This window comes from Agromyces seonyuensis (assembly GCF_009789225.1).
Lineage (GTDB): Bacteria > Actinomycetota > Actinomycetes > Actinomycetales > Microbacteriaceae > Agromyces > Agromyces seonyuensis.
On the sequence record NZ_WSTA01000025.1, the window covers coordinates 1 to 44,691 of the forward strand.

Sequence of the window (44,691 nt, forward strand, 5' to 3'; positions counted from 1 at the left end):
GCTCGACCGGCGCGGCGGAGGCACCGCCGCGGCCGGGACGGAGCGGCCGGCCCGGCCGCGGCTCGGCCGGTGCGTGCACGGCGCTCATGTCGCGCTCCGGATGCGCTCGGCCGCTCGGAGCCGGACGGGCTTCGCACGCGGGTTCTCCTCCTGCTCGGCCTCGCTCGCCAGTTCGGCGCCGCGGACGAGCAGCTTGAACTGCGGGCGGTGCTCGGGCAGCTCGATCGGCAGCTCGGGCGGCGCGCTCGAGGTGGTCGCCCGGGCCAGCTCGCGCTTGACGATGCGGTCTTCGAGCGACTGGTACGCGAGCACGACGATGCGGCCGCCGAGGTTCAGCGTGCCGAGCGCGGCCGGGATCGCGCGATCGAGCACGGAGAGCTCCTCGTTGACCTCGATGCGCAGCGCCTGGAATACCCGCTTGGCGGGGTGGCCCTGCCGCTGGATCGCGACGGGCGTCGCGGCCTGGAGGATCTCGACCAGGCGCCCGGAGCGTTCGATCGGCGCCTCCTCGCGCGCGGCGACGATCGCTCGCGCGTAGCGCTGCGCGAGCTTCTCCTCCCCGTAGTCGCGGAAGATCTTCACGAGGTCCCGTTCGGTCGCCTCGGCGAGCACGTCGGCGGCGGTGCGGCCCCGCGTGGGGTCCATGCGCATGTCGAGCGGCGCATCCTTCGAGTACGCGAAGCCGCGCTCGGCGCGGTCGAGCTGCAGCGACGAGACGCCGAGGTCGAAGAGGATGCCGTCGACGGCGGTGAAGCCCTCGCTGCGGATCGCGCGGGCGATGCCGTCGTACACCGTGTGCACGAAGCGGGCGCGCGGCTCGAACGGTGCGAGCCGCTCGCCGGCGATCGCGAGCGCCTGGGTGTCGCGGTCGAGGCCGATCACCGTGAGATCGGGGAAGCGGGCGAGCATCGCCGCCGAGTGGCCGCCCATGCCGAGCGTCGCGTCGACGACGACCGCGCCGGGCCGCGAGATCGCGGGCTCCAGCAGGTCGATCGTGCGCTCCAGCATGACCGGGGTGTGGATGCGTTCGATGTCGTCGTCCATGCGTGCCTCCGGGATGTTCGTGGTCGTGGGTCCGGATCCCCATCCGGGGGCCGGTCGCCGGGGAAGTGGCGGCCGGATCCGGCTGGGAGTCCGAGCCCGCGATCAGAAGAGTCCGGGGATCACCTCCTCCGCCGTCTCCGAGAACGCCGATTCCTGTTCGGCCAGGTACGTCTGCCAGGCCGACGCGTCCCAGATCTCGACTCGGGAGCCGGCGCCGATCACGGCGAGGTCCCGGTCGAGCCCCGCATAGCCCCGGAGGGCTGCAGGGATGGTCACGCGATGCTGCTTGTCAGGGGTTTCCGGAGTCGCCCCCGAGAGCAGGACGCGCACGAAGTCGCGGGCCTGCTTGCTCGCCACGGGGGCTTGGCGGATCTTGTCGTGCATGTGCTCGAACTCGCGCGTCGTGAAGACGTACACGCAGCGCTCCTGCCCACGGGTCATGACGAGCCCGCCGGCCAGTTCGTCCCGGAACTTGGCCGGAAGAATGATGCGTCCCTTTTCGTCGAGCTTCGGCTCGTAAGTCCCGAGGAACATCACCACCCCCTTTCCTCCGGCCCGGTCCAGGTTGCTCCACTGTACTCCACTCTCATCCACCGGCCAATGTTCCGCAGCCCTTTTGTGAGGTTTACTCTCTTCACAGGCCCGGAATTCCGGGGCAGCACCGAGGTGGAGGGCGGTGGAGGACTCCGGACGCCCCCGCGTGTCCTCGCGACGATGCTCAGTTCCCGGCGCCGCCACGGGGTCGGTACGGCGACGACGACGCCTCGACACCGGCGAGGCGGGGCATCCGCGGGATCACGCGGCGATCGTGCCCATCGCGCTGGACACGACGAAGCGGGCCGGTCCGATCAGGACCGACCCGCTGCGTGGAAGTGGTGGGAAGTGGAGGCTTCGCCCCTCAGCGCTCGTCGCCCTCCTGGCGACGGTCCCACCGCTCGTTCAACTTGTCCATGAAGCCGCTCGATGAGGACGGGCGGCCGTGCTCTCCTCGGGCACCCGGGATCGGCTCGACCGGCGCCGCCGAACGCTTCGAGGGCGTCACCGCCAGCAGCACTCCGGCGAACATGATCACGAAGCCGAGGATGCCGACCACGAGCAGTTGCGTCGCGACGCCGGCGATCAGCGCACCGATGCCGACCACGGCGAGCAGCACGCCCAGCACGATCGATCGATACGCAGGTCGTCCTCGTCGGCCGCCGACCGCTTGGACGAAGTCCGCGTCGTTGCGGTAGAGGCTCCGCTCCATCTCATCGAGAAGGCGCTGTTCTTGTTCTGAAAGCGGCATCTCTTTCCCCTCGTCTCGGGATCGGCGCTTCTGCCTGAATACTAGTGCCCCGCGCGCCGGTAGGCTAGGCGGGTGAGCCAGCCGCCGCGCCTCGTCGATCAAGTGCAGTCCCGAATCGACGGGTTCCTCGACGGGCGTGCAGCAATTCTCCGCTCCGTCTCCCCCGATCTGGCTCCGCTCGACGCCATCTCCCGGCGCTTTCTCAGCGGCGGCAAGCGGTTCCGCGCGCGCTTCTGCGACGCCGGGTGGCGCGCGTTCGCGCCGACGACGGCGGAGAACGCTCCGGCGGTCACCGCCGGTGCGGCGCTCGAGCTCTTCCACGCCGCCGCGCTCGTCCACGACGACCTCATCGACAACTCCGACACGCGCCGAGGCGCGCCCGCGGCGCATCGTCGGTTCGAGGCGCTCCATGCCGAGTCCGGCTGGGCCGGCGACGCGGACGCGTTCGGCCGATCGAGCGCCATCCTGCTCGGCGATCTGCTGCTCGGCTGGAGCGACGAGCTGTTCGACGAGGGGCTCGCGGGGCTTCCCCGCGCCGGCGCACGGGCGGCACGCGACGAGTTCCAGCGCATGCGCACCGAGGTGACGGCCGGGCAGTACCTCGACATCTTCGAGGAGCACGCCTGGCTCGCCTACCCCGAGGCGGATGCCCGTCGCCGCGCCGAGCTGGTCGTCGTCTACAAGTCCGCGAAGTACTCCATCGAGGCTCCACTCGCCATCGGGGCCGCGATGGCGGGCGCGGATGCCGCCGGCATCGAATCGCTCCGGGCATTCGCGCTGCCCCTCGGCATCGCCTACCAGTTGCGGGACGATCTGCTGGGCGTCTTCGGCGATCCCGCCGTGACCGGCAAGCCCGCGGGCGACGACCTCCGCGAGGGCAAGCGCACCATGCTCATCGCCATGGTGCGCGAGCGGCTGGAGGCGTCTGCCCGCGAGGTGCTCGACGCACGGCTCGGAGATCCGACGCTCGACGCGCACGACGTCGCGGAGCTGCAGTCGGCACTCCGGGAGACGGGCGCCGTCGACGAGCTCGAGGCCGTCATCACGGCGCGGACCGCGGAGGCCCGGACCGCGCTGGCGGCGGCGCCGATCGCCGAGGACGCCCGGGAATCGCTGACCGAACTGACCGAAGCGGTCACCCGTCGCGCGGCCTGAACCCGCGCCGAGTGGCGGCGCCGCGCGACGCGGCGATCAGAGCGACTGGGCGACCCGTCGGACTTCGCTCTTGCGGCCGGCGAGGAGCGCGTCGATGGGCCGTGCGCCGAGCGAATCGTCGACGGAGAGCAGCCACACGATCGCCTCGTCGTCGGTGAAGCCGACATCGCCGAGGAGGATGATCGTCCCCCGCAGCTCGGGCAGCGGCGCGTCGTCGCGCAGGAAGCTCGCGGGGATCTTCAGCACCCCGTCGACCTTGGCGCCGAGCAGTTGACGATCGTCGATCAGCCGGCGGATGCGGCTCGGCGTCTGCCCCGTCCGCTCGACGAGATCGGGGACGGTGACCCATTCGGTTTCCGCGAAGACATCGCTCACGGTTCAACATTGCCACACCGACCGTCCCGACTCGACCGCCCGGGCGGCGCGGGTCGTTGACCCGGCACCCGCGCCCTGCCAGCGTGGCCGTCAGTTCGGAGTTCGGGGGCGGCACCATGGCGGAGATCGGGTCGGGCGGCGGGCGGCGCCGGCGCAACGGCCTCCGCACCATCCCCGTCGCCGTCGCCTCGGCGATCGCCGCCGTCATCCGCGTCGGTCCCGAGCCCGAGCGCCGCACGCCGGGGCGCACCGCGTCCGCCGGATCGGAAACGAGCGGCGCGTCTCGGACTGGACGGCGCGACCGGTCCCGCCACGGCGACGACGCCGACTACGTCGTCGCGCCGGGCGACACGGCAGCCGGGATCGCCGAGCGGTTCGGGCTGCGCATCGCCGATCTCCTGGCGCGGAACGGCCTGAGCTGGTCCTCCGCCGTGCATCCCGGACAGCGGCTCGACCTCGGCGCCCCGTCGACCTCGCCCGGCGCGCAGCCCGGCTGCGACGAGATCCGACGCCACCTCGTCGTCGACGGCGATACCGCCGCATCCGTCGCCGCCCGCTACGGGCTGCCCGTGCGGGAGGTGCTCGCCGCGAACGGGCTCGGCCCGACGAGCGCGCTCTTCCCGGGCGAGCAGCTCTCGCTGCCCGGCGCCGTCGATCCTCTCGCGGACTCCGACACGGCCGCCGGCGCCGGCGCCGCGTAGGCGCCGTCGGGACGAACGTCCGCATCACGAAGGGGTTGCGATCGCGCGGCGCTGCGTGGCGCGCAGGCGCCGTTCGGGCTCCGTTTCCTAGAATCACGGGGTGACCACTGCGCAAGCCGACCCGATGATCGGACGTCTCGTCGACGGCCGGTATCAGGTGCGCTCGCGCATCGCCCGCGGCGGCATGGCCACGGTGTACCTCGCGACCGACCTGCGCCTCGAGCGCCGGGTCGCGATCAAGATCATGCACGGGCACCTCGCCGACGACAACACGTTCAAGACCCGCTTCGTGCAGGAGGCCCGCTCGGCCGCCCGGCTCGCGCATCCGAACGTCGTCAACGTCTTCGACCAGGGCCAGGACGACGACATGGCCTACCTCGTCATGGAGTACCTGCCCGGCATCACCCTGCGCGACCTGCTGAAGGACTACAAGCGCCTCACCGCCGTCCAGACGGTCGACATCCTGGATGCGGTGCTCGCCGGACTCGCCGCCGCCCATCGCGCCGGCATCGTGCACCGCGACGTCAAGCCCGAGAACGTGCTCCTCGCCGACGACGGCCGCATCAAGCTCAGCGACTTCGGGCTCGCCCGCGCGGCGTCGCAGAACACCGCGACCGGGCAGGCGCTGCTCGGCACGATCGCCTACCTCTCCCCCGAGCTCGTCACGCGCGGCGTCGCGGACGCCCGCAGCGACGTCTACGCGCTCGGCATCATGCTCTACGAGATGCTGACCGGCGAGCAGCCCTTCGTCGGCGAAGCGCCGATGCAGATCGCCTACCAGCACGCCAACGACCAGGTGCCCGCCCCCTCGTCCCGGGTGCCGTCCGTGCCCCGCGCGCTCGACGAACTCGTCGAATGGGCGACACGACGCGACCCCGAGGAGCGCCCCGCGAACGCCGGCGAGCTGCTCGAGCGCCTGCGGGAGATCGAGTCCGAGTTGCGAGGCGGCGCCTCCGGCGCCCAGCCGACCCTCGTCCTCGGCGACCTCTCCCCCGCCGCGGCGGCCACGGCCGAGACCACGGTCCTCGGCCCGCGCCGCGTGAACCGCACCGCGGCCGTCGCGCTCATCGCCGACGAGGACGACGTTCCGGAGCCCGTCGCGCGCCTCCGGAACGACGCGCAGCGACGCCGCGCCCGAGGCTGGTGGCTGTTCGCGCTCGTCCTCCTCATCGCCGGGGCGGCGGGCGGTACCGGCTGGTACTTCGGCGCGGGCCCGGGGGCCTTCTCGGCAGTCGAGAACGTCACGGGCGTCGCGCCGGACGAGGCGCAGCAGACGCTCGAGGCCCAGGGCTTCGTCGTCGATCGCGGCGAGGAATCGAGCATCGACGTGCCCGACGGCGCCGTGTCGTCGACCGACCCGCCGGCGGGCACGAACCTCAAGAAGGGCGCGAAGGTCACCCTCCTCGTCTCCACCGGTCCGCAGCTCATCGCGGTGCCGGACGTCGCCGGGGCCGCGGTCGACGACGCGAAGGCGCAGCTCACCTCGTTCGCGCTGGGCGCCGACGATGAACGGATCTCCTACGAGGCCGCCGCCGGCACCGTCATGGCGGTGCTCGACGGCGACGGCAACCCGATCGAGGCCGGCACGGAGTACCCAGAGCAAGGGGCGATGACGCTCGTCGTCTCGCTCGGACCGATCCCGGACGTGGCCGGCCAGTCGGAGGAGCAGGCGAAGCAGACGCTCGCCGACTTCGGCTTCAGCGACGTGAACGTCAACGCCGAAGGCAAGTACGACGACACCGGCGCGGTCCCCGCCGGAGCAGCGCTCAGGGCGGGCTCCGACGAGGAGATCATCCGCAAGGACACCCCGATCTGGATCACGCTCTCGCTCGGCATCCAGATGGTCGAGGTGCCGAACGTCATCACCGGTCAGACGGTCGCCGCCGCGCGCGACCAGCTCGAGGCGCTCGGGCTCGTCGTGACGTCGAACGTGCCCGACCTCTTCGTCGGGGTCATCATCCCGACCACGCAGAGTCCCGCCGCCGGCGAATCGGTGCAGATCGGCTCGACCGTCGAGGTCAACTACGTCCCGTGATCCGCTTCCCGCCCGATCGGGCGGCGGAACACGAACGGCGCCGCACCCCCGAGGGGATGCGGCGCCGTTTCCGCGTTGCACGGCTCAGTGCGCCGAGAGCTTCTCCGCCACGAGGAACGCGAGTTCGAGCGACTGCATGTGGTTCAAGCGCGGATCGCACAGCGACTCGTAGCGCGTCGCGAGGGTCGCCTCGTCGATGTGCTCGCTGCCGCCGAGGCACTCGGTGACGTCGTCGCCGGTGAGCTCGACGTGGATGCCGCCGGGGTGCGTGCCCACGGCGCGGTGCGCTTCGAAGAACCCCTCGACCTCGTCGACGACGTCGTCGAAGCGGCGCGTCTTGTACCCGGTGGGCGTCGTGATGCCGTTGCCGTGCATCGGGTCGGTGACCCACACCGGGTTCGCGTCGCTCGCCTTGATCGCCTCGAGGAGGGGAGGCAGCGCGTCGCGGATCTTGCCGGCGCCCATGCGGGTGATGAACGTGAGCCGTCCGGGCTCGCGGTTCGGGTCGAGCTTCTCGACGAGCTCGAGCATCGTCTCGGGCGTCGTCGACGGGCCGAGCTTGACGCCGATCGGGTTGCGGACGCGCGAGAGGAAGTCGACGTGCGCGCCGTCGAGGTCGCGCGTGCGCTCGCCGATCCAGATGAAGTGGCTCGACGTGTCGTACGGGGTGCCCGTCCGCGAGTCGATGCGCGTCATCGGGCGCTCGTAGTCCATGAGCAGACCCTCGTGGGCGGTGTAGAACTCGACGTGCTTGAGCGCGTCGAAGTCGGCCCCGCAGGCATCCATGAACTTGACGGCGCGGTCGATCTCGCGGGCGAGCGACTCGTACCGGGCGTTCGCCGGGTTCGACGCGAAGCCCTGGTTCCACTGGTGCACCTGGCGGAGGTCGGCGAAGCCGCCCTGCGTGAACGCGCGGATGAGATTCAGCGTCGACGCGGCCGTGTGGTAGCCGCGGACGAGCCGGCCGGCGTCCGCCTCGCGCGACTCCGGGGTGAAGTCGTAGCCGTTGACGATGTCGCCGCGGTAGGCCGGCAGCGTCACGTCGCCGCGCGTCTCGAAGTCGCTCGAGCGGGGCTTGGCGAACTGGCCCGCCATGCGGCCCATCTTCACGACCGGCATCGACGCGCCGTACGTGAGGACGACCGCCATCTGCAGCACCGTCTTGACGCGGTTGCGGATCTTGTCGGCCGTCGCGCCCTCGAAGGTCTCGGCGCAGTCGCCGCCCTGGAGGACGAAGGCCTTGCCGGCAGCGGCATCGGCGAGCCGGTCGCGGAGGTTGTCGACCTCGCCCGCGAAGACGAGCGGCGGCAGCGCCGCGAGCTCCGCCGACGCCCGGGCGACGGCGTCCGCATCCGGCCACGCCGGCTGCTGCTTGATCGGCAGCTCCCGCCAATAGTCGAGGCCCGCGAGCACGGCTGCATCGGGGATCACGACGGGTTCGGCGGGGATGGTCACGGGAGCGTCCTGTCACTCGGGCGCGCGAGCGCGCGCATGGGGATACGGGAAACGCGCCGGAAACGGCGCTGACGGACCAGCTTATCGCGCGAGCGAGGCGCGCTGCTCCTTGACCGAGCTCGCATAGACGTCGACGTAGTCCTGGCCGGAGAGCTCGCGCATCGTGTAGACGAGTTCGTCGGTCACACTGCGCAACACGAAGCGATCGCCCTCGAGCCCGGCGAAGCGGGAGAAGTCGAGCGGCTCGCCGATGACGATGCCGACGCGTCGCACCTTCGGCAGGCGCGTGCCGATGGGCATGACCTTGTCGGTGTCGATCATGGCCACCGGGATGACCGGGACGCCGGACTCGAGCACCATGCGGGCGACTCCGGTGCGGCCGCGGTACATCTTGCCGTCGGGGCTGCGGGTGCCCTCGGGGTAGATGCCGAGGAGCTCGCCCTGGCCGAGCACGCGGAGACCGGTGATGAGCGAGGCCTCGGACGCCTTGCCCCCGGAGCGGTCGATCGGCAGCTGGCCGGAGGCCTGGAAGAACAGCCGCGTCGCCCAGCCCTTGAGCCCGCGACCGGTGAAGTACTCGCTCTTGGCGAGGAACGAGACCCGTCGCTCGAGCACGAGCGGCAGGAAGATCGAGTCGATGAAGCTGAGGTGGTTCGACGCGAGGATCGCGGCGCCCTCTTTCGGGATGTTCTCGAGCCCGACGATCCACGGCCGGAAGATCGAGAGCAGGATCGGACCGACGACGACGTGCTTCATGAACCAGTAGAACGACGCCGAACCGCCGGATGCCTGTCGCCGTGACATTCCCTCAGCCTAACCGTTCGTGCGCGGGCCCCCGCTTCAGCGGGCGCGCTCCGCGAGGTGGATGCGGGCGAGGTCGGCCGCACCGACGACGCCGGCGTCGTTGACGAACTCGGCGATCACGAAGTCGGGCTCGGGGTGGTAGCCGCGCGCCGGGAGGTGCTCCAGGAACGCCTCGCGCACGGGCTCGAGCAGCAGCTCGCCGGCCGCCGCGACGCCGCCGCCGATGACGAAGCGCTGCGGGTCGAGGACGGCGGCGAGACTGGCGCTCGCGGTGCCGATGGCGTGGCCGAGGCGGCGCAGGGCCGCGAGCGCGCCAGGGTCGCGGGCGAGGATGAGGTCGCCGATGACCTTGCCGTCGAGGCCGCCGGCCTCGCGCGCCGCGTTGAGGCGCAGGCCGATGCCGCCCTGATCGGCGATCTCATTGGCGTAGCGCTGGAGCGCGCGGCCGGACCCGTACTGCTCGAAGCAGCCGTACTGCCCGCAACCGCACGGCAGGCCGTCCGGCACGAGCCGGAGATGGCCGATCTCGGCACCGGCGCCGAAGCCGCCGCGGAAGAGGCGGTCACCGGCGACGATCGCCCCGCCGACGCCCGTGCCGATGGTGAGCATCACCATGTCGCTCACGAGCTGTCCCGACCCGAAGCGGAACTCCGCCCAGCCGGCGGCATTCGCGTCGTTGTCGATGACGACGCTCGCGCCGGTGCGGGCCTCGAGCTTCTCGCGCAGCGGCTCGTTGCGCCAGTCGATGTTGGGTGTGTAGTAGACGTTCGACTGCGCGGCGTCGATGAAGCCGGCGGCCGCGACGCCCACGACGGCATGCTCGCCGCCGGAGAGCTCGGCGATCATCTCGGCGACGACGTCGACGAGCGCGTCGCCGTCCCGTGCGGGCGTCGGTCGACGGCTCGAACGGACGATGCCGCCGTCCTCGTCGACGATCGCTCCCGCGACCTTCGTTCCGCCGATGTCGATGCCGATGGCCTGCACCTGCCGCCGTCCTTTCCCCGCTCGGACGGCCGGCCGGGCGGCCGTCGCCCGTTGCGCAACGAAGTAGAGTGTAGCCACCCCCCACTACGCCGAGGTCCGCTCGATCATTCCCGCCGCGCGCGTCCTGTTCGGCACCGAAGGAGCTGCCGTGATCGAATCCCACACTCCCGCCGTCGTCGCCGCCGATCCCGGTGCCAACGCGACCGCGCTGCTCGAGGGCCGCCTGGCCGCGAGCCCGGACCGCGAGCTGTTCGCCCTGCCGACCGAGTCGGGAGGCTGGACCCCGGTCACGGTCCGGGAGTTCCACAGCCAGGTGATCGCGCTCGCGAAGGGCTTCGTGGCCGCGGGCGTCGAGCCGGGCCAGAAGATCGGCATGATGTCGCGCACCCGCTACGAGTGGACGCTCGTCGACTTCGCCGTCTGGTACGCGGGCGCCTTCCTCGTCCCGATCTACGAGACGAGCTCCCCGGCGCAGGTCGCCTGGATCCTCGGCGACTCCGGCGCGACCTCGGTCATCGTCGAGACCGCCGATCACTTCGCGCGCTTCGACGAGGTGCACCCCGAACTCCCCCAGGTCTCGACCGTCTGGCAGATCGGCCTCGGCGACCTCGACAAGCTCGTCGCGGCGGGCGTCGACGTGCCGGATGCCGAGATCGAGCGCCGCCGCGACCTCGCGTCCGGCTCCGACGTCGCGACCCTCATCTACACCTCGGGTTCGACCGGCCGCCCCAAGGGCACGATCATCACCCACTCCAACTTCGTCGAGCTCTCGCGCAACACGGCGATCGCCCTCGAGGACGTCGTCCTCGACCCGCGCGGCGCTTCGACGCTCCTGTTCATCACCACGGCCCACGTCTTCGCGCGCCTCATCGCGGTGCTCTGCGTGCACGCCGGCGTGCGGGTGGGCCACCAGCCCGACACCCGCAACCTCATGCCGGCGATGCAGTCGTTCCGGCCGACCTTCCTGCTCGCCGTGCCGCGCGTGTTCGAGAAGGTCTACAACGTCAGCGAGCAGAAGGCCGAGACCGGCGGCAAGGGCAAGATCTTCCGGGCCGCCGCGGCCGTCGCGGTCGAGTACTCGAGCGCCCTCGAGGCCGGTTCGGTGCCGCTCGGCCTGCGCCTGAAGTTCGCCGTCTACGACCGTCTCGTCTTCGCGAAACTCCGCGCGGCCCTCGGCGGTCGCGTGAAGTTCGCCGTGTCGGGCTCCGCGCCGCTCGGCGTCCGCCTCGGCCACTTCTACCACGCGCTCGGCATCCACATCCTCGAGGGCTACGGCCTCACCGAGACGACGGCGCCCGCCTCCGTGAACCTGCCGAAGCATTCGAAGATCGGCACCGTCGGACCGGCCCTGCCCGGCGTCGGCTTCCGCATCGCCGAGGACGGCGAGATCGAGATCCAGGGCCTCAACGTCTCCCCCGGCTACTGGAACAACCCGACGGCCACCGCCGACTCGTTCGTCGACGGCTGGTTCAAGACGGGCGACCTCGGCACGCTCGACGCCGACGGCTACCTCACCATCACGGGCCGCAAGAAGGAGATCATCGTCACGGCCGGCGGCAAGAACGTCGCGCCCGCCGCGCTCGAGGACCGCATCAACTCGAGCCCCGTCATCGCGCAGTCCGTCGTCGTCGGCGACCAGCAGCCGTTCATCGCCGCGCTCGTCACGCTCGACCGCGAGATGCTGCCGACGTGGCTCGCCAACAACGGGCTCGACCCGAAGCTCACCCTCGAGGAGGCCCGCGCGAACCCGACCGTCCGCGCCGAGGTGCAGCGCGCCGTCGACGCGGCGAACGACTCGGTCTCGCGCGCGGAATCCGTGCGCAAGTTCACGATCCTGCCCGTCGAATTCACGGAGGACTCCGGCCACCTCACGCCGAAGCTCTCCATCAAGCGCAACGTGATCCTGAGCGACTTCGCCGAGGACATCGCGGCGCTCTACTCGGGCGCACCGGTCACCGAGGGCACGAGCGCCCTCGCCTGAGCGGACTCCCACGACGAGGAAGCGGCCCGGGCGATGATCGCCCGGGCCGCTTCGCACGTTCCGGCAGACATGGCGCCAGGATGACTCCGGCCCCGGTCGCTCAGAACCAGGTCGACTCGCGCACCTGCCGCATCGCCTCGCGGCGCTCGGGCTTGTCGAGCTTGTCGAGATAGACGAACCCGTCGAGGTGGTCCATTTCGTGCTGGAGTGCCTGTGCGAGCAGCCCGGAACCCTCGATGACGAGCTCGTCGCCGTCGAGGTCGATGCCGCGGACCTTCGCGTAGGAGTATCGCGGCGTCTTGAACCACAGATCCGGAACGGAGAGGCATCCTTCGTCGATCTTCTCGACTTCGCCGGAGACCTCGACGAGCTCGGGGTTCAGGATGTACCCGACCACGCCGTCCACGTTGTAGCTGAACGCCCGCAGGTTCACGCCGATCTGCGCCGCGGCGACCCCGGCCCGGCCGGGCACTCTGACGCTGTCGACGAGGTCGTCGACGAGGCCGCGGATGCGGTCGTCGATCTCGCCGATGGGTGCGGACACGGTCTTGAGGACCGGATCGCCGAAGATCCGGATGGGGCGTACTGGCACGGTGCCCTTTCAGCAAACAGCAGAGTCAGTGGCCGCGTTCGATGGGGATCCCCTCGACGACCAGTGCGGCCAGCTCTCGGGCGGCGTCGCGGGTGATGGGACGCAGTTCGTCCCAATGGACGGCGGATCCGGCCGCCAGTCGAGGATCATACGGGACGCGCACGATCTCACGGACCCGCGAGGCGAAGTGCGCCTCGATCTCGTCGAGCTTGACGAGGTGCGTCCCCTGCGTGGCCAGGTTGATCGCGACGATCGCATTGCGCACGAGCTCGCCGAAGCCGTTGGCCTCGAGCCAGGTCAGGGTCTCGGAGGCGAGCCGCGCCTCGTCCACGCTCCCGCCCGAGACGATCACGATCGAGTCGGCGCGCTGCAGCGTCGCCCGCATGACCGAGTGCACGATGCCCGTGCCGCAATCGGTGAGGACGATCGAGTAGTAGCGGGCCGCGAGCGCGGCGACGACGTTGTAGTCGTCGTCGTTGAATGCCTCGGAGAGCAGCGGGTCGGTGTCCGAGGCGAGGACGTCCAGACGCGTCGCATCGCGCGACACGAACTCCGAGAAGTCGGTGTAGCCGCCGATGGAGGAGGCGCGCTGCACGACGTCGCGCACCGTCTCGCGGGTGTGGCGCTCGACGCGCTCGGCGAGCGTTCCCCGGTCGGGGTTGGCGTCGATCGCGATGATGCGGTCGTCGCGCGCGTCCGCGAGCGCCATGCCGAGCAGCGTCGTCACGGTCGTCTTGCCGACGCCGCCCTTGCGGGTGAGCACCGGCACGAAGCGCGCGCCGCCCTCGAACTTGCGACCGATGCGCGCGTTCATGGCCTTGTGCGCGCGCACCTTGGCCGAGTCGCCGAGGTTCACCGCGTGGAACGAGACCTCGTAGAGGAAGCGGTTGAACGCGCCCTGCGGCACCGGCTTGCCGGTGCGCGAGACGTCGATGAGGCGGTCTGCCGTGAGCGAGTCGGCCGACTCGGGGCCGTCGCCGCTGAGCGGGGCCTCGCTCGACTCGATGGCGTCGACGGGCACGTCGACGATCGCGACGTGGCTGCCCGTATCGGTGCGCACCCGTTCCCGCCGCGTGCGCAGGCGGTCGGCGGCGAGCATCGCCGCGTACGGCGACTCGCTCCGAGCCGCGAGGTAGGCGGCCTGCGCCTGCGGCGTGACGATCGGCACCGACGACGTGGTGACGCCGTCGACGATGCCGGGATTCACCGCGACGTCGTCGATGGCAACGGCCACCTCGTCATCGGGCATCTCGTGCACCGGCCCCGCCGGCAGCTCGACGTGCAGGCTCAGACGGTCGGCGACGCTCGTGTCGACGACCCCCGACGTCTGCCCCCCGTCGATGCCGTCGGCACGCCCCTCGCCGTCGAAGTTCTCCGTACTGGAATTCGAGTTTCCTCCGGTCACCGAACACCCCTCCTGATCGATGCGAACGTTGCGCCACTCTAGCGCAGGAGGTCAGCGGGGCCGCACCACCACGAGGAGGTCGCCGGCTTCCACCTGCTGCGTCTTCGGGATCGCGACGCGCTCCACGATTCCCGCGACGGGCGTCGTGATGGCCGCTTCCATCTTCATGGCCTCGATCGAGGCGACGGCCTGTCCAGCGGCGACCTCGGCGCCCTCGTCGACCTGCAGCGTGACGACGCCGGAGAACGGCGCCGGAACGTGGCCGGGCTGGGAGGCATCCGCCTTCTCGGCCGCCTTCGACTCGACGGCGACCGAGCGATCGCGCACGTAGACCGGCCGGAGCTGGCCGTTCAGCACGGTCATGACCGTGCGGATGCCCTTCTCGTCGGCCTCGCTGATGGCTTCGAGCCCCGCGTAGAGGCGCACGCCCTTGTCGATCTCGACGACGTGCTCGGCGCCGGGTCGCAGCCCGTAGAGGTAGTCGGCCGTGTCGACCGGCGAAAGGTCGCCGAACAGCTCGCGGAGCTGCTCGAACTGGCGGGTCGGCGCCGGGAAGAGCAGGGTGTTGAGCGTGCTGCGGCGCGTCGCGCTGTCGCTCTCGAGCCCCGCGCGGTCGTCCGGCGTGAGCTCGTTGACGCCGACGCGGACGTCGCGGCCTGCGAGCACCTTGGTGCGGAACGGCTCCGGCCAACCGCCCGGCAGGTCGCCGAGCTCGCCGGCCATGAAGCCGATGACGGAGTCGGGCACGTCGTAGCGCTCGGGGTTCGCGGCGAAGTCGGCGGGGTCGGCCTTGACCGCGGCGAGGTGCAGGGCGAGGTCGCCGACCACCTTCGAGGACGGCGTGACCTTCGGCACGCGGCCGAGGATCTCGTTCGCCGCGGCGTAGAGGTCCTCGATGAGCTCGAAGTCGTCGGCGAGGCCGAGGGCGATGGCCTGCTGACGCAGGTTGGAAAGCTGCCCGCCGGGGATCTCGTGCTTGTAGACGCGGCCGGTCGGGCCGGGCAGCCCCGATTCGAACGGACGGTAGAGGTGGCGGACCGCCTCCCAGTACGGTTCGAGGTCGCACACCGCGGCGAGCGAAAGACCCGTGTCGCGCTCGGTGTGGGCGAGCGCGGCGACGAGGGCCGACGCGGAAGGCTGGCTCGTCGTGCCCGCCATCGGCGCGGAGGCGACGTCGACCGCATCGACGCCCGCCTGGCTCGCCGCGAGCAGGGTCGCGAGCTGGCCGCCCGCGGTGTCGTGGGTGTGCAGGTGCACCGGCAGATCGAATCGCTCGCGCAGCGCCGTGACGAGCTTCGCCGCGGCGCTCGGGCGCAGGAGGCCCGCCATGTCCTTGATGGCGAGGATGTGCGCGCCGGCGTCGACGATCTGCTCCGCGAGGCCGAGGTAGTAGTCGAGCGTGTAGAGCGACTCGGCGGGGTCGAGCAGGTCGCCGGTGTAGCAGAGCGCGACTTCGGCGACCGCCGCATCCGTCGCGAGCACCGCGTCGATGGCGGGCCGCATCTGGGAGACGTCGTTGAGCGCGTCGAAGATGCGGAAGACGTCGACGCCGGTCGCCTGCGCCTCGCGCACGAACGCGTCGGTGACCTCGGTCGGGTACGGCGTGTAGCCGACCGTGTTGCGGCCGCGCAGCAGCATCTGGATGGCGATGTTCGGCAGCGACTCCCGGAGCGCCGCGAGGCGCTCCCACGGGTCCTCGCCGAGGAAGCGGAGGGCCACGTCGTAGGTCGCGCCGCCCCAGGCCTCGACCGAGAGCAGCCCCGGGGTGAGGCGTGCGACGTACGGGGCGACCGCGACGAGGTCGCGGGTGCGCACGCGGGTCGCGAGGAGCGACTGGTGGGCGTCGCGGAAGGTCGTCTCGGTGACGGCGAGCTCGGTGCGAGCGCGCAGATCGGCGGCGAAGCCGGCCGGGCCGAGCTCGAGGAGGCGCTGGCGCGACCCCGACGGCGCCGGGACCGAGAGGTCGATCGCAGGGAGCTTGGCGGCCGGCGAGACGGTCGTCGGCGCGGCGCCGTGCGGCTGGTTGACGGTGACGTCGGCGAGCCAGTTGAGGATCTTCGTGCCGCGGTCCTTGGAGACCCGGCCTTTGAAGAGCTGCGGGCGTTCCTCGATGAACGCGGTCGAGAGGTCGCCGACGGCGAAGTCGGGGTCGTCGAGGACGGCCTGCAGGAACGGGATGTTGGTGGCCACGCCGCGGATGCGGAACTCGGCGAGCGAGCGCTTGGCGCGCGCCACCGCGGACGGGAAGTCGTGCGCGCGGCACGTGAGCTTCGCGAGCATCGAGTCGAAGTGGGGGCTGATCTGGGCGCCCGGGTTGATCGTGCCGCCGTCGAGACGGACGCCCGCGCCGCCCGGCGACCGGTACGTCGTGATGCGGCCGGTGTCGGGGCGGAAGCCCGCGGTCGGGTCCTCGGTCGTGATGCGGCACTGCAGGGCTGCGCCGCGCAGGCGCAGCTCGGACTGCACCAGCCCGAGCTCGGCGAGGGTCGCGCCGGCGGCGATGCGCATCTGGGAGAGCACGAGGTCGACGTCGGTGACCTCCTCGGTCACCGTGTGCTCGACCTGGATGCGCGGGTTCATCTCGATGAAGACGTGCTCGCCGGCCCGCTCCCCCGCGGTGTCGAGGAGGAACTCGACGGTGCCCGCGTTGACGTAGCCGATCGACTTCGCGAAGGCGATCGCGTCCCGGTAGAGGGACTGCCGGATCTCGTCGGACAGGTTCGGGGCCGGCGCGATCTCGACGACCTTCTGGTGGCGGCGCTGCACCGAGCAGTCGCGCTCGAAGAGGTGCATCGTGTCGCCCGTGCCGTCGGCGAGGATCTGGACCTCGATGTGGCGCGGGCGCAGCACGGCCTGCTCGAGGAACATGGTCGGGTCGCCGAAGGCGCTGTCGGCCTCCCGCATCGCCTCCTCGAGCGCCGGGCGGAGCTCGTCAGGCGTGTTCACCCGTCGCATGCCGCGGCCGCCGCCGCCGGCGACGGCCTTCGCGAAGATCGGGAAGCCGATCGCCTCGGCGCCCGCGAGCAGTTCCTCGATGTCGCGCGAGGGCGGCGTGGAACGCAGCACGGGCACGCCGGCGGCGATCGCGTGCTCCTTCGCCGTGACCTTGTTGCCGGCCATCTCGAGGACCTCGGCGGACGGCCCGATGAAGGCGATGCCGGCGTCGGCCGCGGCACGGGCGAGGTCGGGGTTCTCGGAGAGGAAGCCGTAGCCGGGGTAGATCGCGTCCGCACCGGACTCCTTGGCCACTCGGACGATCTCGGCGACATCGAGGTAGGCGCGCACCGGGTGCCCCGGCTCGCCGATCTGGTACGCCTCGTCGGCCTTCAGACGATGCAGCGAGTTGCGATCCTCGTACGGGTAGACCGCGACCGTCTTGGCTCCGAGCTCGACGGCCGCACGGAATGCGCGGATCGCGATCTCACCGCGGTTGGCGACCAGGATCTTCTCGAACATGTCGTCCTCTCGGGCATTTCGGGGGGCGGCCGCTGCGACGATGCATTCGGCTCAGGCAACGCTGAGCATCCGACCGGCTACTCAAGGTAACGTATCTGCTCGTGCATGTATTGAGCGTCAGTTCGCTGAAAGGCGGCGTCGGAAAGACCACGGTGACCCTGGGTCTCGCGTCCGCCGCGTTCGCACGGGGCATCCGGACGCTCGTCGTCGACCTCGACCCGCAGTCGGATGTCTCGACGGGCATGGACATCCAGGTGGCCGGTCATCTCAACGTCGCCGACGTCCTCGCCTCGCCGAAGGAGAAGATCGTCCGTTCGGCGATCGCGCCGAGCGGCTGGACCCGGTCGATTCCGGGTTCCACCATCGACGTCCTGATCGGCAGCCCGTCCGCGATCAATTTCGACGGTCCGCATCCTTCGATCCGCGACATCTGGAAGCTCGAGGAGGCGCTCGCCAACGTCGAGGCCGACTACGAGCTCGTGCTGATCGACTGCGCCCCCTCGCTCAACGCGCTCACGCGCACCGCGTGGGCTGCGAGCGACCGCGTCGCCGTCGTCACCGAGCCCGGACTCTTCTCCGTCGCCGCGGCCGACCGAGCGCTGCGCGCCATCGAGGAGATCCGACGCGGACTCTCCCCCCGGCTCCAGCCCCTCGGCATCATCGTGAACCGCGCCCGCGTGCAATCGCTCGAGCACCAGTTCCGCATCAAGGAGCTGCGCGACATGTTCGGCCCCCTCGTGCTCTCGCCCCAGCTGCCCGAGCGCACGTCGCTGCAGCAGGCGCAGGGCGCGGCCAAGCCGCTGCACATGTGGCCCGGCGAATCGGCCGAGGAGATGGCGCGCAACTTCGATCAGCTGCTCGACCGGGTGCTGCGCACGGCGCGCGTCGGCGAGTACGCCGGCCTCGACCCGCTCTACGAGCCGGCCTCCGACTACCTCGGTCTCTGACCGAACCGACGGCCCGCGGCACCCGATGCCGCGGGCCGTCGGCGTACCCCGGTCGGGTAGAAGCCGACAGGACGACTCGACGCGCCGCACGGAACGACCGGCGCCCGGCCGACCGACGGCGCCGCGATCGCGGCGCGGGCGTCATCCTCGACGCGATCGCACTGCACCGCAGCGCCCGCGTCGGTCGAGCCGATGTCAGGAGATGCGGCGCGCCCGTTCAGTGCGGCGGAGCGCGAGCTCGTCGTGCGGGTGCGGCTCGGCCGCGTTCGCATCGAGTTCGACGAGCGTCGACTCGACTTCGCGGAGGACCTTGCCCACGGCGATGCCGAAGACGCCCTGCCCGCGGTTGACGAGATCGATGACCTCGTCGTCGGAGGTGCAGAGGTAGACGCTCGCGCCGTCGCTCATGAGCGTCGTCTGCGCCAGATCCTGGATGCCGAGCTCGCGCAGCCGCGTGACGGCGACCCTGATCTGCTGAAGCGAGATGCCGGTGTCGAGGAGGCGCTTCACGAGCTTCAGCACGAGGATGTCGCGGAACCCGTAGAGCCGTTGCGACCCGGAACCGGCGGCGCCGCGGACCGTGGGTTCGACGAGCTCGGTGCGGGCCCAGTAGTCGAGCTGGCGATAGCTGATCCCGGCCGCTCGTGCGGCGACGGCGCCGCGGTAGCCCTCGTGCTCGTCGTACTCGGGCATCCCGTCGGTGAAGAGCAGTCCGAGGTCGTAGCGGGACTGGTCGCGGCGGCTGAGTTCGCTCATCCGCTCCCCCTCTGCTCTCTGGAAAACGTCGACCGATCGGTCGACGTTTCAACGCTACCCACCGTCGGCGGGGCGATCAAACACATCCGGTCGAAGGGCCCGGCGTGTCGGACGATCAGCGCGCGATGCGGCCGACGGCGCTGCGCAGGAGGAGCGAATGCACCGCTTCGAGGTGCGTGCCGAGTTCGCGGGCGTGCTCGGCTGCCCGGGCACGGCCGGCGGCGTCGGCGCGCTTCGCGAGCGGCGAGACGGCGGCCTCGACGATGCCGGCTTCCCGGTCGACGGCGCCGCGCACACCGCGGAGGTGGCGCGGTTCGACGCCCGCAGCCGCGAGTCCGGCGAGGGCGCGCAGCATCGCGAGCGAGTCGTCGCCATAGTGCTCGGCCGGAGGCAGGAGCGAAGCGGAGACGGCCTGATCGAGCAGCGCCGTCGTTGCGCCCGCGGCTTCGACGAGTTGCGACCGCGTGTAGCGCGCGGCGGGCGGCGCCGCCGTCGCACCGGGCAGGGCCGGAGTCGAACCGTCGTCGACGGCATCGAGCTGGGCCCGGATGACCTTGAGGGGCAGATAGTGGTCGCGCTGCATCGCGAGGATGTGCGCGATGCGCTCGACGTCGCCGTCGGAGAACTTGCGGTAGCCGGACGCCGAGCGCGCCGGCGTCACGAGCCCCTGCTCCTCGAGGAAGCGCACCTTCGACCCGGTCAGTTCCGGGAACTCCGGCTGCAGCCGCGCCAGCACGGCACCGATGGAGAAACGGTGCTCAGGACCGCGCGCGTTCGCCGAAGCGGTGGCGGTCACGCCTGGCTGCCCACCGGTACCAGGTCGAGCCGGGAGGCGTAGAACGTGAGGCGGTACTTGCCGACCTGCACCTCGGCGCCGTCGGAGAGCAGCGCCGTCTCGATGCGCACGCCGTCGAAGTAGGTGCCGTTCAGGGAGCCGAGGTCTTTCACCTCGAACGCGTTGCCGTGGCGCAGGAACTCGGCGTGCTTGCGCGAGACCGTGACGTCGTCGAGGAAGATGTCGGCGTCGGGGTGGCGGCCCACCGTCGTCAGATCGGCGTCGAGCAGGAAGCGCGCACCGGCGTTCGGACCGCGTCGCACGATCAGCAGTGCGGATCCGCTCGGCAGCGCCGCGATCGCCTCCTGCTCCTCGGGCGTGACGGTGCTGTCGAATCCAGCGAGCTGTGCGGCCGCCTCTCGGCTGAAGCCGATCGTCGAGTCCGTGCCGTCGCTGATCGGCGCCGGCGTCGTGCTCGGATTCGCCTGCTCGTTCTCGAAATCGGGTTCGACCACGGTGACCTCCTGTTCATTCAAGCGTATCCGATACGGACGACGATCCGCCGACCGGAATCCGGATGGAGCGGGCGGTTTCGACCGCGTAGACGATTCCCGACCACCAGTAGAGGAACGCGCCCCAGAGCGTCACGGCCCAGCCGACGGGCTCCGCGATCGCCGCGGTGGCGGGCACCGCGACGGCGAGCAGCATGAGCGGCACGCCGCAGAACAGCGCGAACGTCGCGATCTTCCCGAGCCGGTGCACCGCCGGCGGGCCGTAGCCGTGCCGGGCGAGGATGACGCCGAGGACGATGAGCATGACGTCCCTGCCCACGATGACGACGAAGATCCACCACGGGACGAGGCCGCGGACGGCGAAGCCGATGAGCGCGGCGAGGATGTACAGGCGGTCGGCAGCGGGATCGAGGAGCTGTCCGAGCCGGGTGACCTGGCCGAAACGACGCGCGATCCAGCCGTCGGCGAGATCCGTCAGGCTCGCGATCACGAGGACGACGAGCGCGGCGACGTCCGATCCCTGCACGATGAGCGCGAGGAAGACGGGGACGAGGAGGAGCCGGAGCAGGCTCAGCGCGTTCGGCACCGTCCAGATCCGCGTACTCGGCGCGGCGCTCTCCCCACCCACACGGGGAGTCTAGCCAGCCCTAGAATGCCGCCATGAATCCCCTGTTCGTGTGTCTCGCACTCTGCGCCGTCGTGATCGTGGGCACCTGGATCGCGTCGGTCGTGACGAACGAGCACTCCTGGGTCGACCGCATCTGGTCCATCGCACCCATCGCCTACGTCTGGATCTTCGCGGGCGCGGCCGGGCTCGCCGATCCCCGGCTGAACCTCATGGCGCTGCTCGTGACGCTCTGGGGCGTGCGGCTCACCTTCAACTTCGCGCGCAAGGGCGGGTACCGGCCGCACCAGGGCGAGGACTACCGCTGGGCGATCCTGCGGGCGCGCCTGACGCGCGGGCAGTTCGCGGCGTTCAACGTCCTCTTCATCACGATCTACCAGAACCTGCTGATCCTTGGGATCACGCTGCCGGCGCTGACGGTCTACACGGCCGGCCGGAGCCCCCTCGGCGTCTGGGACTTCGTGCTCGCGGCCCTGTTCCTCGTCTTCCTCGCCGGCGAGACCGTCGCCGACCAGCAGCAGTGGGACTTCCACCGTCGGAAGGCCGCGGAGACCGCCGCCGGCCGCACGCCCTCGCCCCGATTCCTGCAGACCGGCTTGTTCCGGTTCTCACGCCACCCCAACTTCTTCTGCGAGCAGGCGCAGTGGTGGGTGCTCTACGGCTTCGCGATCGCGGCGACGGGCGTCTGGCTGCACTGGACGCTCGCGGGCGCCGTGCTGCTGACCCTCCTCTTCATCGGCTCGACGGTGTTCACCGAGTCGATCACCCGATCCCGTTACCCCGAGTACCGCGCGTACCAGGCGCGCACCTCGATGCTCGTACCGTGGCTGCCCGGCCGTCAGGACGAGCACTCGGAGCCGGTCGAGGCCTGACCGAGGGTCGTCAGCCTTCGGCCAGTGCGGCGGCGAGCTCGGGCCACGACTCGGCGAACCGCGGATGCAGGTCGAGGTCGCCGACTTCGGCGATCGGCACCCAGCGCAGCTCGAGCGACTCCTGGTCGCTCACGACGGGGTCGAACGCCCGGCGGGTCCGTGCGATGACCGTGGTGTAGCTCCAATAGCCGAGGTCGAGCACTCGCGTGCCTCGCACGTCGACGACGCCGGCGGGCACCCCGGCTTCCTCGCCCGCCTCGCGGAGCGCGGCGTCGATCGCGGGTTCGCCCTCGTCGCGTGCGCCGCCCGGGATGCCCCAGGTGCCGCCGAAGTGGCTCCAGTGCGCCCGGTGCTGCAGCAGGATGCCGCGCTCGCGGTCGTGCAGGAGGAGGCCTGCGGCGCCGAAGCGCCCCCAGTACCGCTCGCCCGACGGCCCCTCGACCCAACCGTCTCCCGTGCGAACTCCCATGGCACCAGCATGCCAGCCGCAGCGCCCGCGGACCGGGCTCGATCGCGTAGCGTGACGTGGATGAGCGCGAGCGTGCGGACCGATGCCTGGCTGTGGGCGGTGCGGCAGTTCAAGACCCGTTCCGCGGCGACGGCCGCATGCCGGGCCGGACACGTGCGCGTGAACGGCGAGCGCGCCAAAGCCGCGCAGCCGCTCCGCATCGGCGACGAGCTGCGGGTCCGGGTCGAGGGCTTCGACCGCATCCTCGTCGTGAAGGCGCTCATCGCCAAGCGCGTCGGCGCGGCGCCCGCCGCCGAGGCGGTCGACGACCGTACGCCGCCGCGACCGCCGCGGACCCTCGCCGGCGACGTGCCGATGCGCGACCGCGGCGCCGGTCGGCCGACCAAGCGCGAACGCCGCGACCTCGAACGGCTGCGCGGCCGAGACGCCTGAGCGCTCGGCGCCGAAGCGCGCGTACGCTGACGGCATGGCCCACGTCCTCGCCCACGAACCGGATGCCCGCCGCTACACGCTGCACATCGGCGATCGCCTCGCGAGCGTGCTCGACTACCGGGTGCTCGGCGAGGCCGTGTCGTTCGTGCACACCTTCACCGCGCCGCCGTACCGGGGCACCGGGCTCGCGGGCGAGCTCGTCGAGTTCGCCGTCGACGACGTCGAGTCGCGGACCGGCTACCGCATCGTGCCGAGCTGCTGGTACGTCGCCGAGTGGTTCGAGCGCCACCCGGAACGAGCGTCGCTGCTGTCGCGTCGGGCGGGTTGAACCGCCCGGCCGGATGCACGCGAGGGACGCGCCGGAATCGACGCGTCCCCCTCGTGGGTGCTGATCAGTACCAGTTCACGGACTGCGAGTGGCCCCAGGCCGCGCACGGCGTGCCGTAGGCGCGGGAGATGTAGTCCAGGCCCCAGCTGATCTGGGTCGAGGCGTTGCTCTGCCAGTCCGAACCGGCCGAGGCCATCTTCGAACCGGGCAGCGCCTGCGGGATGCCCGTCGCGCCGCTGCCGGCGTTGTACGCCTGGTAGTTCCAGCCGGACTCCTTGCTCCAGAGGCTGACGAGGCAGGAGAACTGGTCGCCGCCCCAGCCGTACTTCGAAGCGGCCATGCTCTGCGCGGTGGCCTTGGCGCCCTCGACGGTGTTCGCCGCGGCCTGCGCCGCCGCAGCGTCCGCCGCCGCCTTCGCTGCTGCCGCTGCGGCGGCCTCGGCCGCCTGGCGGTCGTGCTCCTCGGTCGCGGCGCGGGTCTTCTCGGCCTCGGCCTTCGTCTCGGTGGTGAGTTCGGTGATGTCGGCGACCGACATGGTCGCGTAGTCGCCGAGCGAGGCGACGGAGGTCTGGAGGGCGGAGGCATCCACCTTGCCGTCCGCGGCGGCGATGACGCCGTTTGCGGCGGAGATGGTGTCGCGCGCGTCCTTGCCGGCGCGCGCTTCGGAGATGTTCGAATATGCGCCCAACTGCGAGGAGTCGTACGCGCCGGCCTGCCCGTTGGCGGTGGTCTCGGCGATGGACGCCTGCGTGTCCACGGACGCCTGCACGGTGAAGCCGGTGCCGACGGCCACGGCGACCGCGGCGATGGCAGCGGCGCCGAACATGAGGCGGCGGTGTCCGACTCGAGCGCGTCGGGCGGCCTTGCGGGTCGGCTCGGGGAGGATTGCGAGCGTGGTGGAGGGGGTGGGAACCGGAGTCTGTTCGTTCATGGGGGAAGAGGCGGCTTGGCGGGTTTCGAGTTCGCTGCGTCTCCGCGGCGCACGGCACGGCCGGTCTGGGCCGAACGGCGCGACGGAGTGGATCGGGTTGATCTCGGGTTGCACCCCCAAGCCCGGGGCGCGACGTCAACGACAGTCGCCCTCCCTGGACGAATGGGGTCGAGAACCTGACAGAACCCTCAACTGCGGCCCGCGACGCCCGGAACGGCGCGGATCGCGGGGCGGCTCAAGAGTTGCGCAGGAAGCTCAAGTTCCGCCTAAGCACGCGGTTTCGGCGACTTCGGCGTCCGTCCGCGCGGGGCCGGGGCGTCGCGCTCCGGGGCTTCGCCGGCGTCGTCGGCGTCGCTCGTGGGGGCCTCCTCGACGACGACTCCGACGAGGACTTCGGACGGCTCCTCGTCCTCGGCATCCTCGACGACGTCCTCCGGCGTCGTGTCGGCGTCCTCGTCCGGCGTGTCCTCGACGACGGTCTCGCCGCGGGGACGCTGCACCAGCTCGAGGATGACGACCGCGAGGAGCGCGAGCACGAGCGTCCAGACGACGAGCCCGACCGAGAGCGGGCGCACGAACAGGATGACGGCGGAGGCGGCGAGGATGACGAGGAGGCGCAGCTCCCGGATGTGCCGTCCGATCCACTCGCCCCATCGACCGGTGCCGATGCCGCGTCGGTCGCCCGCGGCGCGCAGCGCGGCCGTCTGCTCGCGCCAGCCGGAGCGGATCGCGCGCGAGGCCTCGAACGGTCCCGAGTACCAGGCGACGAGGGCGAGCAGCAGTCCGAGCACGATGCCGACGATCGCGGTCTCGCGCATCCGTTCGATGAGGCCGCCGTAGAGCGCGGCGAGCGCGTCGCCGGGCACGACGTCCGCGGGGATCGCCGCGGCGAGCACGGCGTAGGCGATGCCGAACCCGGCGAGGAGGATCGCCATGATCGCGGCGAAGACGAGGGCGACGACGACGAGCATCCGGAGCGGTCGGCGCGCGATGAGGACGGCGCCGGCGAGGAGCGCGACCGCGACCCAGGGCAACCAGGTGCCGACGGCGGTGGCCACGCCGTAGAGGACCCGGATCTGGGCGAGCGCGGCGGCCTGGGCGATCGTCACCTCGACGTCGACGACCGGGATCTGCGCCGCGATCCCGATGCCGCGGGATTCGAGCTGCGCCTTGATCTCCTCGATCACCGGGCCCAGATTGATCGAGAGCGTGCCGCTCGAATCGAGCTGCAGGCCGGAATCCGTGTCGCCCTGGAGCGCCGCGATGGCCTGGGCATGGCTGAGCCGGAGCGATTCGGTCCAGATCGTCTCGAACGCCTCCGAGGCGACGAAGCGCTCGATGGTGTTGCGCACCACGGTGCGCAGGCCGTCGGCCGCCGGACCGGCGAGGGCTTGGAGCGCGGCCGTCGCCCGCGGCCCGGTGCCGAGATCCACGATGCCCTCGACGATCGAGTTCGTGAGCTCGTCGTAGTCGACGTGGTTCTCGATCGCCGTGGCGGCCTGGTCGACGACCAACTCCTGCACGGCGGGGTCCTCCGCGAGCGAGGCGAACGTCGCGACGAACGCGTCGGTGTCGGTCAGCTGCACCCGCGCCCACGCCGAGACGACGGCGACGGGCGCCAGCAACGTACCGACGACGATGAGCACCACGGCGACGACGGTGCGCCACCGTCCGGTGCGTCCTCGCGGACCTGCTGCTGCGTCCGGCGCGACCCGGGCGGTGTCGAGCTCGGCCCGCAGCCTGGCGTTCTCGGCTTCGAGCACTGCCAGCTTCGCTGCGGTGTCAACGGCGTCAGACATCGATTCCCCCCGGTCGTCGTCCTGCTGGCATTCTGCCGTGCCGAACGTCCCGAAGGGAAGACGCCGGGCTCAGGCGGCGAGGTATCGGACACGACGCCCGAGCATCCCGTCGCCGAAACGCTTCGCCATGACCTCGACGGCATCGGGATGCTCGTCGATCATCACGAACCGGCGTTCGAGGCGGCGGGCGGCATCGCCCGCGGTGCCGCTGCCGGCGAACGGATCGAGCACGAGGTCGCCGGGCTCGGTGAGCGCCCCGATGAGCCGGCGCAGCACGCCGATGGGCTTCTGGGTGGGGTACCCGGTCTTCTCCCGGCCCGTCGTCGACACGATCGTGTGCCACCAGACGTCGCTCGGCAGGGCGCCGGCATCGCGATCGGACTCGGTCGACAGGCCGGGGGCCGTGAACCGCTCCGCGGCCGCGGCGGCGCCGTCGAAGCGGAAGCGCCGGGCGTCCTTCGCGTAGACGAGCAGGTTGTCGTGCTTCGCGGGCCAGCGCTTGGTCGAGCGGGCGCCGTAGTCGTAGGCCCAGACGATCTCGGCGACGAACTGCTCGGCACCGAAGAGGGCGTCGAGTGCGAGCCGGGCGTAGTGCACCTCCCCCGCGTCGAGATGGAGCACGAGGACGCCGTCGGCGGCGAGCAGCCGGTGCAGCTCGGCGATGCGCGGCTCGAGGAAGCCCCAGTAGTCGTCGAAGCGGTCGCGGTAGCTGAGCGCTCGGCCCTTCACGACCTCGTACGAGCGGCCCTGGAAGCCGATGCGCGTGCCGGCGTCCGAGCGGATGTGCGTGATCGACTGCCGCGTCTGCACGCGCCCGGAGTTGAACGGCGGGTCGAGGTAGACCAGCCGGAAGGCCTCGTCCGGCAGATCGCGCAGGACCGGCAGATTGTCGCCCGCGACGACGAGATCCCATGCGTCGTCGAGCGCGATCGGTCCGGGGGTGCGCGGTTCGGGCTGGACGGTCACGGTCCTCGACCCTATCGGTCGTTGCATCGGAGGGTCCGAGCGGATCACCAGACTGCCCGGATAGCGTCGATGCCGTGAACACCCCCCACGCCGTCGACGCCTCGACCGGTCCGGATCCCGAGGGCCGCGCGCCCGAGGCATCCGAACCCGAGACCTCGACCGCGCCCGCCCTGCTCACCCCCCATGCCCAGCGGTCGCTCGACGCGCTCGACGCGCCGACCCTCGACGAGATGCGCCGCCTCCGCGACGAGACCGACCGATTCTTCGCGCGGTATCGCTACGGCATGGAAGAGGTGCTGACGAAGCTCGAGATCCTGCGCGACGAGTTCAGCCGCACCTTCGACTACAACCCCATCGAGCATCTCGGCAGCCGGCTCAAGTCGGTCGACTCCGTCGTCACCAAGCTCGAGCGCAAGGGCATCGAGGCGACGTTCGAATCGATCGCGACGGCCATCACCGACATCGCGGGCGTCCGCGTCACCTGCAGCTTCATCTCGGACGTCTACCGGGTGTTCGACCTGCTCGTCAGCCAGCCCGACCTCACCGTCCGCAAGGTCAAGGACTACATCGCGGACCCGAAGCCGAACGGCTACCAGAGCCTGCACGTCATCGTCGAGGTGCCGGTATTCCTCTCGACGGGGCCGCACCAGGTGCCCGTCGAAGTCCAGATCCGCACGAGCGCCATGGACTTCTGGGCGAGCCTCGAGCACAAGATCTACTACAAGTACGACCGCCAGGTGCCGGCCGAGCTCCTCGACGGGCTCACCGAGGCAGCCCGCACCGCGTCCGAGCTCGACGAACGCATGGAGTCGCTGCACCGGTCCGTGCACGGGATGCCCGCGCCGCTCGCGCTCGAGCCGCCGATCGGCGCCGCGCGGCGGCCCGGCGCCGTCGACCCGCGGACCGGTCCGATCGCGGTCTGAGCCGGTCGGGTCTCACTCGGCCTTGCGGCGGCTCGGCTGCACCCGCGGCGGCTCGCCCGGCATCTTCGGGAAGTCCGGCGGGAACGGCAGTTCGCCGAGACCGGCGGACAGATCCGCCTCCCACGCCTCGAGCAGTGGCGCAAGCACGCCGGGGCGCGCCGCCGCGAATCCCTCCCACGCGTCGCCGCGCTCGCGCAGGCGCGCCGGCACCGTGCGCACGGAGAAGGCCGACGGGTCGAGCCCCTCGAGCTCGTCCCAGGCGACCGGGCAGGAGACCGGCGCTCCCGGCCGGGCCCGTGGGCTGTACGCGCCCGCCATCGTGCGGTCGCGGTTCGCCTGGTTGTAGTCGAGGAAGATCCGCTCGCCGCGCTCCTCCTTCCACCACGCCGTCGTGACCCGATCGGGCATCCGCGCTTCGAGCCGTCGGCAGAGGGCGATGACGCCGTGCCGGACGTCGAGGAACTCGTGCTCGGGCGCGAGCGGAGCGAAGACGTGCAGGCCGCGGCCGCCGCTCGTCTTCACGAACGGGTCGAACCCGAGCTCGACGAGCAGCGTCTGCAGCGCCCGGGCGACGTCGACCGCGTCGCCGAAGTCGGTGCCGGGCTGGGGATCGAGGTCGATGCGCAATTGGTCGGGGAGGTCGCTCGCCGCGGCCCGCGACGGCCACGGATGGAAGACCACCGTGTTCATCTGCACCGCCCACACGAGGGAGGCGGGCTCGTCGAGCACGAGCTGCGGATGCGACCGGCCGCTCGGGTAGGTCACCTCGCTCGCACGGACCCACTCCGGCGTGCCCTTGGGCGGGTTCTTCGAGAAGAAGGTCTCATCCTGGATGCTCCCTCGCACGCGTTCGAGCGAGACGGGACGGTCGCCGATCGCCCGCAGCATGGGTTCGGCGACCGCCTCGACGTAGTCGGCCAGTTCGCCCTTCGTGACCCCGGCATCCGGCCAGATCACCCGCTCGGGGTGGGTCAGCCGCACCTGTCGGGGCCCGTCGGGGCCGTCGAGTTCCCGCAGCTCGCCGTCCATGCCCGGAGGCTACCCGACGTGGGCGCCCGCCGCGACGGCGGCGAGCGACGCGGGCGCCGGTTCATCGACGGGCCGGAGGAGGAAGAGCCGCACGGCGCGGCCGGACTCCCGCTCATAGCCGCGGTAGCCGGGCCATTGCGCCTCGATGCGCCGCCAGGCGGCGTCGCGCTCGGCCTCCGGGATGCGAGACGCCCGGACCGTGAGCAGGCGCCCGCGGACGTCGATGACCGCGACGGGATGCGCGGCGAGATTGGCCGTCCACGCGGGATGGCGCTCGCGGGCGAAGCTCGTGCCGGCGACGATCGCGCGGCCCTGCCCGTCGGGCGTGTACATGAGGTGGGCGGAGCGGACGACGCCGCTGTGCGCACCGACCGTGTGCAGGACGAGCGACGGGACGAGGAGCCCGGCGATCTGGAGCCGGCCGCCGGAGAGCCGGCCGAGCAGCCGCTCGAACACCGGGAGAAGCCGGGGGGCGCCGGCACGGAAGAGGCGAGTTCGGGTGAGCGGCGCGACGACCGCGCGCACTGCTCGGACGACGACGGGAGTGCCGGTCGGATCCGGTGGCAGGATGCGCTCGGGCGCGTCGTCGTGGCTCACGGGGGCGAGGCTAGCGGATCACCGGTACACCCGATCGATGCGCCACTCGCCGCCCTCGGTCGCCACGACGTCGACCACGACGCTCTCGCCGTCGTCGACGGCCGTCGCCTGGAAGCGCCACCCGATGCGGGGCTCGGGCGCGTGCGTGAGCATGGGCGGCAACCACTCGGCCCGCTGGTGCAACGGCGTCGGCTGATCGCTGACCCGCCACCGCCGGCCGCCCCAGACGAGGCGCGCCGGACGGTCGTCGACGAGCCAGAGTGCGACTTCCTCGCCGGTCGAGATCATCCGCCGCTCCTTCGATCCATTCGAACATACGTTCGACTGCTCCGAGGATACGTCACGGCTCCCCGCCGGCCAAGCGGCCGTGGACGTCGGCGTCGTTCCGGGCGTGTCACGATTCGGTGACGAACGCTCGTCCGCCTGCCACCGGGCGACCGATGTGTGGTTTTCTCAGGCTGGAGACCCGGCAGCACCGGGTCTTCGCAGCACCAGGCGAGCCGCACCACCCGAACCGGGCAGAACGATCCGCCGAGTCCGGGCGTCCCGCGTCCGGAGGCCGCCCGCGGCCGCCCGACCCCCGATCCACCGACCGCGGCGCTCGTCGATACCGGCACGAGCGACCGCACCCCCGACCTCGCGGTCGGAGCAGCGCCGACAGCGGCGCAGGAGCGCAACCGGCGTTCCGAGGAACAACGAAGGAAAGACACACCCAATGGCCACTGGCACCGTCAAATGGTTCAACGCCGAAAAGGGCTTCGGCTTCATCTCCCCCGACGACGGCAGCGACGACGTCTTCGCCCACTTCTCGGCGATCTCCGGCAACGGCTACCGCAACCTCGTCGAGGCCCAGAAGGTCGAGTACGACGTCGAGCAGGGCCCCAAGGGCCTGCAGGCGGCGAACATCCGCGCCCTCTGAGCAGTTGATCCCGGCACGCGCCGGGCGGCCGTGCGGCGTCCCCCGCACCGACCGCCCGGCGCGTCCGCGTTTCCCGCCGGTCGAGATCGGCCGAGAACGCCGAAGGGCGCCGGGTCCCCCGGCGCCCTTCGCGTCCTCGTGCGGTGCTCAGTACCAGCCGTTGGCGCTGAAGCTGTTCCACGCGTTGCAGGGCGAGCCGTAGCGGCCCTGCACGTACCCGAGGCCCCAGCGGATCTGGGTGGCCGGGTTCGTCGCCCAGTCGGCGCCCGCGGACGCCATCTTCGACGCCGGCAGCGCCTGCGGAATGCCGCCCGCACCGGACGACGCGTTGTACGCGTTCGCGTTCCAGCCGGACTCGTGGTTCCAGAGTTCGACGATGCAGCCGAACTGGTCGTCGCCCCAGCCGAACGAGGCGAGCATGTCGCGGGCGATCTGCTGGTTCGCGCTCGGGTTCGACGGCGCGTTCGGACGCGTGGCCGTCGACTGGTTCGCGGTCGACTGGTTCGCGGTCGACTTCGCAGCCTGCTTCGCCGCAGCCTCGGCGGCGGCCTGTTCGGCGGCGGCCTTGGCGGCAGCCTCCGCGGCGGCCCGCTCGGCGGCGACCCGCTCGGCTTCCTTGCGGTCGAACTCGGCGACGGCGGCGTTGAGCTCGCCCACGGCGGCGTCGGATCGCTCGATCGTGTCGTAGATGGCGGCGACCCCGAGCTGAGCGCGCTGGGAGAACGGCTGGACGGCGGTGGCGACCTTCGTCGAGTCGGCTTTGCCCTTCGCCGCCGCAATGGCGGTGTTCGCGCGCTCGACGGCGGCGTCGGCCGCCTGGGACGCGTGCGCCATCGAGATCGTGGCGTAGGCGTCGAGCTGTTCGTGCTTGACGTCGGACGTCTGGTTGATCGAGGCGACGAGGGCGATATCGGCCTGCTGCTGCGCAGCGAAGGACGATTGCACGACGAAGCCGGAACCCGCGAGAGCGCCGGCGGCGACGACTGCGCCCACCGCGAGCATCCGCCGCGTGAGCGGCCGGCGCCTTGCCTTCCGGGTCGCGGCTTCGGTCGGTTCGAGGACGTCGAGCGTCTGCGGTCGGGTTTCAGGAGTCGGGATCTGCATGGCTTCCGGATTCGGGTGCGGGGCGCCCCAGGGGCGCTGTCCTTCGGTCAGGTAGCCCACGCGCGGAGTGCCGTGCGGGCGAGCAGCCCCGAGTCTGCAATCGGCATCTGGGCGGCCCGTGGCGGAATACTGAGAGATCCCCGCAATTCCCGCCGCTCGTGCGAATCCGGTGTATTGGAGGAATCCTCAGCCTGATATCCGCGAAGATCCGCATGATTCCGGGCGACCGAGGGGACGTCGAACACCGGCGGGTACGCAGAACGCCCCCGGAACGACCCCGAAATCTCTCATCCGATTATTTGAACGGAATCGTCACGTAACGGCGTGTCGCGCATCGAAACGATCACGATCGGCGTGTCGAGGTGACGCGAACCACTATGCGAAGTCCGACGTCGGACCCGCTCGGACGCCGTCGACCGAGCACGACGACCGTGCCGATGCTGAGCGGCGTCGACGGCGTCATCCGCTGACGTGCGCACACCGCCGTCGATACGCTGAGCGGATGCGCCGTTCACCCGCCTCCGCACTCCTGCCCGCCGGTCTCGCCCTCGTCGCCGGCCTCCTCCTCGCCGGCTGCACAGCCGCCGACTCCCCCGCTCCCGCTTCCGCCGAGGCGACCGCCTCCGACGCTGCGTCCGCCGAGTGCGCCGGCGTTCGCGTGCTCGTCGACTTCGGAGGGCTCGACGCCGACCCCATCGACGAGTGCGTCGACGCCGACGGCACGATCGCCGCGACCGACGTGCTCGACGAGGCCGGCGTGACGGTCGAAGGGTCGGCCGAGTACGGCGACCAGATCCTCTGCCGCGTCGACGGACGTCCTGCCGCCGACGAGACCGTCGAGGTCGACGGCGAGGAGCCGTTCGTCGAGAGCTGCGCGAGCATGCCGCCCGCCTACGCCTACTGGGCGCTGTGGCAGCGCACGGAGCCCGACGCGGAGTGGGGCTACGCGCAGGAGGGCGTCGGCACCCTCCAGGTCGAGCCCGGCCAGTCCCTCGGCATCGTCTGGACGACGGGCACCGAGACGCCGACGCCCGAGGACTGACTCCCCGCGATCCCATGCGGTTCGATCCGGCGCCACTGCGTACCGCGGCCATCGCGGCTGCGGCGTTCCTGGCGCTCCGGATCGTCTACCGACTGGTCTTCGGCGGGCTCGGCGGGCGCATCGTGCTCGTCGACCTGCCGACGCTGCGCCTCGGCGGGCCGTTCGCGATGGTCCGGCTGTTCGGTCCCGTCTCGCTCGACGGGATCGGCGGCGCCGTCGTCGGCGCACTGCCGTTCGCCGCGCTCATCCTCGCGTTCGGCGTGCTGGCCGCCGTCGTCGACCTGCGCCGGCTGCTCGCCGCGTGGGCCCGACGCGGTCCGGGCCGCTCGATCGCCCGCGCGCTCGGCATCGCCGTCGCGACGATGCCGTCCCTCGCCGCGTCGTTCCACGACGCCCGCCGCGCCGCCGCCCTCCGCGGCGAGCGCGGCGGGCCCGCACTCCTCGTCCCCGTCTTCGAGCGCACGATCGAACGGGCGCTCGCGCTGGCTGCGTCCCTCGAGGTGCGCGGCTTCGGCGCTCGGCGCCGGCTGGACGGCCGGTGCGAGGCGCCCGTGCGGCTCGCGGGTGCCGCTTTCGCCCATGAACCGGGCGGCGTACCGGTCCTGCACGACGTGACGTTCGCCCTCCCGCCGGGCCGGCTCGTCCTCGTCACCGGCCCGACCGGGTCGGGCAAGTCGACGCTGCTGCGCGCCGTGAACGGCCTCTTCGGGCACTTCGACGGCGGCGCCCAATCCGGGGTCGTCGAGGTCGGCGGCCTCGACCGTGCGAGTGTGCCGCCACGTGAGTGCGCGGGCTTCGTCGGCGCCGTCGGCCAGTTCCCCCGTGACGGTTTCGCCGGACGCACCGTGGCGGGGGAACTCGGTCTCGCGCTCGCGCTCCGCGGCGTCGATCCGGTGATCGTCGCGGCCCGCGCCGCCGAGGCCGCCGCGGCGGTCGGCGTCGCAGGGCTCCTCGAGCGCCTCGTCGACGAACTCTCCGCCGGCGAGGCCGTGCGCGTCGGCATCGGCGCCGCGATCCTCGAACGGCCGATCGTGCTCACCGTCGACGAGCCGCTCGCCGAACTCGACGCCGTAGGCCGGGCGCTCGTCGTCGATCTGCTCGACCGCCTCGCGCACGAGGCCGGGGTCTGCGTGCTCGTCGCGGAGCACCGCGTCGAGGCGCTCGCGCGGGTCGCGGACCTCGAACTCGCGATCGACGCCGGTCATGTCGTCGAGCGGATGCCGCAGGGGGCGGTCGGCGACCCCCTTCCGCCGGCCGCGACTGCTCCGTCGACGGGCGGGACGATTGCGAGCGGGTCGGGGCCCGTGAACGCGACGGCGCCGACGAGCGCGGCGGACTCCGACGCACTCTCGGACACCGTGCCGGGGCTCGCCGAGCCCGCCCCAGCCCGCCTCGAGGTCGACGGCGTCGACCTCCGCCGAGACGACCGGGTCGTCGTGGCCGGGGCTCGCTTCGCGGTCTCGGCCGGCGAGGTGCTCGCCGTCACCGGTCCGAACGGCGCGGGCAAGTCGAGCCTGCTCGACGCGATCGCCGACGGCGTCGACGGCGTGCGCATCGACGGCGAGCCCCTGCCCCGACGTGTGCGGGAGCGCAGGGAGCGCGTCGCGCTCGTGCCCGAACGCCTCGACACCTTGTTCACGACCGATTCGGTCGCCGCGGAGTGCCACCGCGCCGACCGCCGTCATCGCCGACCGGGCGGGTCCGGCACCGGTCCGGATACCTTCGCCCGGTTCGCCGGCCTCCTCGGCGAGGCGGCGGGGACCACGTCGCTCGTCGGCGGCCTCCCCGGTCGGCCCGACCGACCGGGGTCGGCCGACCGGCTCGACCGCCTCGCGGCCGCGCATCCGCGCGACCTGTCCGGCGGCGAACGGCTCTGCCTGGCGCTCGCGATCCAGACAGCGGGCGCCCCGCACGTGCTCCTGGTCGACGAGCCGGCGCGCGGGCTGGACGCCGCCGCCCGGTCGCTCGTCGCCCGCGCGCTCGGCCGGCTCGCCGCGGACGGCACCGCCGTGGTCCTCGCCACCCACGAGACGGGCTTCGCGCGCTCCGTCGCCACGTCTGCGCGCCGGATCGAGCAGGGCGCCCTCGGCCCGGCCGTCGCGGTCGTCGACGCGATGGGGACGAGCCGATGAGCGCCGGCGACCAGCTCCTGACGCGGACCGTGATCGAGCGCGACCGGCCGACGCGGCGGCGACGGCTCCTCGGGCGGATCGCACTCGTCCTCGGCAGCATCCTCGCCCTCGCCGGATTCGGCTGGCCGCTCCTCGCCCCCGCCGTTCCCGACCAGGCCCAGGCCGCCGCGCCCGCCCTCGCCCTGTCCCTCGTACCCGCCCTGCTCGTCCTCACCGCGCTCGCGCTCGACGGCGCCGTCGCGTCCGCGAAGTCCGTCGCGCTCCTCGGCGTGCTCGCCGCGATCGGCACGGCCGTCCGCGTCGCGAGCGCGGGCGTCGCCGGCGTCGAGGCCGTGTTCATCCTGCTGGTGCTCGCCGGACGCGCGTTCGGCGCGCGGTTCGGGTTCCTGCTCGGGGTGCTCACGATCGCCGCCTCGTCGCTCGTGTGGGGCGGCATCGGCCCGTGGACGCCGTTCCAGGCGTTCGCCGCCGGCTGGATCGGCGCGGGCGCGGGCCTGCTCCCCCGTCTCGGCGCCGCTCGCGCCGGCGGTGCGCCGCCCGGCCGATCCGGGCGCCTCCTCGAGCTCGGGATGCTCGCCGCCTACGGCGCGATCGCCGCCTACGGCTTCGGGCTCGTCATGAACCTCTGGTTCTGGCCGTTCGCCGTGGGGACGGGCACGGGAATCTCCTACGACGGTGCCGCGCCCCTCGGCGACAACCTCGCCGCGTTCGGCCTCTACTCCCTCGTCACCTCGACGGCGACGTGGGACACCGTGCGCGCTGTGACGACCGTCGTCGGCGTGCTCGTCGTCGGCCGGCCCGTGCTCGCCGCGCTCCGCCGAGCGAAACTGCGCTGAGCGGGCATCCTCACACCGAGAAGTACTTCGCCTCCGGGTGGTGGAAGACGAAGGCGTCGGTCGACTGCTCGGGATGGAGCTGCAGTTCCTCGCTCAACTCGACGCCCATGCGCTCTGGGCGCAGCAGCTCGATGACCTTCGTGCGGTCCTCCATGTCGGGGCACGCCGGGTACCCGAGGGAGAAGCGGGCGCCGCGGTACTCGAGTTTGAACAGCCCCTGCACGTCGTCCGGGTCCTCGCCGCCCAGTCCGAGCTCCTCGCGGATGCGCGAGTGCCAGTACTCGGCGAGCGCCTCGGTCAACTGCATGGCGAGCCCGTTGAGCTCGAGGTAGTCGCGGTACCGGTTCGCCGCGAAGAGCTCGGCGGTCGCCTCGGAGACCCGGGCGCCCGCGGTGACGAGCTGCACGGGCAGCACGTCGACCTCGCCGCTGCCGCGCGAGCGCACGAAGTCCGCGAGGTCGAGGTGGCGGTCGCGCCGCTGACGCGGGAACGTGAAGCGCAGCCGCTCGGTGCCGATCGGCCCCCCGGAGCCGCCGTCGGGCGCCAGCAGACCGGGCACGCCGAGGACGCCCTCGGGGTCGTCGCCGTGGTGGAGCACGATGAGGTCGTCGCCCTCGGAGGCCACCGGGAAGTAGCCATAGGCGACGGAGGCGTCGAGCAGGCCCTCGCCGAGGATGCGGTCGAGCCAGTAGCGCAGTCGCGGGCGGCCCTCGGTCTCGACGAGCTGCTCATAGGAGGCGCCGTCGTCGCCGCGACCGGGCTTCAGCCCCCACTGGCCCATGAACGTCGCCCGCTCGTCGAGGTAGGCGGAGTACTCGGCGAGCGCGATGCCGCGCACGATGCGGGTGCCCCAGAACGGCGGCGCCGGGATCGGATTGTCGGCGGCCACGTCGGAACGGGCCGGCAGGTCCTCGGGCTCGGTGAGGGTGAGCAGTCCCTCTCGGTGGATGCGCTTCTTCAACGGCGGCAGGCCGACCGCGTCGGGCTCGGCTCCGCGGGAGATCGCGACGAGCGGCTCCATGAGCGAGAGTCCTTCGAAGGCGTCTTTCGCGTAGCGGACCTCGCCGTCGAACTGGCCCGCGAGGTCGTCCTCGACGAATGCGCGCGTGAGTGCCGCGCCGCCGAGGATGATCGGCCAGCGCTTCGCGAGCCCGCGCGACTGGAGTTCCTGCAGGTTCTCCTTCATGACGACGGTCGACTTCACGAGCAGACCGCTCATGCCGATGACGTCGGCTCCGTGCTCCTCCGCGGCGGCGATGATGTCGGCGATCGGCTGCTTGATGCCGAGGTTCACGACCTCGTAGCCGTTGTTGGAGAGGATGATGTCGACGAGGTTCTTGCCGATGTCGTGCACGTCGCCGCGCACGGTCGCGATGACCATCTTCCCCTTGCCGCCAGCGGACGACCGCTCCATGTAGGGCTCGAGGAGGGCCACGGCCTGCTTCATGACCTCGGCGGACTGCAGCACGAACGGCAGCTGCATCTCGCCGGAGCCGAAGCGCTCGCCGACGATGCGCATGCCCTCGAGCAGGTGCACGTTGATGATGTCGAGCGGCGCCATGCCCTCCGCGCGCGCGAGTTCGAGGTCGGCTTCCAGTCCCTTGCCGGCGCCGTCGATGATGCGGCGCTCCAGACGCTCGCCGGTCGGCAGCGCCTCGAGCTCGGCGGCGCGGCGCTCGCGGAGCGCGGCGGTGTCGACCCCGGCGAAGAGGTCGAGCATCCTCGCCAGCGGGTCGTAGGAGACGGTGCCGTCGTCGTCGTAGCGGCGGCGATCCCAGACGAGGTCGAGCGCGGTCTCGCGCTGCTCCTCGGTGAGCGAGGCGAGCGGCACGATCTTCGCGGCGTCGACGATCGCGGAGTCGAGGCCGGCGGCGACCGCCTCGTGCAGGAACACCGAGTTGAGCACGGAGCGCGCCGCCGGGTTGAGGCCGAACGAGACGTTCGAGACGCCGAGCGTCGTGTGGATACCCGGGTACTTCGCCGTGATGCGCCGGATCGCCTCGATCGTCTCGACGGCGTCGCGGCGGGTCTCCTCCTGGCCGGTGGCGATGGGGAAGGTGAGGGCGTCGACGACGAGGTCCTCCACGCGCATGCCCCAGTCGCCGACGAGGGCGTCGACGAGGCGCGAGGCGATGCGCACCTTGTCGTCGGCGGTGCGGGCCTGGCCCTGCTCGTCGATCGTCAGCGCGATGACGGCCGTGCCGTGCTCCTTCACGAGCGGCATGATGCGGTCGTAGCGCGAGCCCGGGCCGTCACCGTCCTCGAAGTTGACCGAGTTGACGACGGGGCGGCCGCCGATGAGCTCGAGGCCCGCCCGCAGCACGGCGGGCTCGGTCGAGTCGACGACGAGCGGGAGCGTCGACTGCGAAGCGAATCGCGACACGACCTCGCGCACGTCGGCGACGCCGTCGCGGCCGACGTAGTCGACGCACACGTCGAGCAGATGGGCGCCGTCGCGGACCTGCTCGCGTGCGATCTCGACGCACTCGTCCCAGGCGCCGGCGAGCATCGCCTCCCGGAAGCGCTTCGATCCGTTGGCGTTGGTGCGCTCGCCGATCGCGAGGTACGAGGCATCCTGGTCGAAGGCCACGTGCTGGTAGAGGCTCGCGACGCCGGCCTCGCGCTCGATGCGACGCTCCGTCGGCACGCCGCCCCGGAGCCGCTCGACGACGGCGCGCAGGTGCTCGGGCGTCGTGCCGCAGCAGCCGCCGACGAGGCCGAGCCCGAACTCGCGCACGAACTGCTCGTGCGCCCGGCCGAGCTCGTCGGGGGCGAGCGGGTAGTGCGCGCCGTCGGCGGTGAGCACCGGGAGGCCGGCGTTCGGCATGCACACGACGGGTACCGAGGAGTGCTTGGCGAGGTGGCGGAGGTGCTCGCTCATCTCGGCGGGGCCGGTCGCGCAGTTCAGGCCGATCGCATCGACGCCGAGCGGCTCGAGCGCGGTGAGCGCGGCGCCGATCTCCGAGCCCATGAGCATGGTGCCCGTCGTCTCGACGGTGACCTCGACGAAGATCGGGAGGCGCACCCCCGTCTCGGCCGCGGCGACCTTGCACGCGTTGACGGCGGCCTTGGTCTGCAGCAGGTCCTGCGACGTCTCGATGAGGAACGCGTCGGCGCCGCCCGAGACGAGACCCGCCGCCTGCTGCGCGAACGTCGACTTCAAGTGCGCGTACGTGGTGTGGCCGAGGCTCGGCAGCTTCGTGCCCGGGCCCATCGAGCCGAGCACCCAGCGCACGCGGCCGTCGGCGGCCTCGAACGCGTCGGCGCGCTCGCGCGCGATGCGGGCGCCGGCCTCGGCGAGCTCGAAGATGCGGTCGTCGATGCCGTAGTCGGAGAGGTTCGACCAGTTCGCGCCGAACGTGTTGGTCTCGACCGCATCGATGCCGACCGCCAGGTAGGCGTCGTGCACGCCCCCGATGAGGTCGGGGCGGGTGACGTTCAGGATTTCGTTGCAGCCTTCGAGCCCGACGAAGTCGTCGAGCGAGGGCTCGGCATCCTGGATCATCGTGCCCATCGCACCGTCGGCGATGACGACGCGCGAGCGCATGGCGTCGACGAGCGCCTGCGATCGGTCCGGGAACGGGCGCTGGTCGGGTGCGAAGGGCGAGCGGATGGCTTCGTGCGGCACGGTCCGATGCTAGTGCCGCGCGGGGCCGTCGCACCCGGCCGACGTCGCCATTGGTCGTCCCCCGCTCCGGGCCCCGCCGGTCGGCCCGAACGGCCCGCCGCGGACGCTCAGGCGACCAGGCGCAGCACTTGTTCGACGGCCAATCGGTACGAGTCGCGCCCGAACCCGGCGATGACGCCCGAGGCGACGCCCGAGATCACGCTCGTGTGCCGGAACGTCTCGCGGGAGTGCGGGTTCGAGAGGTGCACCTCGACGAGCGGCACGCCCGCCGTCTTCAGCTGGGCCGCGGCATCCCGCAGCGCGTAGCTGTAGTGCGTGAACGCCGCCGGGTTGAGCACCACCGGGATGCGCCGGTCGACGGCCTCGTGGATCCAGCGGACGAGCTCGGCCTCGTCGTCGGTCTGGCGCAGCTGCACGTCGGCGCCCGGCACCGTCTCGGCCAGGTAGGCGCCGATGTCGGCCAGCGACTCCGAGCCGTACACCTCGGGCTCGCGCGTGCCGAGCCGGCCGAGGTTCGGGCCGTTGAGCACCAGGATGTCCGTCATGCCGCGAGCCTAGCGATCCGCTCTGCGGGGCCGATTCCGCCGGTCACGAGCCGATCTCCTGGTAGGCGGCGAAGAGCATGGCCGCCTCGGGCGCCTGCATGACCGTCGGCTTGGCGAGGTCGTCGAGCACGATGAAGCGGAGCTGTCCGCCGCGCGCCTTCTTGTCGCGCTGCATCGTCGCGTAGAGGGTGTTCCAGCGGCCGACCGGGTAGGAGGTCGGCAGGTGGAGCAGTTCGAGCACGCGCCGGTGCCGGTCGGCGACGTCGTCGGAGAGACGGCCGCTGAGGCGCGCGAGCTCGGCGACGAAGACCATGCCGATCGAGATCGCCGCGCCGTGGCGCCACTGGTAGCGCTCCGCGTGCTCGATCGCGTGGCCGAGCGTGTGGCCGTAGTTGAGGATCTCGCGCAGCCCCTGCTCGGTGAAGTCCTCGCCGACGACGTCGGCCTTCATCGTGATCGCGAGCTCGACGACGCGACGGAACTCGGGCGTCGTCGGGTCGGTCGCGCGCGCGGGGTCGGCCTCGATCGTGTCGAGGATCTCGGGGTAGCGGATGAACCCGGCCTTCACGATCTCGGCGAAGCCCGCGAGGATCTCGTTCTCGTCGAGGGTGTCGAGCGTGTCGAGGTCGCAGAGCACCGCGGCCGGCGCCCAGAACGCGCCGACGAGGTTCTTGCCCTCGTTCGTGTTGATGCCGGTCTTGCCGCCGACGGCCGCGTCGACCATGCCGAGCACGGTGGTCGGGATCTGGACGACCCGAACCCCGCGCAGCCACGTCGCCGCGACGAAGCCCGCGAGGTCGGTGACGGCGCCGCCGCCGAAGCCGACGATCGCATCGGTGCGGGTGAAGTCGGCCTGGCCGAGGATCTGCCAGCAGAACGCGGCGACCTCGACCCGCTTGCCCGATTCGGCATCCGGGATCTCGGCGAGGATCGCCTCGTAGCCGGCCTCGACGAGCGTCGCCCGGAGCGCGTCGGCGGGCGCGGTCAGGGTCGGCGGGTGCACGAGCAGCACCTTGCGCACCTTCGGGCCGAGGCGCTCGGGCAGTTCGGCGAGGACGCCGCGGCCGACGACGACGTCGTAGCCCGGGTCGCCGGCGACGTGGATGACCGTGGATGCGGTTGCGTCCGCCATGTTCAGTTCCCTTCCGAGCCGGTGGATGACCCCGGCTGCGCCGGGCGCAGCCGCCCGACGAGTTCTGCGACGATCGCCTCGACGCTGCGGCCGCTCGTGTCGATGCGGAGGGTCGCGACCTCCGCGTAGCGCGGACGCCGTGCTTCCATGATGCGCTCCCACTCGGCGATGCCGCCGCCCGCGAGGAGCGGTCGTCGGCCGCCGACGAGGCGTGCGGCGACCGTCTCGCGGTCGACCTCGAGGAGGACGACCACGGCGTCGTGCTCGCGGAGCCCGGCCGCGGTGCCGTCGTGCAGCACGGCGCCGCCGCCCGGGGCGATGACCCCGCCCGCGGCGAGCGCCTCGGCGACCGCCTCGGCCTCGCGCTCGCGGAACCAGGGTTCGCCGTGCTCGGCGAAGATGGCCTCGATCGGTCCGTGCGCGGCGACGATCGCTTCGTCGGTGTCGCGGAACGGCAGCCCGAGCTTCGTCGCGAGCCGCTTGCCGACGGCAGTCTTGCCGGCCCCCATCGGACCGATCAGCACGACCGGTCGTTCGGCGCTCATTCGACCCCGCTCGCCCCCGCGGTGCGGAGGGCGTCGGGGATCGCGGCGAGGTAGCCCTCGAGGTTGCGCTTGGTCTCGGTCACCGAGTCGCCGCCGAACTTCTCGAGCACGGCGTTCGCGAGCACGAGCGCGACCATGGCCTCGGCCACGACGCCGGCCGCGGGCACCGCGGAGACGTCGGAGCGCTGGTGGTGCGCCGCAGCGACCTCGCCCGTGGCGACGTCGATGCTCGCGAGTGCGTGTGGCACCGTCGCGATGGGCTTCATTCCGGCACGCACCCGGAGGATCGTGCCCGTGGACATGCCGCCCTCGGTGCCGCCGGCGCGGTCGGACGTGCGCTCGATGCCGTCGGCGCCGGGCACGAGTTCGTCGTGCGCGGCAGACCCGCGGCGGCGGGTCGTCTCGAAACCGTCGCCGACTTCGACGCCCTTGATCGCCTGGATGCCCATGAGCGCGGCCGCGAGCTGCGCGTCGAGCCGGCGGTCCCAGTGGACGTGCGAACCGAGCCCCGGCGGTACGCCGTAGGCGAGGACTTCGACGACGCCGCCGAGGGTGTCGCCCGTCTTGTGCGCGTCGTCGACCTCGGCGACCATCGCGGCGGACGTCTCCGGGTCGAAGCAGCGCAGCGGGTCGGCGTCGATCACGGCGAGGTCGGCGGGCGTCGGCAGCGCCGCATCCTCGGGCACCCGGACGGGCCCGATCGAAAGCGTGTGCGCGACGGTCGTGATGCCGAGCTCGGCGAGGAACGCTTTGGCGACGGCGCCGAGGGCGACGCGGGCCGCGGTCTCGCGGGCGCTCGCGCGCTCCAGCACCGGGCGGGCCTCGTCGAAGCCGTACTTCTGCATGCCGACGAGGTCGGCGTGCCCCGGGCGCGGACGGGTGAGCAGCGCGCCGCGACCGCGGCCGAGCTTGGCGGGGTCGATGGGTTCCGGACTCATGACCTCCTGCCACTTCGGCCACTCGGTGTTGCCGACGCGGATCGCGACGGGGCTGCCGAGGGTGAGGCCGTGGCGCACGCCGCCGGAGAACGTCAGCTCGTCCTGCTCGAACTTCATGCGCGCGCCGCGACCGTAGCCGAGCTTGCGGCGGGCGAGGTCCTCGCGGACCGTGTCGAGCGAAATGGGGATACCGGCGGGAAGACCCTCGAGGATCGCGACGAGCTCCGGCCCGTGCGATTCGCCGGCGGTGAGCCAACGGAGCATGGGCTCAATCCTCCCATACGGCCGGCGGCCGCTCCGCCGTGTGACGACTAGCGCCCGGCGACCTCGCGGAGCGCGATGCGCATCGCCTCGAGCACCCGCCCCTCGTCGGGCAGCGGCGTGTTCGGCTCGCCCCCGACGAAGATGCGCACCTGCAGCACCGCCTGGTGCAACAGCATCAGGATGCCGTCGACGACGGGCGAGCCGGCATCGGACCACTGGGCGGCGAGCGTCGTCGGCCACGGGTCGTAGGCGACGTCGAACAACGTCGAGGCGAGCAGTGCCTCGGAGGGCCGGAGCCCGAGATCCGTGCCGCCCGGGAGCGCGCCCACGACGACGTCGGCGGCCGGGGCGTCCTCGATCCCGTCGATCGGATGCGCGGACATGCGCAGGCCCAACTCGCGGCCGATGCGCAGCACCTCGGCGGCGCGCTCGGGCGAGCGGACGTGCACGCGCACGGCCTCCGCGCCGAGTTCCGCGAGGGCGGCCACTGCCGAACCCGCCGTCGAGCCACCGCCGATGAGCACGCCCTCGCGGACGCGCTCGAGCCCGGACTCGCGCAGCGCTGCGACGATGCCGCCGACGTCGGTGTTGAAGCCGATCCGTCGCCCCTCATCGCTGAAGCGCAGCGTGTTCACGGCGCCCGTCGCGCGCGCCACCGGGCCGACCTCGTCGAGCAGCGGGATGACCTCGGCCTTCAGCGGCATCGTGAGCGAGAGACCGCGCCACGAGGCATCCAGGCCGTCGAGGAAGGCCGCCAGCTCGCCGGAACCGACCTCGGCGCGCCCGTACTCCCAGTCGAGGCCGAGCACGCCGTACGCGGCGGCGTGCAGCACGGGCGACTTCGAGTGCCGGATGGGCGAACCGAGCACCGCGAGACGGGCCGCGCTCACTCTCCGTACCCGGGATTGGCGCGCAGCCACGCCTGATACTGCTCCACCGCCGCCTCGTGCTCGGCGAGCGTCGTCGAGAAGACGGTCTCGCCGGTGTCGAGGTTCACCGTGACGAAGTAGATCCAGGTGCCGTCCGCCGGATGCAGCGCCGCGTCGATCGCGAGATCGCCGGGGTTGCCGATCGGACCGGGCGGGAGCCCGGGGTGCACGTAGGTGTTGTAGACGTTCGCCGGGTCGTTGCGCTGGGCGTCGGTCGTCGTGATGACGGTGTCGTCGCCGAGGCCGTAGTGCACGGTGGAGTCGAACTGCAGGAGCCCGCTCGGGAACTGCGCCGGGTCGAGGCGGTTCTGGATGACGCGCGACACCTTGTAGTAGTCGTCGCGCAGTCCGGCCTCGCGCTCGAGCATGGACGCGATGATCGCCGTCCGCCAACGGTCGGCGGGTGCGACGCCCGCGGCGTCGTACGCCTGCATGCTGCGATCCACCATCGCGCCGACGACCTCGGCGGCCGTCGCGTCCGGTCCGAACGAGTACGTCGCCGGGAACAGGAAGCCCTCGACGTTCGTCGCCTCTGCCGGCAGCCCGAGTGCGGCGGGGTCGGCCGCGGCGGCCTGCAGTTCCTCGATCGGGATGCCCGTGCCCTCGGCCGCGAGCGCGAGCGCGTCGCGGGCCCACATCCCCTCGGTGACGACGAACGTGTTCTCCATGCGGTTCGCGTCGTCGAGCAGGGCATCCAGCGCGGATCGCGCGCTCATCTCGTTCGCGAGACGGAACACGCCCGGGTAGAACGTCGGATTCTCCTGGGCGACGAGGTCGTAGAACGCGTCGTAGGAGGCCGTGACGCCCTGCTCGTAGAGGTTCGTGGCGATGGTGCCGCCGTCGTCGCCCGACTCGATGGTGAAGTCCACCTCGCCCGTGCCGGCGCCCGTGTAGTCGGCCGCCGGTTCGAACTGGGCCATGAAGTCCTCGACCGGGCCCTTGAGCATGAAATACCCGACGACGCCGAGGGCGAGAATGACGAGCAGCGCAACGAGGCAGCCGACGGGGCCGCGTCGCGACTTCTTCGGCGGTGCGCCGTAGCCGTCGCCGTACACCGCGTCGTAGGCCTCGCGCTCGCGGTCGCGATCGCGCGCCGGGCGAGCCTCGGCGCTCCGGCCGCCGCGCGGCGGTGCGTCGCCGGCCGAGAGCAGCGCCTCGAACCCGGTCACCGCGTCGTCGGTCTCGCGTGCGAGGGGTTCGTCCCGCTCGTCGCGCTCGTCGCGCCGGGGGGCCCCGCTGCGGGCGAGCGCCCACTCGTCGACGCCGGCATCGACGTCGTCGTCCAGGGCGGTCCGAGCGACGACGGGCCGCGTCGGCAGCGCAGACGGGCCGGTCGCGCTCGCGCGAGGCGCGTCGCCGCGGGCGGCGGCGGTGGCCTGCGAGCGCTGCCGCCAGACTTCGGCGATCTGCGCCTCGGCGGCGCTCATGGCCTCGGCGCCGGCCG

General features: G+C 71.9%; 42 protein-coding genes. 13 read left to right on the forward strand and 29 right to left on the reverse strand.

What is annotated here, in order from left to right; translation table 11 throughout:
* Positions 1-84: 84 nt before the first annotated feature.
* The 3 genes from rsmH to GB864_RS07385 form a co-directional block, all read right to left on the reverse strand.
* Positions 85-1,044, reverse strand: a complete 960-nt coding sequence (gene rsmH, locus GB864_RS07375) for a 16S rRNA (cytosine(1402)-N(4))-methyltransferase RsmH (RefSeq protein ID WP_160423705.1) — start codon at positions 1,042-1,044, stop codon at positions 85-87.
* 102 nt (positions 1,045-1,146) lie between these two features.
* Positions 1,147-1,578 (reverse strand): division/cell wall cluster transcriptional repressor MraZ, encoded by a 432-nt coding sequence (gene mraZ / locus GB864_RS07380; protein ID WP_160423706.1) that lies wholly within the window; start codon positions 1,576-1,578, stop codon positions 1,147-1,149.
* Between the two features lie 364 nt (positions 1,579-1,942).
* Positions 1,943-2,329 (reverse strand): DUF3040 domain-containing protein, encoded by a 387-nt coding sequence (locus GB864_RS07385; protein WP_160423738.1) that lies wholly within the window; start codon positions 2,327-2,329, stop codon positions 1,943-1,945.
* A 72-nt stretch (positions 2,330-2,401) separates the two neighbouring features.
* On the opposite strand from GB864_RS07385, the gene GB864_RS07390 reads away from it, so the two are divergent.
* Entirely contained in the window at positions 2,402-3,484 is a 1,083-nt protein-coding gene (locus GB864_RS07390; RefSeq protein WP_160423707.1) for a polyprenyl synthetase family protein, read from the forward strand.
* A 36-nt stretch (positions 3,485-3,520) separates the two neighbouring features.
* Here GB864_RS07390 and GB864_RS07395 read toward each other — a convergent pair whose 3' ends face one another.
* On the reverse strand, positions 3,521-3,859 hold the full coding sequence (locus GB864_RS07395; RefSeq protein ID WP_160423708.1) for an Rv2175c family DNA-binding protein: 339 nt from the start codon (positions 3,857-3,859) through the stop codon (positions 3,521-3,523).
* 83 nt (positions 3,860-3,942) lie between these two features.
* On the opposite strand from GB864_RS07395, the gene GB864_RS07400 reads away from it, so the two are divergent.
* Together GB864_RS07400 and pknB are read left to right on the forward strand one after the other, a co-directional pair.
* Complete coding sequence (locus GB864_RS07400) at positions 3,943-4,560, forward strand: LysM peptidoglycan-binding domain-containing protein (protein WP_160423709.1); 618 nt, start codon at positions 3,943-3,945, stop codon at positions 4,558-4,560.
* A 100-nt stretch (positions 4,561-4,660) separates the two neighbouring features.
* Positions 4,661-6,595: a Stk1 family PASTA domain-containing Ser/Thr kinase gene (gene pknB, locus GB864_RS07405; RefSeq protein WP_160423710.1), complete on the forward strand. Its 1,935-nt coding sequence runs from the start codon at positions 4,661-4,663 to the stop codon at positions 6,593-6,595.
* A gap of 84 nt (positions 6,596-6,679) precedes the next feature.
* Here the strand turns inward: pknB and GB864_RS07410 are convergent, their stop codons facing one another.
* The 3 genes from GB864_RS07410 to GB864_RS07420 all read right to left on the reverse strand — a co-directional run bounded on the left by GB864_RS07410 (position 6,680) and on the right by GB864_RS07420 (position 9,838).
* Positions 6,680-8,050, reverse strand: a complete 1,371-nt coding sequence (locus tag GB864_RS07410; RefSeq protein WP_419672778.1) for a class II 3-deoxy-7-phosphoheptulonate synthase — start codon at positions 8,048-8,050, stop codon at positions 6,680-6,682.
* A gap of 81 nt (positions 8,051-8,131) precedes the next feature.
* Positions 8,132-8,854: a lysophospholipid acyltransferase family protein gene (locus GB864_RS07415; RefSeq protein ID WP_160423711.1), complete on the reverse strand. Its 723-nt coding sequence runs from the start codon at positions 8,852-8,854 to the stop codon at positions 8,132-8,134.
* 36 nt (positions 8,855-8,890) lie between these two features.
* Positions 8,891-9,838: an ROK family glucokinase gene (locus tag GB864_RS07420; protein WP_160423712.1), complete on the reverse strand. Its 948-nt coding sequence runs from the start codon at positions 9,836-9,838 to the stop codon at positions 8,891-8,893.
* A 148-nt stretch (positions 9,839-9,986) separates the two neighbouring features.
* On the opposite strand from GB864_RS07420, the gene GB864_RS07425 reads away from it, so the two are divergent.
* Positions 9,987-11,819, forward strand: a complete 1,833-nt coding sequence (locus tag GB864_RS07425; RefSeq protein WP_160423713.1) for an AMP-binding protein — start codon at positions 9,987-9,989, stop codon at positions 11,817-11,819.
* A 100-nt stretch (positions 11,820-11,919) separates the two neighbouring features.
* Here the strand turns inward: GB864_RS07425 and def are convergent, their stop codons facing one another.
* Genes def through GB864_RS07440 form a run of 3 tightly spaced genes read right to left on the reverse strand, consistent with a single transcriptional unit; the run spans position 11,920 to position 17,272 of the window.
* Complete coding sequence (gene def / locus GB864_RS07430; RefSeq protein ID WP_160423714.1) at positions 11,920-12,411, reverse strand: peptide deformylase; 492 nt, start codon at positions 12,409-12,411, stop codon at positions 11,920-11,922.
* A gap of 25 nt (positions 12,412-12,436) precedes the next feature.
* The gene (locus GB864_RS07435; protein WP_336603910.1) at positions 12,437-13,816 is read right to left on the reverse strand and encodes a MinD/ParA family ATP-binding protein; all 1,380 of its coding nucleotides are present in this window, start codon (positions 13,814-13,816) and stop codon (positions 12,437-12,439) included.
* A gap of 51 nt (positions 13,817-13,867) precedes the next feature.
* Positions 13,868-17,272, reverse strand: a complete 3,405-nt coding sequence (locus GB864_RS07440) for a pyruvate carboxylase (protein WP_160423715.1) — start codon at positions 17,270-17,272, stop codon at positions 13,868-13,870.
* Positions 17,273-17,373: 101 nt separating this feature from the next.
* Between GB864_RS07440 and GB864_RS07445 the strand changes: the two genes are divergently transcribed.
* Entirely contained in the window at positions 17,374-18,219 is an 846-nt protein-coding gene (locus GB864_RS07445) for an AAA family ATPase (protein WP_160423716.1), read from the forward strand.
* A 195-nt stretch (positions 18,220-18,414) separates the two neighbouring features.
* Here GB864_RS07445 and GB864_RS07450 read toward each other — a convergent pair whose 3' ends face one another.
* The 4 genes from GB864_RS07450 to GB864_RS07465 all read right to left on the reverse strand — a co-directional run bounded on the left by GB864_RS07450 (position 18,415) and on the right by GB864_RS07465 (position 20,890).
* Entirely contained in the window at positions 18,415-18,975 is a 561-nt protein-coding gene (locus GB864_RS07450; RefSeq protein ID WP_160423717.1) for a MerR family transcriptional regulator, read from the reverse strand.
* Positions 18,976-19,090: 115 nt separating this feature from the next.
* Positions 19,091-19,771 carry a transcriptional regulator FtsR gene (gene ftsR / locus GB864_RS07455; protein ID WP_160423718.1) on the reverse strand — a complete coding sequence of 227 codons (681 nt, stop codon included), beginning with the start codon at positions 19,769-19,771 and terminating at the stop codon, positions 19,091-19,093.
* Entirely contained in the window at positions 19,768-20,184 is a 417-nt protein-coding gene (locus GB864_RS18440) for an FHA domain-containing protein (protein WP_336603915.1), read from the reverse strand. Before GB864_RS18440 ends, ftsR begins: the two co-directional genes overlap by 4 nt.
* Positions 20,185-20,278: 94 nt before the next feature.
* Positions 20,279-20,890, reverse strand: a complete 612-nt coding sequence (locus tag GB864_RS07465) for a CDP-alcohol phosphatidyltransferase family protein (RefSeq protein WP_336603911.1) — start codon at positions 20,888-20,890, stop codon at positions 20,279-20,281.
* Positions 20,891-20,922: 32 nt separating this feature from the next.
* On the opposite strand from GB864_RS07465, the gene GB864_RS07470 reads away from it, so the two are divergent.
* Positions 20,923-21,759 (forward strand): DUF1295 domain-containing protein, encoded by an 837-nt coding sequence (locus GB864_RS07470; protein WP_160423720.1) that lies wholly within the window; start codon positions 20,923-20,925, stop codon positions 21,757-21,759.
* 10 nt (positions 21,760-21,769) lie between these two features.
* On the opposite strand, the gene GB864_RS07475 is transcribed toward GB864_RS07470, so the two are convergent.
* Positions 21,770-22,228: an NUDIX hydrolase gene (locus GB864_RS07475; protein ID WP_160423721.1), complete on the reverse strand. Its 459-nt coding sequence runs from the start codon at positions 22,226-22,228 to the stop codon at positions 21,770-21,772.
* 60 nt (positions 22,229-22,288) lie between these two features.
* On the opposite strand from GB864_RS07475, the gene GB864_RS07480 reads away from it, so the two are divergent.
* Both GB864_RS07480 and GB864_RS07485 read left to right on the forward strand, forming a co-directional pair.
* Positions 22,289-22,660, forward strand: coding sequence for an RNA-binding S4 domain-containing protein (locus GB864_RS07480; protein WP_160423722.1), 372 nt, complete (start codon positions 22,289-22,291; stop codon positions 22,658-22,660).
* Between the two features lie 34 nt (positions 22,661-22,694).
* Positions 22,695-22,988 (forward strand): GNAT family N-acetyltransferase, encoded by a 294-nt coding sequence (locus tag GB864_RS07485; protein WP_160423723.1) that lies wholly within the window; start codon positions 22,695-22,697, stop codon positions 22,986-22,988.
* A gap of 64 nt (positions 22,989-23,052) precedes the next feature.
* On the opposite strand, the gene GB864_RS07490 is transcribed toward GB864_RS07485, so the two are convergent.
* The 3 genes from GB864_RS07490 to GB864_RS07500 form a co-directional block, all read right to left on the reverse strand.
* On the reverse strand, positions 23,053-23,919 hold the full coding sequence (locus GB864_RS07490) for an aggregation-promoting factor C-terminal-like domain-containing protein (protein ID WP_236778958.1): 867 nt from the start codon (positions 23,917-23,919) through the stop codon (positions 23,053-23,055).
* Between the two features lie 266 nt (positions 23,920-24,185).
* Positions 24,186-25,718 (reverse strand): glycerol-3-phosphate acyltransferase, encoded by a 1,533-nt coding sequence (locus tag GB864_RS07495; protein ID WP_160423724.1) that lies wholly within the window; start codon positions 25,716-25,718, stop codon positions 24,186-24,188.
* A gap of 69 nt (positions 25,719-25,787) precedes the next feature.
* A complete protein-coding gene (locus GB864_RS07500; RefSeq protein WP_336603912.1) occupies positions 25,788-26,684 on the reverse strand; it encodes a DNA-methyltransferase in 897 nt (298 codons plus the stop codon).
* Positions 26,685-26,914: 230 nt separating this feature from the next.
* Between GB864_RS07500 and GB864_RS07505 the strand changes: the two genes are divergently transcribed.
* Positions 26,915-27,607 (forward strand): GTP pyrophosphokinase, encoded by a 693-nt coding sequence (locus GB864_RS07505; protein WP_160423743.1) that lies wholly within the window; start codon positions 26,915-26,917, stop codon positions 27,605-27,607.
* A gap of 12 nt (positions 27,608-27,619) precedes the next feature.
* On the opposite strand, the gene ligD is transcribed toward GB864_RS07505, so the two are convergent.
* From ligD to GB864_RS07520, 3 genes are read right to left on the reverse strand one after another with little or no spacing between them, the layout of a single operon-like run.
* On the reverse strand, positions 27,620-28,636 hold the full coding sequence (gene ligD / locus GB864_RS07510; protein WP_160423726.1) for a non-homologous end-joining DNA ligase: 1,017 nt from the start codon (positions 28,634-28,636) through the stop codon (positions 27,620-27,622).
* A gap of 9 nt (positions 28,637-28,645) precedes the next feature.
* Positions 28,646-29,233 (reverse strand): nitroreductase family deazaflavin-dependent oxidoreductase, encoded by a 588-nt coding sequence (locus tag GB864_RS07515; RefSeq protein ID WP_336603913.1) that lies wholly within the window; start codon positions 29,231-29,233, stop codon positions 28,646-28,648.
* Between the two features lie 18 nt (positions 29,234-29,251).
* Positions 29,252-29,521 (reverse strand): hypothetical protein, encoded by a 270-nt coding sequence (locus GB864_RS07520; RefSeq protein ID WP_160423727.1) that lies wholly within the window; start codon positions 29,519-29,521, stop codon positions 29,252-29,254.
* A gap of 427 nt (positions 29,522-29,948) precedes the next feature.
* Here GB864_RS07520 and GB864_RS07525 point away from each other — a divergent pair, with 427 nt between their 5' ends.
* The gene (locus GB864_RS07525; protein ID WP_160423728.1) at positions 29,949-30,152 is read left to right on the forward strand and encodes a cold-shock protein; all 204 of its coding nucleotides are present in this window, start codon (positions 29,949-29,951) and stop codon (positions 30,150-30,152) included.
* A gap of 147 nt (positions 30,153-30,299) precedes the next feature.
* Here the strand turns inward: GB864_RS07525 and GB864_RS07530 are convergent, their stop codons facing one another.
* Positions 30,300-31,145 carry an aggregation-promoting factor C-terminal-like domain-containing protein gene (locus tag GB864_RS07530; RefSeq protein ID WP_202107051.1) on the reverse strand — a complete coding sequence of 282 codons (846 nt, stop codon included), beginning with the start codon at positions 31,143-31,145 and terminating at the stop codon, positions 30,300-30,302.
* 613 nt (positions 31,146-31,758) lie between these two features.
* On the opposite strand from GB864_RS07530, the gene GB864_RS07535 reads away from it, so the two are divergent.
* Genes GB864_RS07535 through GB864_RS07545 form a run of 3 tightly spaced genes read left to right on the forward strand, consistent with a single transcriptional unit; the run spans position 31,759 to position 35,266 of the window.
* On the forward strand, positions 31,759-32,298 hold the full coding sequence (locus tag GB864_RS07535) for a hypothetical protein (RefSeq protein ID WP_160423729.1): 540 nt from the start codon (positions 31,759-31,761) through the stop codon (positions 32,296-32,298).
* Positions 32,299-32,312: 14 nt separating this feature from the next.
* Positions 32,313-34,430 carry an ATP-binding cassette domain-containing protein gene (locus tag GB864_RS07540; RefSeq protein WP_160423730.1) on the forward strand — a complete coding sequence of 706 codons (2,118 nt, stop codon included), beginning with the start codon at positions 32,313-32,315 and terminating at the stop codon, positions 34,428-34,430.
* A complete protein-coding gene (locus tag GB864_RS07545; RefSeq protein WP_160423731.1) occupies positions 34,427-35,266 on the forward strand; it encodes an ECF transporter S component in 840 nt (279 codons plus the stop codon). Before GB864_RS07540 ends, GB864_RS07545 begins: the two co-directional genes overlap by 4 nt.
* 10 nt (positions 35,267-35,276) lie before the next feature.
* Here GB864_RS07545 and metH read toward each other — a convergent pair whose 3' ends face one another.
* The 7 genes from metH to mltG all read right to left on the reverse strand — a co-directional run.
* Positions 35,277-38,813, reverse strand: a complete 3,537-nt coding sequence (gene metH, locus GB864_RS07550; RefSeq protein WP_160423745.1) for a methionine synthase — start codon at positions 38,811-38,813, stop codon at positions 35,277-35,279.
* Between the two features lie 188 nt (positions 38,814-39,001).
* Positions 39,002-39,439, reverse strand: a complete 438-nt coding sequence (locus GB864_RS07555; RefSeq protein ID WP_160423732.1) for a type II 3-dehydroquinate dehydratase — start codon at positions 39,437-39,439, stop codon at positions 39,002-39,004.
* 43 nt (positions 39,440-39,482) lie between these two features.
* Complete coding sequence (aroB, locus tag GB864_RS07560) at positions 39,483-40,571, reverse strand: 3-dehydroquinate synthase (protein WP_160423733.1); 1,089 nt, start codon at positions 40,569-40,571, stop codon at positions 39,483-39,485.
* 2 nt (positions 40,572-40,573) lie between these two features.
* Positions 40,574-41,116, reverse strand: coding sequence for a shikimate kinase (locus GB864_RS07565; RefSeq protein ID WP_160423734.1), 543 nt, complete (start codon positions 41,114-41,116; stop codon positions 40,574-40,576).
* Positions 41,113-42,318 (reverse strand): chorismate synthase, encoded by a 1,206-nt coding sequence (aroC, locus tag GB864_RS07570; RefSeq protein WP_160423735.1) that lies wholly within the window; start codon positions 42,316-42,318, stop codon positions 41,113-41,115. The genes GB864_RS07565 and aroC overlap by 4 nt, the downstream gene beginning before the upstream one ends.
* A gap of 47 nt (positions 42,319-42,365) precedes the next feature.
* Complete coding sequence (locus GB864_RS07575) at positions 42,366-43,208, reverse strand: shikimate dehydrogenase (protein ID WP_202107061.1); 843 nt, start codon at positions 43,206-43,208, stop codon at positions 42,366-42,368.
* A partial coding sequence (mltG, locus tag GB864_RS07580) for an endolytic transglycosylase MltG (RefSeq protein ID WP_336603914.1) occupies positions 43,205-44,691 on the reverse strand: 1,487 nt, incomplete at its 5' end. The genes mltG and GB864_RS07575, both read right to left, overlap by 4 nt.

Bases quoted from the DNA above. Each gene is read 5' to 3' on its own strand.
- rsmH (WP_160423705.1), bottom strand. From the start codon at position 1,044: ATGGACGACGACATCGAACGCATCCACACCCCGGTCATGCTGGAGCGC.
- mraZ (WP_160423706.1), bottom strand. From the start codon at position 1,578: ATGTTCCTCGGGACTTACGAGCCGAAGCTCGACGAAAAGGGACGCATC.
- GB864_RS07385 (WP_160423738.1), bottom strand. From the start codon at position 2,329: ATGCCGCTTTCAGAACAAGAACAGCGCCTTCTCGATGAGATGGAGCGG.
- GB864_RS07415 (WP_160423711.1), bottom strand. From the start codon at position 8,854: ATGTCACGGCGACAGGCATCCGGCGGTTCGGCGTCGTTCTACTGGTTC.
- GB864_RS07440 (WP_160423715.1), bottom strand. From the start codon at position 17,272: ATGTTCGAGAAGATCCTGGTCGCCAACCGCGGTGAGATCGCGATCCGC.
- GB864_RS07450 (WP_160423717.1), bottom strand. From the start codon at position 18,975: ATGAGCGAACTCAGCCGCCGCGACCAGTCCCGCTACGACCTCGGACTG.
- GB864_RS07470 (WP_160423720.1), top strand. From the start codon at position 20,923: ATGAATCCCCTGTTCGTGTGTCTCGCACTCTGCGCCGTCGTGATCGTG.
- GB864_RS07475 (WP_160423721.1), bottom strand. From the start codon at position 22,228: ATGGGAGTTCGCACGGGAGACGGTTGGGTCGAGGGGCCGTCGGGCGAG.
- GB864_RS07480 (WP_160423722.1), top strand. From the start codon at position 22,289: ATGAGCGCGAGCGTGCGGACCGATGCCTGGCTGTGGGCGGTGCGGCAG.
- GB864_RS07485 (WP_160423723.1), top strand. From the start codon at position 22,695: ATGGCCCACGTCCTCGCCCACGAACCGGATGCCCGCCGCTACACGCTG.
- GB864_RS07490 (WP_236778958.1), bottom strand. From the start codon at position 23,919: ATGAACGAACAGACTCCGGTTCCCACCCCCTCCACCACGCTCGCAATC.
- GB864_RS07495 (WP_160423724.1), bottom strand. From the start codon at position 25,718: ATGTCTGACGCCGTTGACACCGCAGCGAAGCTGGCAGTGCTCGAAGCC.
- GB864_RS07505 (WP_160423743.1), top strand. From the start codon at position 26,915: ATGCGCCGCCTCCGCGACGAGACCGACCGATTCTTCGCGCGGTATCGC.
- ligD (WP_160423726.1), bottom strand. From the start codon at position 28,636: ATGGACGGCGAGCTGCGGGAACTCGACGGCCCCGACGGGCCCCGACAG.
- GB864_RS07520 (WP_160423727.1), bottom strand. From the start codon at position 29,521: ATGATCTCGACCGGCGAGGAAGTCGCACTCTGGCTCGTCGACGACCGT.
- GB864_RS07525 (WP_160423728.1), top strand. From the start codon at position 29,949: ATGGCCACTGGCACCGTCAAATGGTTCAACGCCGAAAAGGGCTTCGGC.
- GB864_RS07535 (WP_160423729.1), top strand. From the start codon at position 31,759: ATGCGCCGTTCACCCGCCTCCGCACTCCTGCCCGCCGGTCTCGCCCTC.
- GB864_RS07540 (WP_160423730.1), top strand. From the start codon at position 32,313: ATGCGGTTCGATCCGGCGCCACTGCGTACCGCGGCCATCGCGGCTGCG.
- GB864_RS07545 (WP_160423731.1), top strand. From the start codon at position 34,427: ATGAGCGCCGGCGACCAGCTCCTGACGCGGACCGTGATCGAGCGCGAC.
- metH (WP_160423745.1), bottom strand. From the start codon at position 38,813: ATGCGCTCGCGCGTCGTCATCGCCGACGGTGCGATGGGCACGATGATC.
- GB864_RS07555 (WP_160423732.1), bottom strand. From the start codon at position 39,439: ATGACGGACATCCTGGTGCTCAACGGCCCGAACCTCGGCCGGCTCGGC.
- aroB (WP_160423733.1), bottom strand. From the start codon at position 40,571: ATGGCGGACGCAACCGCATCCACGGTCATCCACGTCGCCGGCGACCCG.
- GB864_RS07565 (WP_160423734.1), bottom strand. From the start codon at position 41,116: ATGAGCGCCGAACGACCGGTCGTGCTGATCGGTCCGATGGGGGCCGGC.
- aroC (WP_160423735.1), bottom strand. From the start codon at position 42,318: ATGCTCCGTTGGCTCACCGCCGGCGAATCGCACGGGCCGGAGCTCGTC.